Here is a 57,671-nt window from a genome sequence, read left to right as displayed (position 1 = left end):
ACGCATCAAGGGCGGCTATCATGTGGACGTGGACGGCGTGGAGGCCTTTTTGCCCGGCTCCCATGTGGATCTGCGACCGGTACCGGACATGGACGCCTTGGTCGGGCAGGACTTCGAATTCCGGGTCCTGAAGGTCAATCGCCGACGCAGCAACGTCATCGTGTCCCGCCGCGTCCTGCTTGAGGAAGAACGCGACAGCATGCGTCAGAGCCTGCTCCAGAACATCGAGGAAGGGCAGACGATTGAGGGCAAGGTCAAGAATATCACCGACTACGGCGTGTTTGTCGATCTCGGCGGCCTGGACGGTCTGCTGCACATCACGGACATGGCCTGGAAGCGCATTCGTCATCCCAAGGAAATGGTTCAGATCGGCGACGACCTGGAACTGATGGTCCTCAACTTCGATAAGGAAAACCAGAAAGTTTCCCTGGGCCTGAAGCAGTTGGTCCCGGATCCGTGGACCAACATCGCGGCCAAATTCCCCGAAGACACCCGCTTGACCGGCAAAGTCACCAACCTGGTGGACTACGGCGCGTTCGTGGAGCTGGAGCCGGGCGTTGAAGGCTTGGTGCACATCTCCGAAATGTCCTGGACCCGCAAGCTGCGCCATCCCTCCCAGATGGTCCGGGTCGGCGATGCCGTGGACGTGATCGTCCTGGGCGTGGACCAGGAAAAGAAGCGCATCTCCCTGGGCATGAAGCAGGTCGCTCCCAATCCTTGGGACGTGGTCGGCGAGAAATATCCGGACGGCACCGTGCTTGAGGGCACCATCAAAAACATCACCGAATTCGGCATGTTCGTGGGCATCGAGGACGGCATCGACGGCCTGATCCACGTGTCGGACATTTCCTGGACAAAAAAGGTCCGCCATCCCAGCGAGATGTACAAGGTCGGCGACGTGGTCCAGGCCAAGGTGCTCACCGTGGACAAGAACAGCGAGAAGTTCACCCTGGGCGTCAAGCAGCTCACGGAAGATCCGTGGTCCCTGGTGCCCCAGCGCTATCCCGTGGGCTCCACCGTTTCCGGCACCGTGACCAACATCACGGACTTCGGCCTGTTCATTGAGGTCGAGGAAGGGATTGAAGGCTTGGTCCACGTTTCCGAGGTCAGTCGGAAGAAGATCAAGAAGCCCAGCGAATTGTTCCAGGAAGGTCAGGTCATTCAGGCCAGGGTCATCCACGTCAGCGCGGATGAACGCCGCCTGGGCCTGTCCATCAAGGCCCTGGAAGAGGACGAGTTGAAGAAAGGCCGGGAATTCCACGGCAATGTCGGAGCATCCACCCAGGCCGCCAGCACCAACCTGGGCGACCTGATCCGGCAAAATATCGAGGAAGGAACATCTGAAGACTAATCCCAGCTTCAGTCAGCGTCATCCATTCCTCTTTGGATTACTGTTGATGTTCACGGCCGTGGCCCTGGTTTCCGGGGCCATGGCCGTTTGGCGTTCTTACGCCGACAAACACCCCGGCGCGTTCCTGGCCTTTTCCAGCCCCAAGGTCGGCGTGGTTCACGTTGAGGGAATGATTCTGGATCCCACGGATACCCTGAACTGGATTCGCCGACTGCGCGAGGATCCCACGGTCCTGGGGGTCCTGGTCCGGGTCAACTCGCCCGGCGGGGTGGTCGGGCCGTCCCAAGAACTGCACCGCGGCCTGCAACGTTTGGCAGAGCACAAACCGGTGGTCGTCTCCATGGGGGCCGTGGCCGCTTCCGGCGGCTATTACGTGGCCGTGGCCGCAGACAAGATCGTGGCCAACCCGGGGACCCTCACCGGAAGCATCGGCGTGAAAATGGAGCTGACCAACCTCCAGGGGCTGATGGAAAAGTTGGGCATCCGCCGGGAGTCCGTGTCCAGCGGCGTGTTCAAAACCACCGGAACGCCTTTTGAGGAACTGACTCTCGAGGAACGGGCCTATCTCCAGGCCGTGGTCATGGACATGCACGGCCAGTTCACCCGGGATATCGCCCAGGGCCGGGACATGCCTCTGGAGGAAGTGGAGAAACTCGCCGACGGCCGGATCATGACCGGTTTACAGGCCCTGGAACTCGGGCTGATCGACGCCCTCGGCGGGCAGGAGGAAGCCTTGGACCTGTTGCGGTCCATTGCCGAGATCGACGAGTATGTCGACCTCATCGAAGACCCGAAGCGAGACCAGTCGCTCTGGAAAAAAATTCTCGGCTCGGTGGAAGAAGAGCTGCGCGTTCAAGGTCCTTTGTGGGTCTTCCGTTGAACGGCCCGGGAAAACGCCGAAGCAAGGAGAATCCCACGTGCTTGATCACATCGTTGAAAAGGCCGCCGACAATGTCCGGCTCAACCGGGACGAGGCCCTGACCCTGGTCCGGGAGGCCGACATCCATGTCCTGGGACGGCTGGCCTTGGCCCGACGCTCCGGGCTGCACGGCCAAAACGCCTATTTCGTCTACAACCAACACCTCAACTATACGAACATTTGCCAGAACGCCTGCCGGTTCTGCGCCTTCAGCCGCCGGGTCGGGGACGAAGACGCCTACACCCTGACCGTGGACGAAGCCGCGGAGCGGGTCCGCTCCCGAGGCGACGAGCCGGTTCGGGAAATCCACATTGTCGGCGGCCTGAACCCGGAGCTGCCCTACCAGTATTACCTGGATTTGGTCAGCGCGGTGAAACAGGCTCGCCCCACGGCCTCGGTCAAGGCCTTCACCGCGGTGGAGGTGGCCTTTCTGGCTCAGCGCGGCGGCATTTCCCCGCGTCAGGTCCTGGAAGGCCTCCAGGCCGCGGGCCTGGACGCGTTGCCCGGCGGCGGCGCGGAGGTCTTTTCCCCGGCTTTGCGCGCCAAGCTCTGTCCGGAAAAAGTCTCCGGCGAACAGTGGCTGGAAATCCACCAGCTGGCCCACGAACTGGGCATCCGCTCCAACGCCACCATGCTTTTCGGCCACATTGAGACCTGGGCCGACCGTCTGGACCACCTCATTGCCCTGCGCGACCTGCAGGACCGCACCGGCGGCTTCATGTGCTTCATCCCCCTGCCCTACCAGCCCGGGCATAACGACCTCCAGGCCAAAGGTCCGGACGGCCTGGACATCCTGCGGATGCTGGCCGTGTCCCGCATCGTCCTGGACAATGTCCGGCATCTGAAGGCCTACTGGGTGATGACCGGGATCAAGACGGCTCAGATGGGCCTGTGGTACGGCGCGGACGACCTGGACGGAACCATCGTCGAAGAACGCATCGGTCACGCCGCCGGAGCCCAGACCCCCAAGGGCATGACCCGGGATCAGATCATGGAAATCATCACCCAGGCCGGCTTCACCCCGGTGGAGCGCACCAGTCGCTTCGAGCCGACGCCCCCGGACCCGTCCGCATGAAAGTCATCAAAATCGGCGGCGGATGCCTGAACGGCAAGGAAACCATCGCCGCCATCCTGGACCTGCTGGTCACCCGCGGCCGGGGAAACCTCATCGTGGTTTCGGCTCTGGGCGGCGTGACGGACCTGCTCCTGGAGGCCATGCCCCAGGCCGTGGCCGAGGAGGAAGCGGTGGGCCGGGTCATGGACCGCCTGAAGCACAAGCACATGTTGGTGGCCCGGCATCTGATCCGCGACGACAAGGACGTCCGCGCCTACTCCCGCGAGCTGGGCAAAACCCTGGCCCGCCTGGAACGGCTGTTCTACGGCCTGCACTACACCAAGGACGTCACCCCGCGGATGGTCGACGCCATCAGCGGGTTCGGCGAAAAGATCTGCGCCCAACTCCTGGCCGCGATTCTCAACGCCCGGGGCAGCAAGGCGTCCTGTCGACTGCCGGAGGAGATCGGCGTGATCACGGACGGCAAGTTCGGAGACGCCACGGCCCTTCTGGCTCCGTCGGAAAACAATTTCCAGGAGCGGCTCGCATGCCACCTCAACGGCGGGCAGATCACCATCATTCCCGGATTTTACGGCGTCAACGCGGACGGGGAAACCACGACCTTCGGACGCGGGGGCAGCGACTATTCAGCGGCCGTGTTCGCGGCCATTTCCGGGGCCGAGGTGCTGGAAATCTGGAAGGATGTAGACGGGTTCCTCAGCGCGGACCCGAAATTCGTGCCCCAGGCCAGGTTGATCCCGGAGCTGGCCTACGACGAGGCCGCGGAGCTGGCCTACTTCGGGGCGAAAATCCTGCATCCCCGGACCGTGGAGCCCCTACGCAAAAAAGGCCTGTCCATCGTCATCACCAACACGCTCCGGCCGGACAAGATCGGCAGCAGGATCACGGCCCGGGGCAAGGCCGCTCCCGGAGTGATCAAGAGCGTGGCCCACACCACGGACATCGCCATTCTCAAGGTCCATGCCTCGGGAGTGGGCAAGCGCCGCGGCATCCTGGGCGAGGTGGCCGCGGCCGTGGCCGCCCGGGGGGTGAACATCAAGTCCGTGGTCACTTCCCAGACCTGCATCAGCCTGCTGCTGTCCCGCCGGGACCTGGAACCGGCAGCCCAGGCCCTGGCCGGATTGCATCCCCGCCCCTACCGCAAGCTCGAAAAAAACACGAACAAGGCCTTGATCGCCGTGGTGGGCAAGGGGCTGTCCTCCAAGCCCGGCATCGCCGCGGCCTGCTTCAGCGCCGCGGCCCAGTGCCAGGTGAACATCGAAATGATCGCCTTCGGCCCTTCCCCGGCCGCCCTCTACTTCATCGTCCGCGAAGCCGACCTGCACAAAGCCGTCACGGCCATCCACACCGCTTTTTTCGCCAACCCCGCCTGCGCGTTGCCCCGCAAGGCCTGAATCACCACCGCTAAAACTGTTTCGGTAATCCTGCCTGTCTCAGAATGCCATTGGCTGTGTGACGCGACTTGATTTTCCCATCCACGGGAAATCGGGTATGAGAAATCGGGCTGTACCAAATTTCATGGTCCCCCTTGCCCTGGCGGATAAGAAAACAGCCCGCCTTGGTCAAAACACGTCGCACGCTTTCGGCAAAGTCAGCCATATGCCAATGTTTCCATGCGTTGGCCGTAAATGCAAAACGGAATTTCCCGACGTATCCCAGCGGTCAGGACTCCATTTTCCTCCAGAAGCTCCGGAATGAGACCATGGAGTTTTTCAACCAGGAGTTCCATGGTCTCCGCTTCAGTGACCAATCCAGGGACATCGTCGCTTTCCGCCACCCAGACCCCGGCCTCCGAATCCCAAAACGCCCTGACCGTGTAGTTTCCCATCATAACGCTCTCCTGTTCCCCAGATATTGTAACTACTCAGCACAGAGTAATGGCGTTGCCGTTGCCGGGGTCGGAGTCGGAATCGGGATCGGGATCGAAAACGCTGGGATGCGTTCTCAATTCTTCCTGTTCCGATTTCGACTCCGATACCGACTCCGACCCCGATTGCCAGAGCAAAAACGGACACAAAATATGCTGAGTAGATACCAGATATTGATCAATACCCGATTTCCGCCACCCGAGTTCCCCCGTCCCGGGGCTGGACCGGGGGGAGGCGGTGACTGACCCGGGTCAACGGTTGGCCGAGACGGTGTTCGTAGATGGCGGTGTAGGACAGAACGCGTTCCACGTAGTTGCGGGTTTCGTTGAACGGAATGGTCTCCACCCAGATGTCCGCGGGGAGTTCAACGCCCTGAGGCAGCCAGCCTTTGACCCGGTGTTGACCGGCATTGTAGGCGGCGGTGGCCAGGGCGTAATGGTCCTGGAGATCATCCAACTGGCGACGCAGATACGTGGTTCCGAAGCGGATGTTCCGCTCGGGCTGGAGCAGCAGCCGGGAACTGGAAAGCCGTTCTCCGTGCCATCCGGCAATACGTTGGCCGGTCTGGGGCATGATCTGCATCAGCCCCAGGGCGCCGGCGGACGAGCCCACGTCTTCCATGAACAGGCTCTCCTGGCGCATCACACCGTAGACCCAGGCCGGATTGAGATTTTTGGCCGTACTCTGGGCCATGATCTGGGACGAATAGGGCAGGGGGAAGCGGATTTCCAAGTCCGTATCGTGACGCGCGGCCACGACGGCCGTGATGGCCCGATCGTGCCACCCAAGATCCCTGGCCCAAATGGCCGCGGCCAACTTAACGCCTTCATCCAGCCGGGGCAGCGCCCGCTGCCATTCGCTGCGCCCCGGGCCGTAGCGCTTCAGGGCGAAAAATTCCACGGCCCGGCGTAGGCCAAGATCTTGCTTGGCAGTGTTCAGCATCTCCGCGGTCACGGCCACGGGCTGGTGTTCCACCTTGTAGGGCTGTCCGAGACGGTCCGCGGCAAGCATGCCGAAATAGTGCGTCTCACTGGCCAAATTATTGTACAGGGCCAGGGCTTGTTCAGCCCAGCCGGTCTGCTCCAGGGCCCGGGCCCGCCAATAGCGCCAGCGCGGTTCTTGTTGCTGGCCTTTGGTCAACCCGTCCACCTTGGTCAGTACCGCCGACCAGTCCTGTCGGCGCAAGGCCGCCCGAACACCCCACTCCCGCAACCGATCACTTCTCAAGTCCACGGGCAAAGCCCCGATCCGCTCCACGGCCCCGTCCTCGAAACGCAGGCTCATGAACAAGGCAATATCCACTTCTATATCGGCGAATCGCTCCCGTTCCAGACCGTTCCGCAAGCGGAGCCGGTCCCAATCCCCGGCTGTCCGGGTAGCGTCAACGCGGGTCAATTTGCGCATGCCGTGGGCCAGCACTGGGAGGGCGAAATCACTTTGGACGCCGCTCCAGTTGCGCTCCAGCACCAAACCGGGGCTCTCGTCCACCTTGCACCAGTACTCCACCCAGGGACGCTCTTCCGGGGGGAGATACCGGGTCAAATACCGGGCCAGCCCTGCCTGTCCCCCGTTCATGGCCAGCCGAATCCGTTCCGCCACCAGTTCCGGGCTCAGAAGATTCTTACCTCTCCATGCCGCGAAGAGCGGGTCGCAGCTTTTGGGACGGGATGTGCCGGAAAGCCACATCTCCCTGGCATGCTCCATGGCCGGGCCGGTCTTTCCGGCCCCCAGCAAGGCCTGACCGTAGAGGCACAGAAGGTCCTCGTTGGTCTGGGGAGTATAGTCCTGAAGAAAATCCGCCCAGCGAGCCTGCTTGGCCAGTTCGCGCAGCCACTTCCGACGCAGGGAATCCGCTGCCGGGATGTCGCCGTAGGCCTTCAAAAAGGCCCGGACCTCCGCTGTCGATCCGGACCCGAGCCTTCGCTCCAGGTCAGTGGCGGTCAGATAGGGCGTCAACGGGTAGCCGTCGAGGCGAGGCAATAGGCCCAGATAGGTTTGACGCTGCCCTTTGCGCAACGCCTCCTCGGCCTGGAGAAACAATCTTCGCTGTTCTTCCACGGAAGCGGCTTGGGCGGAACTAAGCCAGATAAACAGAGCGGCCACGGCAAACAAGACGTGGAGCGTCAATCGCGGCATGCGCATGTGTGGATCTCCTGAGCGGGTTGAGGTTCGCCGGTTGAGTGGCTATGTCATAGTGTCAATTCCGCTTGAAACTGACAAGCCCCATCGCGTCGTCTTTTGCGGATTGCGCCAATTCCTTCCAGCGACCATTCCCCACAAAACAAGCCGAACCAAGGATTCTCATGGATACGTTCATCTTCGATCTGGACAACACCCTCTATCCGGCGTCGAACTCGTTATTTCCGCTGATCGACGCCCGGATCAACCAATACATGCACGAACGGGCCGGTATTCCTGAAGAACAGGTGGACGCGCTGCGCCGCCTGTATTGGCGGGAATACGGGCTGACCATGGTCGGTCTGGCCAAGCACCACGGCGTGGACCCGGAAGACTACCTGGAATACGTCCACGACGTGGACGTGGCCGCGGTCCTGCGGCCTTGCCCGGAGTTGGCCTTGGCCCTGGCGGCCCTGCCCGGTGTCAAGGTCGTCCTGACCAACGGTTCACTGGCCCATGCCCAGCGAGTTCTGAAGGTTCTGGGGCTCCGGGAGGTGTTTACCGAAATATTCGACGTCCGGCTGGCGGCCTACCGGCCCAAGCCCTACCCCGAACCGTACCGGGAAACGCTGCGTCGACTCGGCGTCCCGGGGTCGCGATGCGTGATGGTGGAGGACATGGCCGTGAACCTGAAGACGGCCAAGGAATTCGGCATGGCCACGGTGCTCATTGACCCAGGCAATGGGCCGGGCAACGGCGAGGCGTACGTGGATGTGCGTATTGATGACGTGACCTTGTTTCCGGACGCTTATGCACGATTTGCGCGGGGAAAGAAAAAGGCGGGCTGAAAGCCCGCCTTTTATGTCGTCGACTTCGTCGACTAAATGCTATCGACTGAAATGATAGCCCCGTAATGCTACCGGCGCTCCGCCAGCGCTGCGTCCTTGAGCCACGCGTACCAGGGTTCCAGCCCTTCTCCGGTGCGGCAGGAAACCGGAAAAACGACGATTTCCGGATTCAGGGCCCGGGCGAAGCGGGTCGCCCTTTCCAGGTCGAAATCCACGTAGGGTAGCAGGTCGATCTTGTTCAGCAACAGCACCTTGGACTGGGCGAACATCATCGGATACTTCTCCGGCTTGTCGTCGCCCTCGGTCACGCTGAGCAGGGTCACCTTGGCCTTTTCGCCCAGGTCGAACTCCGCGGGGCAGACCAGGTTGCCCACGTTCTCGATGAACAGCACGTCCAGGGCCGCCAGGTCCATCTGTTTCAGGGCCTCCAGGATCATGGAGCTATCCAGGTGGCAGCCGCCCTCGGTGTTGATTTGCACGGCCTGGGCCCCGGTGGCGGCCACGCGCCGGGCGTCGTTGTCCGTCTGTAAATCGCCCTCGATCACGGCCATACGCAATTCATCGCGCAGATCGCTCAAAGTGCGCTCCAGCAGCGAGGTCTTTCCGGCTCCCGGCGAACTCATCAGGTTCAGGGCCAGCAGGCTGTTTTCCGCGTAGACGTTGCGGAGCTGATCAGCCAAGCGGTTGTTGGCATCCAGGATATTACGGATCACGGGGATGGTTTTGGACATGATATCAAGTGTCTCCTTCGATATGAGCAATGTTCAGTTCCTTGCCGGTGAGCACGGCATGCGCGAACTCCTCGCCGCAGGACGGGCAGGGAGCAAAGTGCAGGCTGCGCACCTCCGGCGAAAACGTCGTTTCACAGCTGGAGCATCGCAAAGACAGCGGCACTTTTTCATACTCCAGCACTGCCCCTTCCAGGGCCGTGCCAAGGGTCATGGCCTCAAAGGCCAGATCCAGGGCCTCCGGGACCATGGTGGACAGCGCGCCGTGCTGGATGGTTATCCGCTGCACGGTGCGCAGACCGTGATTGGCCATCTCGGCCTCCACGATCCGGATCAAGGACTCGGCAATTGACATTTCGTGCATGGGGACCCCCATACTGGAAACCTCCGGTATCGTCCAGGGAGGAAAAACACCCGCCCACTCCCCAAATTCCTTGCCTGCGCAACCTCCGCTGGACTCCAACGGCTTGAGCGGCTATCAGTGCCGACATCGGCACGCCAAACACTCCGTTCATGCCTTCATATCGCCGTTGACGGAGCAAGTATTGGACAAAAACTCCATCGCCTGCTCCATTCCGTTGAGTTCGAAAATTCACAACCCATGTTCCCCGCAAGCCCAAGGAGAATCCCGCCATGTATGTCGGACTGAAAATGCTCACGGACATGCCCACCATCACCCCCAAGACCTTGGTGATGGAGGCGGACAAGATCATGGAAAAAGGCCGCCTTTGGATGCTCATGGCCGTTGACGAAAAGGGCCGCTACATCGGGGCGGTACGCAAGGAGGACGTCCGGTCGGCCCTGCCCTCCCCGGTGACCACCCTGAGTCGGCATGAGTTGAATTACCTGATGTCCAAGCTGACGGTGGAAAAAATGATCCTCAAGGATGTCCCATCCGTTCCTCCGCAGATGGAAATCGAGGAAGCCGCCAAAATCATGTACGACAAGGACTTGGCCGGGCTGCCCGTGGTGGACTCCAAAAACATTCTGTTGGGGTACATCAACCGCAACGTGATGCTTGACGTTCTGGTGGAGGAAATGGGGCTGGCCCAGGGCGGGTCGCGAATCGTCTTCGAGGTCGTGGAGCGCACCGGGGTCATCGCCGAAGTCTCGAACATCATCGCGGCCATGAACGTGAGCATCATCTCCACGGCCACGTTTTATCACAATACGAAGCGGATGGTCGTCATCCGGATCCAGATGGACGATCCGGGACCGGTTCTCAAGGCCTTGTTGGAACGCGGCTACCATGTCGTCGGCCCCTGCGATTTCGCCAAGGAGTGGTGCTAGCAATGGCCATGCTGGAAGTCCGCGACGTCACGCTGACCTTTCGCGGCCTGGCCGCCTTACTGAATGTCGGCTTCAGCGTGGAGCAGGGCCAGATCGCCTCGCTCATCGGCCCCAACGGCGCAGGCAAGACGAGCATGCTCAACTGCATCAGTGGGCGGTACCATCCGGACGAGGGCAAAATCGCCCTGAACGGACGAGACCTGCTCCCCATGGCAGCCCATGACCGGGTCATGGCCGGACTTTCGCGGACCTTTCAGAACATCGCCCTGTTCAAGGGCTTGAGCGTGCTGGACAACCTGATGGTCGGCCGCCATATCCGCCTGAATTACGGCTTGCTCTCGTCCCTGTTCTACTGGGGCAAGGCCCGGCGCAGCGAGGATCTGCACCGCAAGCGCATTGAGGAAATCATCGACTTTCTCGGCCTGTCCCCCTACCGCCATCAGGTGGCGGGCAAGCTGCCCTACGGGGTGCAAAAACGGGTCGAACTGGGCCGGGCATTGGCCGGAGAACCGGAACTGCTGCTCCTGGACGAACCCATGGCCGGGATGAACCTGGAAGAAACCGAGGACATGGCCCGCTACATCCTGGACATCAACGAGGAATGGGGCATCACCGTCCTTCTTGTGGAGCACGACATGGGCGTGGTCATGGACATCTCCGACCAGGTGATCGTCCTGGATTTCGGCCAAGTCCTGGCCACCGGCACCCCGGTCCAGGTCCAGGCAGACCCGAACGTCATCGCCGCCTACCTGGGCAGCGACAACGCGTCGTTTGTCGGAAGATAGCCACGCGCCCCCCTTGAACTTTACGAAGAAAGAATCGCCTTAGAACGACACGGAAGACCCAATGCAGGAAGAACAACGTTCCCAACGCCCTTATGATACAACACTGCCCCGGTTGTTGCTGGACAACGCCGCGCGATTCGGGGCCAAGACGGCTCTGCGGGAAAAGGAATGGGGCGTTTGGCAGCCGTATTCCTGGACCGACTACTTGCGCAAAACCTCGGAATTCGCCGCGGGGATGAAGAAGCTCGGCCTGGGCAAGGGCGACGTGCTGGTGCTCATCGGCGACAACCGTCCGGAATGGCTCTGGGCCGAGCTGGCCATCCAGTCCCTGGGCGGCATGGCCCTGGGGCTGTACCAGGACGCACCGGTGGAGGAGATCGAGTACATCTTTTCGCTCACCAACTGCCGGATGGTCGTGGCCGAAGACCAGGAGCAGGTGGACAAGATGCTGGACCTGAAACAGCGCGTGCCCCATCTCCAATACGTGGTCTACCATGACGCCAAGGGCTTGTCCGGGTACAAGGAAGACGGCCTGCATCCCTTTGAACGGATTTGCGAACAGGGTCGCCCCGATGCGGGCCAGTTCGCCCAGTGGGTGGACCGGCTTCAGCCCGACGACACCTGTTTGATCGCCACCACCTCCGGAACCACCGGACGGCCCAAGCTGGCCATGCTCTCCCACCGCAACCTGCTGTCCATGGCCACCAACCTGGGCCGGGTGGACCCCAAGCACGACACCGACGAGTTCGTCTCTTTCCTGCCCCTGGCCTGGATGGGCGAGCAGATGATGGCCGTGGCCTCGGCCCTGCTGTTCGGCTTTTGCGTCAACTTTCCGGAGGAGCCGGACACGGTGCAGGAAAACATCCGGGAGATCGGGCCGCACCTGATCTTCTCCCCTCCCCGGGTCTGGGAGAATCTGGCCGCCCGGGTACGAGTCAAGATCATGGAGACCAGCCCGCTGAAGCGCTTTCTATATAACCTCTTCCTGCCCATGGGCACGCGCTACGCCGAATGCCTGCTTGCCGGAACCAAGCCCGGTCCGGCCTTGCGTCTGGGCAAGGTCCTGGCCGACGCCGGTCTGTTCCGGGCCCTGCGCGACCGGCTGGGCTTTTCCCGGATTCGCTCCGCCACTACCGGCGGCGCGGCCTTGGGGCCGGACACCTTTCGCTTTTTTCACGCTCTGGGCGTAAACCTGAAGCAGATCTACGGCCAGACGGAAATCGCCGGGATCTCCTGCATCCACGCGGACGGCCGGGTGGATTTCGACTCCGTGGGCGAGCCCATCCCGGAAACCGAGATCATCATTTCCGAGGAAGGCGAAATTCTCTCCCGTTCTCCGGCCGTGTTCCAAGGCTACTACGCCAACCCCGAGGCCACGGCCGAGACCATCCAGGACGGCTGGCTGCGCTCCGGAGACGCCGGATTCTTCAAGGACAACGGGCAGATCGTGGTCATCGACCGGCTCAAGGACGTCATGCACCTGGCCGACGGAACCCAGTTTTCGCCGCAGTTCATGGAGAACAAGCTCAAGTTCTCGCCTTATGTCCGAGAAGCCGTAATTCTGGGCAAGGAGCGTCCCCATCTGGCCGCGATCATCAGCATCGACCCGGAAATCGCGGGGCGATGGGCCGAAAGCCGGCTGCTCACCTACACCACGTACCAGGATCTGGCCGCCAAGAACGAAATCTACGACCTGATCCGGACCGAAATCGCCGAAATCAACGCCGGCCTCCCGGAAACCACTCGGATCAAGCGCTTCGCCCTGCTGTTCAAGGAACTGGACGCGGACGACGGCGAACTGACCCGGACCCGCAAGCTGCGCCGCAAGGTGGTGGAGGAGCGCTACCTGCCGCTCATCGAATCCCTCTACGGCCCGGACGTCTGCATGAACCTGACCGCTTCCATCCAGTACCAGGACGGGCGGATGCGGGAAATGTGCGGGAGTATTCAGATTGCTACCGTGGACTAAACGGTCCTTGCCCCATCCGTGAACCCTTCAGCCTGAATCAACCATGGAATACTATCTTCAACTCTTCGTGAACGGCTTAGTGGTCGGAAGCATTTACAGTTTGGTGGCTCTGGGCTTCGTGATCATTTACAAGGCGACCAAGGTTGTCAATTTCGCCCAGGGCGAGATGGTCATGGTCGGGGCGTACATCTGTTTCGCCTTGACCGTGCAGATGGGGCTGCCGTTTCTGGTTTCCTTTCTGATGACCCTGGTGTTTTCCGTGATCCTCGGCCTGTGCATCGAGCGGGTGATTTTGCGCCCGTTGATCGGCGAGCCGATCATCAGCGTGATCATGGTTACCGTGGGGCTGTCCACGGTGCTCAAATCCCTGGTCCAGTTGTTCTGGGGCACCCAGATCCGGGTCTATCCGCCCATCCTGCCCACGGACCCGATCTGGATCGCCGGCGTGCCGGTGGCCCCGGTGTACATCGCGGCCTTTGTCCTCTCCGCCCTGCTGTTCGCCGTGTTCTCACTGTTCTTCAAATATTCCCGGACCGGCATTGCCATGCGGGCCACGGCCATGGACCAGCAGGCCGCCCAGTCCATGGGCATCGGGGTCAAGAACATCTTCGCCCTGTCCTGGTGCATCGCCGCGGTGGTCTCCAGCATCGGCGGGATCATCCTGGGCAACATCAACGGAATCAACGCCCAGTTGGGGCACCTAGGCCTGAAGGTCTTTCCCGCTGTCATCCTCGGCGGCCTGGACAGTTTATTGGGCGCGGCCCTGGGCGGACTGATCATCGGCGTCCTGGAAAACGTGGCCGACGGCTTCATGCAGCAGGTCTTCAGCCTGCCCGGCTTCAAGGAAGTCGCCGCTTACGTGGTCCTGGTGATCATCCTGATGCTGCGGCCCTATGGGTTGTTCGGCACCCATGAGATCGAAAGAGTTTAGACACATGAATTTTAAGAATATATCATTCAAGCAGGTCGGCCATGCGCGGTAAATGCGGACTGTTTCACACCTCCTATGCCTCGGAAACCCGGTTCTTCCAGACCGGATTTCAGAAACTAAGCCTGGGCGTCTTCCTGGCCCTGCTCCTCTGTTCCCCGTTTTTCCTGAGCAACTATCAGGTCTCGATGCTGAACATGATCAACATCGCGGTGATCGGGGCCGTGGCCTTGAACCTGCTCACCGGGTGCTGCGGCCAGATATCCCTGGGCCACGGCGCGTTCATCGGCGTGGGAGCGTATACAACGGGCATCTGCACCCTGGCCGGATGGCCGTTTTTCGCGGCCCTGCTCTTCGGCGGGCTGGTTACGGCCGTGGTGGGCATGCTCTTCGGCATCCCATCGCTGCGCCTGAAGGGCATCTATCTGGCCATCGCCACCCTGGCCGCCCAGTTGATTCTGAGCTACGTCTTCCTGCACTGGGAGTCGGTCACCGGTGGCTCCATCGGCATGGGGCTGGACGCGCCGGTTATCCTGGGCATATCCCTGGATAACGACGCCAAGATGTTCTACCTGACCTTCGGCGTGGCCGCGGTCAGCGTCCTGCTGGTGGCCAATATCCTGCGCACCCGCCACGGGCGGGCCTTCGTGGCCATCCGGGACTTTCACCAGTCCGCCGAGTCCGTAGGGGTGAACCTCTTCGCCTACAAGCTGCAAGCCTTCGCCGTCAGCTCCTTCCTGGCCGGGATCGCCGGCGGACTCTGGGCCCACTACACCATGTACATCACCCCGGAGCAGTTCGACATCATGCTCTCCATCCAGTACCTGGCCATGATCATCATCGGCGGCCTGGGCAGCGTGCTGGGCAGCATCTTCGGCGCGGTCTTCGTAACCTTGCTCCCGGAATTTCTAGGCGCTTTGGCCCAGTTGGCCGGTACGTTCTTCCCGAACATCAGCATGTATTTCCTGGCCCTGCGCGAGGGCATCTTCGGCCTGATCCTCGTCCTGTTCCTGATCTTCGAGCCCGAAGGCCTGGCTCATCGCTGGCGACTGATCAAGGCGTATTGGAAGCTGTATCCATTCGCGCATTAGCAGATTTTTTCCACATATTCCAAGGAGGGATGGAGATGAGACGAGGACTTCTCTTAGTGGCGGCGGCCTTGATGCTGTTCGCGGCATCGCCGGGCTTGGCCCAGATCAAAGTCGGCGTGCTGTCCGATCTGAGCGGCCCCACGTCCGATGTTGGTCGGCCGTATGCCGACGGAATCCGGCATTGCGTCGAGTATCTGAACAAGCAGGGCGGCATTGCCGGGCAGCGCATCGAATTGCTCCAGGTGGACTACGCCTACAACGTGCAGCAGGCCATCGCGGCCTACAACCGCTTCAAGGGCCAGGGCATGGTTGCGCTGCAAGGCTGGGGCACGGCCGACACGGAGGCCTTGGTCCGGTTCGTGGCCCGGGACGAGATCCCGACCTACTCGGCCTCCTATTCCGCGCACCTGACCGACCCGAAAACAGCGCCCTACAACTTCTTCATCGCCGCGGACTATTCCACCCAGGCCCGGGCCGCCCTGCAGTACTTCCATGACAACTGGACCGAAGACCGCCCCATCAAGCTCGGCCTGCTCTACCCCAACCACCCCTACGGCCTGGCGCCCATTCCGGCCATCAAGGCCTTTGCCCAGGAGTTGGGCTTCGAGTTGGTAGGCGAAGACAACGTCGGCCTGGGAGACATGGACGCCACCAGCCAGTTGCTACGCATGCAGCGCCTGGCCCCGGACTACGTCTGGGTGGGCGGGACCATCTCTTCCACCGCGGTGATCCTCAAGGACGCTCAGAAGATCGGCATGCAGGCCAAATTCATCACCAACATCTGGGGCAGCGACGAGCAACTTCTGAAACTGGCCGGTTCCGCGGTCAACGGCCATTACGGCCTGCACACCTCCGCGGTGTACGGCGCGGAGGTGCCGGGCATGAAGGTCATCGAAGAACTCACCGGTGGCCGCCACCAGAATATCCACTACATCCGCGGCTTCGCCTCCATGTACACCATGGCCGAGGCCATCCGCGTCGCCGCGGAGCAGGGCAAGGTCACCGGGCCGGCCATTCGGGACGCCTCCCGGACCCTGCGCGACTTCGATCCCATGGGTCTGACGCCGCCGATCAGCTTTTTCGAAGATGATCACCGACCGAACATGGTGGTCTATCTCTACCAGCTTTTCGAAGATCGCATGGAACTGGTGGCTGAGCAGGAGTTGGAGCGACGTCCGGAGTGGTTTGGACATTAGGAGTACAGGGGCGGTTCGCAAACCGCCCCTCCTTTCCCCCCTGGTCTCCTGAACCGTGAACCGTAACCCCCTGAACCTCCCCACCATGGACCTGCTTAAAATCGAAAACCTCGAAGTCGTGTACAACGACGTCATTCTGGTGCTCAAAGGCCTTTCCCTGAAGGTCCGCCAGGGCCAAATCACGGCCCTGCTGGGGCCCAACGGCGCGGGCAAATCCACCACCCTCAAGGCCGTATCCGGACTGATCCGCACCGAGGACGGCGAGATCACCGAGGGCGCGGTCATGTATCAGGACCGCCCCATCCACAAGACCCTGCCTGAAAAGATCGTCCGCGAGGGCATCTTCCAGGTCATGGAAGGTCGGCGCGTCTTCGAGGACCTCAGCGTTGAGGAAAACCTGCGTTGCGGCGGCTTCACCCGCCCGGCCTCAGAGTATCCGGAGTCCTTACGACGGGTTTATGAATACTTTCCCCGACTCCAGGAGCGCCGTAAACAGTTGGCCGGATACCTTTCAGGCGGGGAGCAGCAGATGCTGGCCATTGGCCGAGCCTTGATGGCCAAACCGAAACTGCTCTTGCTGGACGAACCCTCTCTGGGGCTGGCCCCGTTGCTGGTGGAGGAAATCTTCACCATCGTCCAGCGGGTCAACCAGGAAGAAGGCGTAACTATCCTCCTGGTGGAACAGAACGCCCGCGCCGCCTTAAGCATTGCCCAGCACGGCTACATTCTTGAAAACGGACGGATCGTCATGGACGGCACTTCGGAATCCCTGCTCAACAACCCTGACGTTCAGGAATTCTACCTCGGCCTGGGCCACGGCGGAGAAAAACGCAGCTACCGCGACGTCAAGCACTACCGCCGACGCAAGCGTTGGCTCGGTTAGTTCATGCCCGTCAATGAGAAGCCTTCCGTGGCTTCCGAGGTCGCCGGCCCGCCCGGCCCCAACGTCGAAGAACTTTTCTCCGACGGACCGGTGGTCCTCTTTGTCTGGAAGCCGAAACCCGGCTGGCCCGTGGAATATGTTTCCCGAAATGTCGCCAGCCTGATCGGCTATAGTCCCACCGAAATTCTCTCACCAGCTTTCTACTTCATCGACCTGCTCCATCCGGACGACCTCCAGCGAACCGCGAACGACATCCACAACCACCTCAAGAACAATGCAAGCCAATTCGAACAGTTTTATCGACTGCGGCACAAGGACGGACCGTACCGCTGGATTCATGACTACACCCGGCCGGTATACGATCATTCCGGACAGATCGTTCGGATTCAAGGCTATCTCTTGGATCAAACCCCGCGCAAACAAGCCGAGCTGGCCCTGGCCGAGAACGCCCGCCAGACTCAGGCCATTTTGGACAACGTCATCGACGGGATCATCACCATTGACGAAAATCGCGTCGTGACCTCCTTCAACCGCGCTGCGGAGCGCATATTTGAATACAGCGCGCAAGAAGTGCTGGGACGAAACGTGAACATGCTCATGCCCGAGCCGTATCACAGCGAGCATGAAGGCTACGTCAACAATTACCTGCAGACCGGCGTGACGAAGATCATCGGTATCGGGCGCGAGGTCGAAGCCCGTCGAAAAAACGGACGGACCTTTCCCATGGAACTGTCCGTTTCGGAAATATCCCACAATGGGAAAAGGGTCTTCATCGGCATGGTTCGGGACATCACCGAGCGCAAGCGCATGGAGCGGATGAAAAACGAATTTGTGGCCACTGTCAGCCATGAACTGCGCACCCCCCTGACGTCCATCAGCGGCCCCATCAGCCTGCTCCTGGGCGGGGCGCTGGGCGAACTGCCGGAGTCGGCCCGCAAGATGCTGGAAGTAGCCCACAAAAACAGCCTTCGCTTGGCCAACCTGATCAACGACCTGTTGGACATGGAAAAAATCGCCGCTGGAAAGATGCCCTTTGAGTTGAGCACCCAAGAGGTAATGCCCATGGTGGAGCAAGCCGTGCACCTCAGCCAGCCCCACGCCGCCCAATACCAGGTCAAGCTGAGCTTGGTTGAACGTGCCGATGGAGTTCACGTCCGGGTGGACGGTCAGCGTCTGCAACAAATTCTGACAAACTTTCTTTCCAACGCAGCCAAATTTTCTCCCAAGGACGGCTCTGTCCAAGTCGGAGTAAAAAAACTGGACGGACAGGTCCGCATCCGGGTCAGCGACGACGGTCCTGGCATCCCCAAGGAATTCCGGAGTCGAATTTTCCAAAAATTCTCCCAAGCGGATTCCTCGGACACCCGGCAAAAAGGTGGCACCGGCCTTGGACTGGCTATTGCCAAGGAACTGGCCGAAAAGATGGGCGGACGCGTCGACTTTGAATCAGAGCATGGACAAGGATCAATATTTTACGTGGATTTGCCGCTAGTTGCGACCAAGGCTGAACGGGTGGTAGACGACTTCCGTCATTCTGAATCTTGACCCCTCCCCACACAACAAATGAGCACCCTCCAAAACATTCTCTACGTGGAAGACGAACCGGACATCCAGGCCGTGGCTCAGATCGCCCTGGAGATGGTCGGTGGCTTTACCTTGAAGGTTTGTTCCTCCGGCCGGGATGCGCTGGAGACCGTGCGGACGTTCGTTCCGGACCTGATCTTGATGGACGTGATGATGCCGGGCATGGACGGTCCGACAACCATGGGTGAATTGAGAAAACTGCCAGACCTGGAGCACACTCCCGTGGTCTTCATGACCGCTAAGGTCCAGCCGGGAGAAGTTTCCGAGTACTTGGCCCTCGGGGCTCGGGGAGTAATCGCCAAGCCCTTCGACCCCATGAAACTGGCCGACGAGGTGCGTGCGATCTGGGAACGGAAAAATGAGTGAGGATAAATCGTCGGCCATAGCAGACCAGTTGCAAGCCTTGCGAGACATGTTCCGCCAGCGCCTGGACAGCGAGATTCCACAACTAGAGCGACTGGCCGACGCCCTGGCCTCGGATTCCGACACGGCTCCTCACCTGGAGGAAATGCTACGCGCCCTGCACAAAATGGCCGGTTCCGCCGGTACCTTTGGCTTCCCGGAATTGGGCTCGGCAGCCAGAAGCCTTGAAGTCCGTCTTCAAGGTTGGGTGCAAAATTCCCGGCCGACAATGCCTCCGGCGCAAGACCTACATGATCTCCGTCGCGACGTGCATGCTCTGCGCGGATACCTGACGGAACATCAGCCCGTTGAAGAACCTTCCGACGACGCCGCGCAAACGACGGACCGTCCTTCGAAAATAAACGGCGAAGTCGTGGTATGCCTGGTGGAGGACGAAGAACCGTTGGCCCAGGAATTGAAGCGAATCTTCGGGCACTTCGGTTACGTGATTCATCGCTATACCTTGCTGGCTGAGGCGGCCCAATCCCTCCACCACCGGAAGCCGGATGTTATAATCCTGGACGTGGCCTTTGAATCAAACGGCCTGAACACCATCGAACAGGTAGTCCTTTCCCCGGAATTCACGGACCTGGGGCGGCCGATCATTTTTCTCTCCGACCGGGACACCTTTGATATCCGGGTCCAAGCCGCCCGCATCGGGGCTGAAGGGTTCTTTCCCAAGCCGGTGGATATCCCCAAACTCATCGACCGAGTCGAGCAGTCCATTCGTCGCAAGCAAGACATTCCCTATCGCCTGCTGATCGTGGACGACGACGAGGAGTTGGCAAAGCACTACGCACTGGTGCTGAAAGCGGACGGAATGGAAGCCAGGACCCTGAGCGAACCCCAGGGCATTCTGCACGTTTTGCGGGAATTCCAGCCGGAATTGATCCTCATGGACGTGGCCATGCCCGGTTATACCGGGATGGACCTGGCCCGAGTGATCCGGATGCATGAAGAATGGGTGAGCATGCCCATCATCTACCTCTCCGCGGAGACGGACAAGGACCGACAACTTTCGGCCTTAAGCAGCGGAGGGGACGATTTTCTGACCAAACCCATCTCCGACCACCACCTGGCCGCAGCGATCTCGGTCCGGGCCGCCCGAATGCGTCAGCTCACGGAACTGATGGTCAAGGACAGCCTGACCGGCCTGCTCAAGCACTCTCGCATCAAGGAACAGATCGCCCTGGAATTTGCCCGAACCAAGCGCGAACGGACGTCCCTGTGCGTGGCCATGTTGGACATCGATCACTTCAAAAAAGTCAATGACACCTACGGACACGTTGTGGGCGACCAAGTGATCAAGGCCCTTGCCCATCTCCTGAAACAACGCTTGCGCAAGACCGACGGCATCGGACGGTACGGAGGGGAGGAATTTGCCGTGGTCCTGCCCCGGTGTGAACCCGAAGCGGCTCGAGAGCTGCTGGACGACATTCGTAAACGCTTTAAGGAAATCCGGTTTACCGCCGAAAACGAAGATTTTACCGTGACCCTGAGTGCTGGAGCGGTCATGGCCGAGGAGTATCCGGACGCTTCGGCCATGCTCGTGGCCGCGGACGAGGCCTTGTATGACGCTAAACGCAGCGGCCGGGACCGTATTCATCTCGGCGGCGCTATGCAAAAGGACGCATAAACATGGACAAGATTGAAGCCCTGCTGCGGCAGATGCGGCGGGCATTTTTAAACGAAATGGGAGAGCGTTGCGATCGCCTGGAGCAAAAGATCATCCAACTGGAACGGACCCCCGTCGACCGCGACGTTTTCGAGGAACTGTATCGCGGCGTGCACAGCCTCAAAGGCTCTGGCGGAACCCATGGCCTGCACATCATCACCGCTATTTGCCACCAATTCGAAAACCTTCTTACCGAAGCCTCCGGGGCGTGCGATTTCAGCGACAACTGCATTTCCAAGTCCCTGGCCTACATTGATCTGCTGCGCAAAGTGCAACAGGTGGCCGGCGAGGACGATCCGGACTATGCGTCCCTGGAAGCTGAGCTGGAACGCTTGCGGGAACCGGAGAAACAACGGCGTATTGAAGTGCTGATGGCCGAACCCTCGAACATCATGCAGCAGGTCCTGCGCAAGGCCCTGGCGGACCAGCCCGTCCAGATCACCATGGTGGACGACGGAATCGCGGCCATCGAACTGCTGATGCGTCACAAATTCCAGGTCGCCGTCCTGGCCCGTGAACTGGTCCGGCTCAACGGCGTGGCCGTGGTCGCGGCCATCCGCGCCTCCCAGGGCCGCAACGCCAAAATCCCCTTCATCCTCCTGACCAGCAACCCGGAAACCGTCCCGCGAAACGTGGCCATCGACAAGGTCCTGCCCCGTGACAAACACCTGATGGTCGAAGTGCTCCAGACCCTGACGGGGTTGACCGGCTCCCGAACCGATATTTGACCTTTGCCGCGGGCCGGGGCTACAAGCTCACGCCTTTGCCCGCGACCAAAAAATTTTCTTACGGCAGTCGCTCAACATTTACGCTTAAAGGACATCCGGGGGTTTTGGGAACCTCGGTGCCCGCACATATTCAAGAGGATCACGCATGCAACGCCGTCTCAGCCGCATTCTGGTCACCGGAGGATGTGGATTCATCGCCTCCAACTTCATCCTGTCCCTGATGGAGCGCCGCAAGGATCTGCTCGTCGTCAACCTGGACAAGTTGACCTACGCCGGAAACCGGATGAACCTGCTGCCCCTGGAACAAGGTCAGGACTCCCGGTATGTTTTCGTCCATGGAGACATCGCCGATCCGGAGTTGGTTCCCCGACTTTTGGCCGAACACCGGATCCAGGCCGTGCTCAATTTCGCGGCGGAGTCCCATGTGGACCGTTCCATCCACGATTCCTCGCCGTTCATCACCACGAACATTCAGGGAACGCACAATCTGCTGGAGGCCTCCCGCAAAGCGGGAATCGAATTGTTTTTACAGGTTTCCACGGACGAGGTCTACGGAACCCTCGGCCCGGAGGGCCTGTTCACCGAGGATACGCCCCTGGCCCCCAACAGTCCCTACTCCGCGTCCAAGGCCTCGGCGGATTTGCTGGTCCGGGCCTATCACGAGACCTACGGCCTGCCCACGGTGATCACCCGCTGCTCCAACAACTATGGCCCGTTCCAGTTTCCAGAGAAGCTGATCCCGCTGATGATCACCCTGGCCTGGGAAGACAAGCCCTTGCCGGTCTACGGCGACGGAGCCAACGTCCGGGACTGGATTCACGTCCTGGACCATTGCCGCGGCGTGGAGTTGGCCATGGACCGGGGCCGCCCCGGGGAGGTCTACAATTTCGGCGGCGACGCCGAACGCACCAACATCCAGGTAGTCACGGCCATCCTGAACCTGCTGGGCAAGCCCCACTCCCTGATTCGCTCTGTCCAGGACCGGCCCGGTCACGACCGACGCTACGCCATGGACTTCTCCCTGTCCGCCCGTGAGCTGGGATTTGCCCCGTCCGTCACCTTTGAACAAGGGCTTCAGGAAACCATCCAGTGGTACGAGGACAACCGGGAATGGCTGCGCAGGATTCAGGACGGCAGCTACCGAGACTTCATGGACGCCTGGTACGGAGAGCGGCGATGAACGAGCAAACTGATTCCCGCGCATACCAGACACCGCGAACCGTCATGGTCCTAGGCGGCAAGACCGGGCTTTTGGGCCAGTCCCTCTGCGCCGCCCTGACCAAGGCCGACTGGACCGCGCTGCCCGTGGGCCGGGAAGACGTAGATCTCTTCGACACGGATCAACTCGCCGCTTTCTTGGACCGCCACGAGCCGGACGTGATCTGCAACACCGTGGCCTACACCCAGGTGGACTTGGCCGAGGACGAGCCGGAACTGGCCATGCAGGTGAACAAACTCCTGCCCGTCAAGCTCGGTCGCCTGGCCAAGCAGCGCGGCATCCAGTTGGTACATTACAGCACGGACTTTGTCTTCGACGGCCAGGGCTGCGAGCCGTACCAGCCCGACGACGCCGTCAATCCGCTGTGCGTCTACGGCAAGACCAAACTGGCCGGAGAGAACGCGCTGCGGGAACTGGCTCTGGACCGATTGAGCATCGTCCGCACGGCTTGGCTCTTCGGACCGGGACGGTCCAACTTCGTGAGCAAGATTCTCACCCTAGCCTCCCAGCGCGCCTCCTTGAACGTGGTCCACGATCAGATCGGCTCTCCGACCTACACCCCGGACCTGGCCGAATATTCCGTGGAATTGCTCAAAGCCGGGGGGACCGGGATATTTCATCTCGTGAACGGCGGTTGCGCCTCCTGGTGCGAACTGGCCGCTTCCGCCGTGCAAGCCATGGGCCTGCAATGCGACGTCCACCCCATCACCTCGGACCAATATCCGCAAAAAGCCCGCCGCCCGGCCTATTCCGTACTGAACAGCGAATCCTTCACCGCGCTTACCGGTGTCAAGCCCCGCCCCTGGCTGCACGGGCTGCGGGAATATGTGTTTTGCCACGTCTGCTGATGCAGGTAATGGAGCGGCGTTTCACGCCTGCATCGGCCCATGCCCTCGAAATCGCTATCGAATCGGAATTGAACCTGGAATTAAGAATGCTGTGCATCACTCCGTGATTACGAAATCTTCTTGGACATAAGGTTCGATTTCGATCACGATTTCGTTTTCGATACCGATTCAGATAGCGGGTGAGTATCGCCCCCTCCTTCCTTGACAGAACCTTCCGGCATATTTATGGGGTCTAGCACTCTCTCTTATCGAGTGCTAGACAGGATACCACCATGGAACTTCAGCCACGCGAAATCGGCGTTTTGACGACGCTCATCGAGGATTACATCCAGACGGCCGCGCCCGTGGGGTCCCGGACCATCGCCAAAAAATCCAATCTGAACCTCAGCCCGGCCAGCATCCGCAACATCATGGCCGACCTGACGGACAAGGGCTATCTGGAACAGCCTCACACCTCGGCCGGACGGATACCCTCGGCGCATGGCTTCCGCTTTTACGTGGACACCCTATTGAAATATCACCCGCTCACCCCGGAGGAGCGGACCCAGCTCACCGAGCACATGGGCGACGACAGGCGGGATGTCTCCGAACTGCTGCGCAACGCCTCCCGGCTCCTGTCGGCCTACACCCGGCAGGTGAGCATGGTCCTGGCGCCCAAGGCCACGAACATCGGCTTCAAGCACATCGACTTCATCCTGCTCAAGCCCGGCCTGGCCATGGCCATTCTGGTGGTGGAGGGCGGCATCGTCCGCAACAAGATCGTCTCCGTGGAGCCCGAGTTGGGCACGGACGATCTGGTCACGTACAGCAATTATCTGAATCAGTTGTTCCAAGGCCGGACCCTGGCCCAGGTCCGGACCAAGCTGCTCCAGGAAATGGACGCGGTCCAGCGTGAGTATCAGGCCGTCAGTCAACAGGCCCTGGTCCTGGCCCAGCAGGTGTTCTCCGGCGGAAACGAGCGGGAAGTCTATGTCGAGGGCACGGTGAACTTCTTTACCCACCCGGAGTTCGCCAACCCGGCCAAGCTTCAGGAACTGCTGCGCATGCTGGAGGAACGCACCCAACTGCTGGAACTGTTGGACAAGGTGGCCAAGCCCGATGGTATTTCCATCATCTTCGGGCGCGAAGACGATCAGGAAGGCTTGCAGGAATTCACGCTGATTTCCTCTCCCTACCTGGGACAGGACGACCCCCTGGGAGTGGTGGGCATCATCGGCCCGATCCGCATGGACTACGCCAAGGTTGTCCCTCTGGTCGAATTCACGGCCCAGGTGATCAGCCAGCTCTTGAGAAATCGATTTTAAGGGCCCTAATAAAGGGTCCTGGATACGCAAGGAGGAGAACATGTCTCAAAAGAATAATCCCTATGCCGAGGCGGCACATCGGGCGGACCATACCGTGGGCGAGAACATTGATGTCGAGGATGTCGCGAACGGATCGGAGGAGACCGGAACGCCGAAAATGACTGCCGATATGATCGATGAGGAGCAGCTGACCCGGCTGTGCGAGGAAAAAGTCTGTCCCAACTGTCGACTTTTGGCTCAGGTCCAGGATGAAAAACTGCGCATGGCCGCGGACACTGAAAACCTGAAGAAGCGCTTGCAACGGGAAAAGGACGACTTTTGCAAATTCGCCACGGAATCCGTGCTGGAAGACCTGTTGCCGATCCTGGACAACCTGGACCTGGCCCTGGAGCACGGCGGAAAGACCGGCACGAGCAAGGAGCTGCTCAGCGGGGTGGAAATGACCCGCAAACTGTTTCTGGACATTCTCGCCCGCCACGAGTTGGAGCCTCTGGGCCAATCCGGCGAGGACTTCGACCCCAATTGGCACGAAGCCTTGGCCCAGCAGCCGCATCCGGACTTTGAGCCCGGCAAGGTCTGCCACGTGGTTCAAAAAGGCTATCGCCTCAAAGGACGGCTGCTCCGTCCGGCCAAAGTGCTGGTCAGTATGGAGTGCGCCGTATAATTTTTTCATCCGCCCCTTTACAAGCGGACAATCAACCTTAACTTGATCGAAAAATATCCATTGCGTTCAGGAGGAATCAAAAACATGGGAAAAATCATCGGTATCGATCTGGGAACGACGAATAGTTGCGTCTATGTGATGGAGGGCAAGGAGCCCAAATGCATCACCAACCCCGAAGGCGGACGAACCACTCCGTCCATCGTGGCCTTCACCGACAAGGAACGGCTGGTCGGTGAGATTGCCAAGCGCCAAGCCGTCACCAACCCGGAAAAGACCGTATTCGCCATCAAGCGACTGATGGGCCGTCGTTTCGACGCCAAGGAAATCACGTCCTGGAAGGATAGTTGCCCGTACAAGATCGTCGAAGGGAGCAACGGCGATTCCTACGTGGACATCAACGGCAAGAAGTACAGCGCTCCGGAAATTTCGGCGATGATCCTGCAGAAGCTGAAGTCCGACGCCGAAGCCTATCTGGGCGAAACCGTGACCGAGGCCGTAATCACCGTTCCGGCCTACTTCAACGACAGCCAGCGCCAGGCCACCAAGGACGCCGGACGGATCGCCGGACTGGAAGTCAAGCGGATCATCAACGAGCCCACCGCGGCCTCCCTGGCCTACGGCTTTGACAAGAAAAAGAACGAAAAGGTCGCCGTGTTCGACCTGGGCGGCGGGACCTTCGACATTTCCATTCTGGAAGTCGGCGACAACGTCGTTGAAGTCCGGGCCACCAACGGCGACACCTTTCTTGGCGGCGAGGACTTCGACCACCGGGTTATCGATTACCTCGTCAGCGAATTCAAGCGGGACAACGGAATTGATCTGTCCAAGGACCGCATGGCTCTGCAGCGGCTCAAGGAAGCCGGAGAAAAGGCCAAGAAGGAACTCTCCACCTCCATGGAGACGGAAATCAACCTGCCCTTCATCACTGCGGACCAGAACGGCCCCAAACACCTGCTGATCAAGCTCTCCCGGGCCAAGCTGGACAAGTTGGTGGAAGACCTGGTGGACCGAACCATTGAGCCCTGCAAAAAGGCCCTGGCCGACGCCGGACTGAAGACCTCGGACATCGACGAGGTGATCCTGGTCGGCGGGATGACCCGGATGCCCCTGGTGCAGAAAAAAGTCCAGGACTTTTTTGGACGCGAACCGCACAAGGGCGTGAATCCGGACGAGGTCGTGGCCATGGGCGCGGCCATTCAGGGCGGAATTCTGGCCGGGGACGTCAAGGACGTCTTGCTGTTGGACGTCACCCCGCTGTCTTTGGGCATCGAAACCCTGGGAGGAGTCTGCACCAAGCTCATCGAGCGCAACACCACCATCCCGACCCGCAAGAGCCAGGTCTTCACCACGGCCGCGGACAACCAGCCTTCGGTTTCCATTCACGTGCTCCAGGGCGAACGGCCCATGGCCGGGGACAACAAAACCCTGGGCCGCTTCGAGTTGACCGGCATCCCGCCCGCTCCCCGGGGCATGCCCCAGGTGGAGGTGGCCTTTGACATCGACGCCAACGGGATCGTCAACGTCTCGGCCAAGGACCTGGGCACGGGCAAGGAGCAGTCCATCCGGATCACCGCTTCCAGCGGCCTGTCCGAGGACGAAATCCAGAACCTGGTCAGGGACGCCGAGACCCACGCGGACGAGGACAAGAAGAAACAGCAGCTCATCGAAGCCCGCAACCACGCTGACTCCCTGATTTACGCCACGGAGAAGTCCATCAACGACCTGGGCGACAAGTTGGACTCCGTGCTGCGCGGCGAAATCGAAACCAAGATCGAAAGCCTGAAGAAGCTCATGGAAGGCGACGACGAAGCTGAAATCCGCCGTGCTTCCGAGGAGTTGGCCCAGGCTTCGCACAAGCTGGCCGAACAACTCTACGCCCAGAAAAGCGGTGGAGAACAGGGCGGCCAAGCCGGTCCCCAGCCTGGAGCGCAGCCGGGCGGCCAGCAGGACGGTCCGAAGAAGGACGACGACGTCGTGGACGCGGACTACACCGAGGTCAAGTAGCACTCCGGGATGCCGTCGCCTTGACAGGCTGTTTGCCGTATCCCTATACCTCAAGCCTGACCCGCGTTAACGCGGGTCAGGCTTTTTTTGTACGCGACGCCCGCTGCCTTTATCTCGTCCGATATCCAAGATGCCCCAGAGTCTCCTTTTCAAGGCGGTTGCATGGTTCACCAACTTGCTCTACGCGGAATCCTGATCCTTCTCCTGATCATCCCGGTCTTTTTCACCGGCGGCTGCATTGAGAAGAAACGCCTGCCCCCCATTGCCCCGCCGCCCGCGGAAGAGACCGTTCAGGGGCTGCTCCTGCAAGCCGACGCGGCGTGGCAGGCCAGGGACTACCAACGCAGTCGACAACTCTACGATGTCCTGGTGTCCGAGCCGCTGGATCATCGCCAACTGGACCTAGCCTGGGAGCGGTTGGCCGTCAGTTCCCTGCAGACCCAGGACTACGTCCGCGCCCAGGACGCCCTGATCCGCTGGGCCCTGCTGGACCCGAAACTGCGCCTGGACTGGTTCTGGCACGATTACCGGGTCCTTGCCCTGCTGGGGCAGGGCAAGGAGGATCAGGCCGAGGACTATCTGCTTCAGATCCTGCGGCAACCGGAATCCCCGTGGTCCTTGCGGTCCTCCGCCGGGATCCGACTCTCGGAAATATACCGCCAGCACAGGGACTACGCCCCCTTGCCCCTTCTCTTCGCCGACCTGCACGCCGCTGCCCCGGACGCCCAGGCCAAGGCCGAACTGGAACGGGTCGTGGTCCAAATCGTCAGGGAAATCCCGGATGCGTCGCTCCAACGGCTTGTAGAGCGAGTCCCATCCGCGGAGTCGACCGCCTTTCCCAACTCCGTGTTCGCCTGGGAACAGCGCCGTCGCGAAGCCCGGCAACGTCCGGGAGAATGGCCTGAGACCTGGGCGGCCATGCAGCGCCTCCTGCAGCAAGGTGTGTGGACTGATCCCCGGCCTTTCGTCGAGGACCTCGACGAATTGCAGGAGCACTTCGGGACGCCCGGTATCTGCGTCGGCCTTCTTCTTCCCTTGGACGGCCCACTGGCCGAAACCGGTTGGAAGGTGGTCCGGGGAGCAGAAGCCGGACGCGCCGCGCTTGAAAAGAACGGCTATCCGGTGCGCTTGGAGATCGCCAATTCCCAAGCCGCGGACATTCTGGAGACCTTGTCGACCATGGCCCCGGAATGCCGGATGATCGGCGGTCCGATCCAGCGTGACGCCTGGGACCGGCTGCACGGAACGAACCTCTCGTCCCAGCGCCGTTTTTTCACTTTCATGCCCACCATGGGCCAAGCCACGGAGGGCCAACAGGCATGGCGGTTCTTCGCCGGCCCGCAAGACCAGGTCCGCACCCTGGCCAACCTGGCCCTGAGCAAAATGGGCATCTCCAGCTTGGCCGTGCTCTTTCCCCAAGACCGCTTCGGCGAGCACATGGGAGAGATGTTCACACGGGAAGTTATCCGCATGGGCGGTCAAATTACCGGCCACCAAAGCTATCAGCCCGGCCAACATGAAGAGTGGGGCGAGGCTGTGGCCTCGCTGCTGGGAGTTCCGGCCCAACAACGCCGTGGCCGCCAGGACGGGGCCGTCCTCCCCAGGCCCCCGTTCCAGGCCGTATTCATTCCGGACAGCCTGAGCGACGCCGAGGTGCTCCTGCCCCAGTTCTTCTACTACGACGAGCCGCGCCTGCTGATCCTGGGCCCGGAACTCTGGAGCCAAGCCTGGCTGCAACGCCCGCGGCACACGGAATTGCAATACTTCCGCCTGGCCGCGATGCCCGGTGCTTGGTGGCCGGACAACCCGACGCCCGCGACTCGCGCCCTGACTGAAGTCGCGCACGCATCTGAACAAACCCCGGATTTCTGGATGGCCCTGGGCTATGACTTCATCCGCTTTGCCGCCCGGATCAGCCAAACCGCCCAGACCAGCTCCCCGGACCACCTGAACGCCCACCTGGCCGCGTTCTCGGATTTCGACTGGAGCATGGCCCCCCTCTCCTGGAACGACCAAGGCCAAGCCCGCCAAGACCTCTTCCTGTTCCAACCCACGAGCCAGGGATTGAACCTCATCGATCCGATGGCGCTACGGAATCAGTTGGACCGGGTCAGGGAGCGGTTCGCAAGGTGATGCCCGGACGGCGATCCGTCATCGTGTTAGATTGATCCAGATGCGAATCAGAATAATCACTCGGAACGTGAGCAGCATGAACAAGGAGAACGCATGAGCATCAGTACTGATGAAGTAGAAAAAGTAGCCGGGTTGGCCAGGTTGAACCTGGAGCCGGAGAAAGTAGAGCAGTTCGCGGCTCAATTCAACGATATCCTCGGCTATATGCAGAAACTGAACGAACTGGACACTTCCGGGGTGGAGCCGCTGTATTCTCCGGTGACCCACGAAACGGTGTTCCGGAACGACGAGGTCCGCATGGAATTCAGCCGGGAGGAACTCCTGGGCAACGCTCCGGAAACCGACGGCAGCTACTTCATCGTCCCTCGAATCGTCGGTTGATTTTCGCAGCCCAAACGCATCACCGCTTCACGTTCTCGACAAATCAAAATACCCACTGAAGGACAGAGCATGTCTGAACTTTGTTTCCACACCATGGCCGAGATTCGCCGACGACTGGCCGTCGGCGAGGTCCGGGTCGAGGACGTGGTCCGGTCCTGCCTGGACCGGATGGACGCCCTGGAGCCCTCCCTCCGCGCCTTTCTTACCCGGGCCGACGAGGAGATCCTGGGCCAGGCCCGGGAAATGGACCGCGTCGGCCCCACGCCGGACATCCTGGCAACCAAACCCTTGTGGGGCGTCCCCCTGGCCCTCAAGGACGTGCTGACCACTCGCGGCATGCGGACCACCTGTGGTTCGCGGATGCTGGCCGACTTCACGCCCTGCTTCGACGCCGAGGTCGTAACCCGGCTGCGTGAGGCCGGGGCCGTGATCCTGGGCAAGGTGAACATGGACGAGTTCGCCATGGGCTCGTCCACGGAAAACTCCGCCTTTCACCCCACGGCCAACCCCTGGGACCTGAGCGCCGTTCCCGGTGGTTCCAGCGGCGGTTCAGCCGCGGCCGTGGCCGCGCGGATGGGCTTCGCGGCCCTGGGCACGGACACCGGAGGCTCCATCCGTCAGCCCGCTGCCTTTTGCGGTGTAGTCGGGCTCAAGCCCAGCTACGGTCGAGTCTCCCGCTACGGCCTTGTGGCCTACGCCTCCTCCCTGGACCAGATCGGCCCCATGACCCTGACCGTGGAGGACGCGGCCCTGCTCCTGCGAGTCATCGCCGGTCATGATCCCAAGGATTCCACCTGCGCGGATCTGCCCGTGCCGGACTACCCGGCCCTGCTGGCCGAGCGGCCCGACCTTTCCGGCCTGCGCATCGGCATGCCCGAAGAGTTCTGGGGCGAGGACGGCCTGGAACCGGACGTGGCCCAGCGCTGCAAGCAGGCCATGAACCTGGCCGAGGAACTGGGCGCGACCTGCGTCCCGATCACCCTGCCCCACACGTCCTATGCCGTGGCCGCCTACTACATCGTGGCCTCCGCCGAAGCCAGCTCCAACCTGGCCCGGTTCGACGGGGTGCGCTACGGGTATCGGGACAAGGATGCCCGCGACCTGATCGAGATGTACCGCAACTCCCGCAGCAAGGGCTTCGGCGAAGAAGTCCAGCGCCGCATCATGCTCGGCACCTACGTGCTCTCCTCGGGCTACTACGATGCCTACTACAAAAAGGCCGCCCAGATCCGCCGCCTGATCCAGCGGGACTTCCTGGAGGCCTTTGCACGCTGCGACGTGATCTGCGGCCCGGTCACACCCACCACGGCCTTCGGTCTGGGCGAAAAGACCGCGGACCCGCTGCAGATGTACCTGAGCGACATCTTCACCATCTCTCTGAACCTGGCCGGCCTCCCCGGCCTGAGCCTGCCCGTTGGTTTGGGTGAGCGCAGCGGCCTGCCGGTGGGGTTGCAGATCCTGGGACCGGCCTTCCGGGAAGATGTACTCCTCCAGGTCGGCCATGTTCTGGAACAGCGCCTGCCCCGGCTGCCCCTGCCCACCGGGATCGCCCAACAGGCCCCGTGACCGTTGCCGTTGCCGTCAGCGGAGGCCGAGACAGCCTGATGGCTCTGGCCCTACTCCGGCGGGAGCGCAACCTTGTCGCGGTCCATGCCCAGCTGGCCGACACGACCCCGCCCGAAGTCCTGGACGGACTGCGGGAAAACTGCCGTATTCTGGATGTTCCGTTCCAAGTCCTGGACCTGCGCTCCCGGTTCGAAGAGCTGGTGGTCGCGCCCTATATCCAAAGCTATCTGGAAGGCCGCACGCCCAATCCCTGCGCCTGGTGCAACGCCCGGATCAAGTTCGGCCTGCTCCTGGACGCAGTGCGCGAACAGGGTGCTCGAACCCTGGCCACTGGTCACTACGCCCGCCTGACCCTCACGGATCACGGCCCCGGCCTCTGGCGAGGCGCGGACCCGGCCAAGGACCAGAGCTATTTCCTGGCCCTGCTCACCCCGAACCAGCTTGCCCAGGCCGCCTTCCCTCTGGCCGACCGCCGCAAGCAGGACGTGCTGCCGGAACTGGAGCGCCTGGGCCTCGCTCCGCCCCTGCCCGGCGAAAGCCAGGAGGTTTGCTTCATTTCAGGCGACTATCGGGATTTCCTGGCCTCCCGGCTTTCAAAACTGCCGCCGGTCGGCCCCATGGTTCTCGAAGGCGGAGAGACCGTGGGCGAGCACAAGGGCCTCTGGCAGTACACCATCGGCCAACGCAAAGGCCTGGACGTGGCCTGGAGCGAGCCGCTCTACGTACTGCGCAAGGACATGGCCGCCAACATCCTGGTGGTGGGCGAGCGGGCCCGACTGCTCAGCGACACATGCCGCCTGGAATCCATCAATTTCCTCGTCCCCACCACCGCTTGGCCCCGGGACCTCCGCCTGCAAACCCGCTACCGCCAACGCCCCGAATCGGCCCGCCTGGGTTCGGCCCCGGAAGCAAGGCAATCATCCAGCCCCGACACGCTCGTCCTGACCTATCCCGAACCCCGAGAACCCGCCGCCCCCGGCCAGATCGGAGTGATCTACTCCGCCGAAGGGCAAGTCCTGGCTGGCGGGGTGATCAGTTCCTGAACTTTCGCCTTTTGAAGAACATTCGAATCATGCGCTTCCACCTGACCACGTTCGGCTGCAAGGTTAACCAATACGAATCCCAGGTCATTCTGGAGCACTGGACTGGTCAAGGACATGTACAGGTTGCGGAAGCTGTTCAGGCTGACGTGATTCTGATCCATTCCTGCGCCGTAACCGCCAAGGCCGTGGCCGAGCTGCGCAAGACCACGGCGGCTCTGTATCGGAGCGCGCCCAAGGCCCGGATCGTAATCACCGGATGCGCGGCCCAGACCTTTGGTCCGGAGTTGCGCGGCCTTCCCGGGGTGGTCGGGGTTATCGGAACGCAGGATCGAGGAAGACTTCTGGAAGGACCGGAGCCGTTGCTGCAACAGTCCGCAGAGGAGCTGTCCTCCGGCTCAAAGCCCATAGTGAACATGTTGGCAGGCGTCTCGGACTTTCGGCGTGCCCGGGCCCAGGTCAAGGTCCAGGACGGCTGTTCGCATGGCTGCACCTATTGCATCGTGCCCCTGGCCAGGGGGCCGGGACGAAGCCGGGAGCCGGGGGAGGTGATCGAAGAGGTCCGGCGTCTGCTTGCGGCGGGATTCCGGGAGATCAGCTTGATCGGCGTCAATCTCCGGCTCTACGGCCAGGATCTTCAGCCCCGATGCGACTTCTGGGACCTTGTTCTGACGTTGGACCGGACTTTCGCGCCGATGTGGGGCCAACGGGCCAGGCTGCGGCTCAGCTCCCTGGATCCGGCCATGCTGGGAAGCAAGGCCCTGGACGTAATCTCCGGGTCGCGGCTGCTTTGTCCGCACCTGCACCTCTCCCTGCAGAGCGCCAGTCCGGCGGTCTTGAAGGCCATGGGCCGGGGCCATTACCAGCCCGAGACCATCCTGGACTTCTGCCACCGACTGGAGCATCGGCTGGGCCTCTACGCTCTGGGTGCGGACCTGCTCACCGGCTTCCCCGGCGAGCAGGATGTCCATTTTCGGGAAACCCTGGAGTTCTGCTCCGCCTTACCCCTGACCTACGCCCACGTCTTCCCCTTTTCTCCCCGGCCCGGAACTCCGGCGGCGGATCGCCTGGACCAGGTGCCGGAGGAGGCTCGCCGGGATCGTGCCCGACAACTGCGCACCTTGACCGGGACCAAGCGTCGAGGCTTTCTCCGCGCTCTGGCCGAGCGCGACGCGGTGACCATGGTGGTGGAAGGAACCGCCCCGCACCGTGGCAAATGCGAATACTACGTGCCCTGCCAGCTGGTCCAACAGTCGGAAGGGCCGGAGGAGAACGCAGGTGGGGAGACGGACGGCAAAACGCGCGCACTCACAACACGAGAATTGGTGCGCGTTCGTCCCGTGGGCGCGACGCTCAAGGGCCGAGATTGGGGCCTGAAGTGCGTTCTGGGTGATGAAATAGGTGAATGAGCGAACGAGGCGGTTTATTCCGGCAGGATCGTAATAGGCAGGGGAATAACGTGCAGATCCTGACGGTGGGGTTCGGTCTGATCCAGGCTCCATTGCAGGCGGGAAGCGGGCAGGTCCAAGGCCGCCGCGATGTCCGCGACGAGACCGGTCATGTTGATCACCGGATGACGAATGAAGACCTTGGGCAGGCCGTAGGTCAGGTTGCAAGCCAGACATTTGCCCGGCCGCTGGACCAACTGAAACTGAAAGTTCAACCGACCCGCCGCATCGCCGTTAAAGGCCAACTTGACGTCAAAAGCCGCTTCGTCGGCGTCGCCGTACAGGGCCTCGAAAAAATCCGTGCTTCGTTGCGCAGGAAAAATCCGCTCCAGCCGTTGCGGTGTAAAAATGCTTTGGAAGTGATGGGAGTCCATAAAACTGCTATCTCTACGGTTACATTTTTCGCCGAAGACCCGGCATGGCAGCCGCCGGACCACCATACGCCCGGGTCGGTGCTGACCAGCGGGTATAATGCCAAGCACGGATCAAAAGTGTCAATAGTCGCCCGAAATCCCATAAAAAAAGCCCCGTTCGAAATCGAACGGGGCAAAACGCCGCTGATACGACGAAAGGAGGGACGGGTTTAATTCCACACTTGGGAGGTCACAGGGACCTCGGACAGCGAGGGCAGAACGATCTCGGCAGGCACGGGTTGCTCGCCGCAGACGTCGACTTCCAGATAATCTGCTTGATGCTCCACGATGTATCTGGCAAAGGCGTTGTTCAGGGCATGGCCGGAGCAATATACCTCGAAGTCGCCGGTCATGGGCATTCCGAGAACGAAAAGATCCCCGATGAAATCCAACACCTTGTGCCGAACGAATTCGTCGGGATAGCGCAGCCCTTCCGGATTGATCACGCCGTATTCATCCAGCACCACAGCGTTGTCCAGGGAGCCGCCCAAGGCCAATCCGTTCCGCCGCAAGTATTCGACCTCGCGCATGAAGCCGAAAGTCCTGGCTTTGGCCACATGCCGGGTGAAGGTTTCCGGATTGCACTCCACGAAAAACTTCTGCGTCCCGACCATGGGGTGATTGAAGTTAATGGTATAATCCACGGTCAGCCGCTTCGAGGGGCGCGCCTTGATCCACTTGCCGTCCTGTTGAAACTCAATGGGCTTCTTCAGGGTCAGCAGCTTTCGAGGCTTGCTCTGACGCCGAAAACCGGCCGCACGAAGCAAAAAAATAAAGGAGGCCGAACTGCCGTCCATGATCGGCACTTCGTCTCCCTCCACTTCCACGAACAAATTGTCGATTTCCAAGCCGCGGACGGCGGCCAGGAGATGCTCCACGGTAGCGAGTCTCTGGCCGCCGAACCCGAGAGTCGTGGCCATGGTCGTCTCCACCACGGCATCCGCGGACGGCCTGTGGAAGCGAACACCGTCCTCGCCGTGCAAGGCAAAGACGATCCCGGTATCCTCGGCAGCCGGACGCAACACAAGGCGGACCTTGCGCCCCTTGTGCAGGCCGATGCCTGAACACTGGATGGATTTTTTAATTGTTTTTTGACAGATCATGCGCACTCCTTCTGCGTCACGACCATGCAATGAACGTACCGCGCCATGACATTCAGTTATACCCTGAAATACCTAGCTTTCATTCTCGACCGCCTTTCAGAATTCGTTGCTTTCGCAACTAATGGCGTTTTCTTTTCACAACACTGAAACCACGAACGTCACCATCGCAACCGGGCCTGGACATATCGCTCATGACCCGCGAGATCTTTATGAATCGCGATGTCCGCCCATCGGGGCGACATATCCCGAATTCGCTCACAAAGGCCCGGCGCCTGACCCGTTCCGACTTCCAGAAGCACAACCCCGCCGTTGACCAGGACTTCCTGAGCGTCACGTAGTAGGGGAGGAAACAGTTCATCGCCTTCCAATCCTCCGAAAAGGGCGAGGCTGGGCTCGAAGGCGACGACTTCCCGGCTCAGGCTCTTTGCCTCTTTCTCCCCGATATACGGCAGGTTGGCCACGATCAAATCCAGGCTGCGTCCTTTCACGTGCCGCAACAAGTCCCCCCTGATCCGTAAGCAGCGGTGATCCACGCCGTGTCGCCGCAAATTTCCGGTCGCGACGTTCAGTGCGCCAGAAGAAATATCCGTCGCCACGGCCCGAGCCTGGGGAAAAAGTTTAAGCAGAGTGACGCAAAGCGCCCCACTGCCGGTACCGACGTCGACAAAACAAAAGGATTGCTCCCGGTCAAACAGCTTCAGTGCAAGCTCGACACCCAACTCGGTATCCGGACGAGGAATCAGCACTTCGGGAGAGACATGGAAGTCCAGCCCGTAGAATTCGCGACGCCCCAGGATATAAGCCATGGGTTCGCCGGTTCCCCGCCTCGCCAGGAGCGGACGAATTCGGGCCAGCTCCGGTTCGCTCAGAGGCTTGTCCAGATCCAGAAAAAGATCGAGTCGATTCAGCCCCAATGCATGCGCGGTGACGAGTTCCGCACTCAGGCGAGGCGAGTCTACTTGCTTCGTGGTAAGAAACTGGGTGCTTTTGGCGAGGATTTCACGCAATGTGGGTCGCGACGGCGACATGTTCAATATCCGTCGTCGGATTCGGCTTTCAAGGCTTCAGTCTGATAGTGCTGGACCAGGGCGTTCACCAACTCGTCCATCTCCCCTTCCAGCACGGATTCCAAACGATATAGGGTGAGGTTGATGCGATGGTCCGTGATTCGCCCCTGTGGGAAATTGTAGGTTCGAATCCGCTCGGAACGGTCTCCGCTGCCGACCTGATTCTTTCTGTTCTGATCGTAGGAGGCTTTTTGTTCGTCCTGCTTGGCCTTGAGCAGTCGGGAGCGGAGGACTTTCATGGCCTTGGCCCGGTTCTTGTGCTGCGACTTTTCGTCCTGACAAATGACCACCAGCCCCGTGGGGATGTGGGTCACGCGCACGGCGGAGTCCGTGGTGTTTACGCTTTGCCCCCCGGGACCTGAAGAGCGATACACGTCCACGCGCACGTCGCTTGGATCGATGTGCACGTCCACTTCCTCGGCTTCGGGCAAAATGGCCACGGTCACGGCGGAAGTGTGGATCCGGCCCTGGGATTCCGTGGCCGGGACGCGTTGGACCCGGTGCACCCCGGACTCGTGCTTGAGCCGGCTGTAAACCTTGTCTCCAGATATGGCGGCGATGACTTCCTTGAACCCGCCGGTACCGCTCTCGCTGGCCTGAATCAATTCCGTGCGCAGGCCGACTCGCTCCGCATACCGCATGTACATTCGGAAGAGATCCGAGGCAAAAAGAGCCGCCTCTTCGCCGCCGGTTCCGGCTCGGATTTCCAGAATCACGTTCCGGTCGTCCAAAGGATCTTTGGGAAGCAGAAGAATCTGCAACCGGAGCCGCAGCGTCTCCAACTGCTCCTCCAACTGCGTCGCCTCGGCCCGAGCCATTTCCCGGATTTCCGGGTCTGAATCGCTGAACAGTTCCTTGTTGGAATGTGCATCGGCCGAAAGACGAGTGAATTCCCGATAGACGGAAACGATCTCGCCCAGCTCGGCATGCCGTTTGGTCAGTTGCCGATAGCGCTCCTGATCGGTGAAGACCTCGGCGGAACTGAGTTCACGTTCCAATTCCTGGTATTTTTCCTGCAAGCTTTCGAGCTTGGCGAACATGGCGAGTCAGTCCATCTTGGAAATGCAAATTACGTGACCGGGAAGTTCAAACAAGTCCTAAGGGCATCGGCCCAAAAGAGGCACCGGGTGAAGCCTCGGCAGAAGAACAACGCCTACATCGTCGTTGGGTCATGCCCGTGAACGCGCAGGCGTATTCCTTAAGCTTGGGAGGATGGACGCAGTTGGGGAGGCTCTCCAAATCAGGCCTTGCCGCCGGCGACGGAAGCATACTTCTTTTTGAAGCGGTCGATCCGCCCGGCCGTGTCCACGAAACGTTGCTTGCCGGTGTAGAAGGGATGGCAGTTGGCGCAGATTTCCATCTGGACGTCGTTGCGCTGGGTGGTCAAAGCCTCAATTTCATGTCCGCAGGCGCAGTGGATCTTGCGCTTGCTTATTTCAGGATGAATCTCTTTCTTCATTGGAAATGACTCCTTGGTGTATTTGCGGAAACAGAAAATATAGCTTGAACGACTCGTTCTGACAAGGGCTACGCTCGACCTAAAAAAAACCAGGGTCTCACGACCCTGGTTTTGATCATCACGCGAAGAGACGAGGCTCTAAGCTTGCGGTTTGGGCGACCTGCCGATGTGCCGCGCATAGCCCAAGGCCACTGTTCGGTAGACCAGGTGAGCCAATTTGGACCACGGCAGATAAGCGAACAGCATGAAGATGCTCACCAAGTGAATATAGTACATCGGGTAGGCTGCGCCGGGGACATTGGCCAAGCGCAACAGCTGACTGAACATGCCGGAGAGGGCCACGACCCAGATCACGCCCAACAGGTACCAGTCGTAGTAGGACGACTTGAATTTCGCGTCGTCCAGGTTCAAGCGCCGTTTGGTCACCAGCACCAAGCCGACGAGCAAGGCGATGGAAGCAATATTCGCCAGAATCTTAAAAGGGTTCCACAGGCTCAACGGGGTCATCAAGTCCCAGCCGGTGAACACGCCCAGCCAGTAAGCAACACCCACATAGGCCGTCACGATGAACAGACCGACAAAGCCAAAGAATATTCCCATATGCCCGTAGTAGCGGTCAGTATTGTCTCCACCGCACTCCTTCCACTTCGTGTGGGAGAGAATCTCGTCGATGATCACCTGCCATGTGGATTTGAGCACGGTCAGTACGGGTACCCCGCCCATGGGCGCTTGTGGTGAATCATTGAAGATTTTGATCAGGGAAAGCACGCCCCTGGCGAAAATCACGAGCACTGCCACGGCGATCAAGCCGAATAGCGGGTCAATAAAGGCCGTTTGGGGGAAGACCAAGCGGTACAGCACCTGACCATTTTCATCCATCGGCGTACCAAAAAAGCCGGAGGTCACGAACCAAGCGACCAGGAAGATCAGAGCGGGGATACCGGCCAGGATCGGCAGGTACTTGGCCGAACTCATGAATTTGCCCATGATCGTCGGTTGCGCGATGTTCTGGTAGGCCATGTTGCGCATGGCCGCCATCAGGTCAGCGGGTTTCGCGCCGCGCGGACACTGGTCCGAACAGGTACCGCAATTGTGGCAGAGCCACATGTCCAGATCGCCCACCAGCTTGTCTTTCAATCCCCACTGTGCCCAGATCATTTCCTTGCGCGGGTAGGGATTTTCCTCCGGCGACAGGGGGCAGACCACGGAACACGTGGCGCATTGATAGCATTTCTTGAGTGATTCTCCGCCCGCGGCCTGCATCTCCTGAATGAACTGCAGATCGGGCTCAATGCGTTTAACTTGTGCCATATTCCGTCACCTCCTAGAAGCCTTTGTATGGGTTGGCGCCGATGTCGTCGATGATGTGATTCATGAAGTCGTCGATCATCTGCGGGACCTTGTCGTATTCGTCAATGGCCACCTGCTTCTGCTGGACCCGCTCCGGTTCCAATTGCAAGCGTCCGAGGGTCTCGGCGATGTTCTCCATCCGCTTGTTGCAGAGCTCGCTGCCCTTGGCGAAGTGACACTGGTAGTCGTCGCCGTATTTGCAGCCCAGCAGCAGGACGCCGTCAATGCCCTTGGACATGGAGTCGGCAACCCAGATGCTGTTGATGGAGCCCAGGCAACGGACGGAGATGAACCTGACGTACGGAGACCATTTCTTGCCTTGGAACGCGGCCATATCCAGAGCCGGATAGGCGTCGTTCTCGCAGACGAACACGATGACCCGGGGACCGCCTTCGTCAATGTCGTCCGGAACTTCGTTTTCCTTGATCATCGAGGCGATCATGTCCACGTTGTACTCCTCGAAGGAGATCACGCGCTCCGGACACGCGCCCATGCAGGTGCCGCAACGGCGGCAGCGGGTCGGGTTGGGTTGCGGCGTACCTTTTTCATCGTCGTCCAGGGCGCCGAAGGGGCATTCCTCGGTGCAGCGCTTACACTGAGTGCACCGGACCATGTTGAACTTGGGGAAGGAAATGTCACCGGACCGCGGATGGACGGCCATGCCGCGATTGATGGACTCAAGACACTGGATGGCCTTGAGCACGGCCCCCGAAGCGTCGTCCTCCGCGGCCCCCATGAGCATGGGCTGATGGACGCAGCCGGCGGAATAAACGCCGGTCCGTCGAGTCTCGTAAGGAAAGCAGATGTAGTTGGAATCGGCAAAACCGTTGAACAGATTCAAATCCGGGAACGCCGGTCCCTGGCGATAGGCGAAGTTCATGATCGGCTCGGCCAGGGTCGTGGGCACCATGCCCGTGGCCAGCACCAGGACGTCGACCTTGATCTCCAAGGGTTCGCCAAGCAAAGTATTTTCAGCCTGGACGATGATCCCCCCGTCCGAATCTTCCTTGACCTCGATCACGTCGCCCTTGGTCAGGAAAATGCCGGGATCGTCCTGAGCGGCCTTGTAGTACAGCTCCTGAACACCGGGGACGATCATGTCCTTATAGATGATGAAGGCCTTGCCGTTGGGGTTCTTTTCCCGCAGATAGCCGGCCTGCTTCAGCGAAACCATGCAGCAGACCGAGGAACAGTACGGCAGGTGCCCTTCCTCGGTGGAACGCTGCCCGGCGCACTGGATGAAGGCCACGGACTGAACGGGACGGCCGTCGGAAGGCCGGAGCAGTTCACCTTTTTTGGCCATCAACTCCATGTCCACGTTGGTGATCACGTTGGTGAACTTGCCGTGCCCGAGCGGGGCCAAAACATTTTCGCCCTTCTGAATTTCCGGAGTATCTACGACGGCGATCTCCTCGCCTTCCTTGCTCTCCTCCTTCGGGGCTTCGGTCTCCACGACTCGAGCCTCGGGATCAAAGGGCTTCCATCCGGTGGCCAGGACAACGGAACCGACGGGAATGCGTTCCTCGCCGTTGCCGGTGGCGATCACGGCGGTGTACTGACCGGGAGCGCCCTCAAGCTTGCTCAACGTAGACCCGGTGAATACACGAATCTTGTCGTTGGCGGAAACGTCGTTGATCTTCTTGTCCACGCCTGTCGGAATAGCCTGGGTGTAGGGGTAGGTGTACGGCACCTGCTTGTACATCTGAGCCGCGAAACCGCCCAATTGTCCCTGCTTCTCCAAAAGGACCACATCGTAGCCCAGCTTGGCGCCGCCCAGGGCGGCGGTCAGACCGGTGTTCCCACCACCGACCACCAGAATGGTCTTGGTAACTTCCGGAATCTCAGGTTGCGGAACAACGTACTTCTGCAACTTGATAATGCCCATCCGAATATAGTCCTGAGCCATCATCCGCAGGGTTTCCGGCACTTCACCTTCGGCCGTCGTGTCGGCTTCAGGACGGGCATACGTCCAGGCGCACTGCTCGCGCAAATTGACGCGCTCCACAACTGCCTTTTCACCGAACTGAAAAATGTCCCACTTCACTCGGGGAGAGCATGCACAGACAGCGACGCCGTCAATGGTTTCAGCGTCAATATCCGCCTGGATCATGGACTTGCCTTCCTGGCTGCATAGCACCGGAGCGGTCTTGATCACCGGGCAGCTGCCGCCGTATTCACTTTGCACGAATTCCGCGAGTTGCCCTGCATTCAGTTGAGGGCCAATGTCGCAACCTTCGCAAATATATACACCAATTTTGCTGGACATTGCTTACCTCCCTACCACGGTTTGAATTGCTTTCAGCGCCGCACCAGTCGCGGTCTGGGCCGAGCGCATGACGTCCAGGGGCATTTTGGCGCACCCCGCCGCGATCACTCCGGCTTCCTGCGAAATACAGAATCCATCGTCGTCCTGCTGCAAGCCCGCCGGAAGGGTCTGTCCAGCAACGCTCGGTTCCATTCCAGTGGCCAAGACCACCATGTCGAACCGCTCCTCTTTCTTCAGGCCCTTGATGATGTCTTCGGCGGTCACCAGAACGTCGCCGGTGGCGCCGTCTTCCACGACCTGGGCGACTTTGCCCTTGACCATCAGGACTTTTTCATCCTCACGGATCTTTTGCAAAAATTTATCGTACCGTCCGGGGGTTCGGATATCGATGTAGTAGATCACGATCTGCGCATCCGGATATTGGGCCCGCAAGTAGGTGACCTGCTTCAAGGAAGCCATGCAGCAAATGTAGGAACAGTAGGAGAGATGGCTCTCATCGCGCGATCCGGCACACTGCACGAAGGCGATCCGTTCCGGAGCCTTGCCGTCGGAAAGGCGGACGATTTTGCCGTTGGTGGGCCCGCTGGGGCTGGCCAACCGTTCCATCTGCATATTGGAGATGGCGTTCTTGACCTTGCCCGCGCCAAGAATTTCCAGCTTGGACACGTCGTACGGCTTCCAGCCCGTGGCCCAGACCACGGCGCCCACGTTCAGGGTGATTTCCTTTTCCCGGTCGTCCAGGTCGATGGCATCGTAGGCGCAGGCCTCGACGCACTTGGAACAGCTCTTTCCGAGACAGACCTCGGGATCGATCACGTAGCGCAACGGAAATGAATTCAAGTGCGGACGATACGCGGCCTTGCGTTTTTGCAGACCGAGTTCGAACTCGGAATCCGTTTCCACGGGACAGACCTGAGAACACTTGTCGCAGGCGGTGCAGTTGGTGTTCACGTACCGCGGGCTGAGCTTGATCTTGGCCGTATAATTACCAGGAGAACCCGTAACGGAGACGACTTCGGCAAGAGTAAAAAATTTAACCCTGGGATTGTTCTTGATTCGCTGGTAGTTGATTTCCAATCCGCAGGAAGGAGGACAAAGCTTGGGGAAGTATTGATTCAACTGGGAAACGCGTCCCCCAAGACACGAATTTTTCTCGATGATATACACATCATGTCCGACTTCGGCTGCTTCCAATGCGGCAGTGATTCCGCTGAAGCCGCCTCCTACGACAAGTATTCCTGAATGTTCCATAAGTTTCCTCCGTACAGTTTGCCTGACACTGGGCCCCAGGTCCTGAATTGGCCTAAACCTCGGCTGAAATCGTGAATTCACCCGAATTCACGCCTGCAACAGAGAATTAAACCAGGGATACCCTCTTTTGTCCAGTGGAGGGAAAGAAAAAGCTGCGGGCCTCGCGGCCCGCAGCTGATGTTCCGTGATTTACGGAATGATCTGAACCAAAGGCACCTTATAGAAGGTGGTTTCCTTTTTGATCGGATCGTACTTGGAGTTGGTGAAGCACTTCCACTCGTCGTCGTTCAACTCGGGGAAGTCGGTGCGATAGTAGAAGCCGGGGTACCGGGTTTCCGTGCGGAACTGAATGTGCTGCATGTGCAGACGAACGGTCCACAGGCGGTGGTACTGCTCCCAGCAACGCAGCAGTTCGTGCAGGTCGCGGGCGGCCAGTTTCTTGGAGTCCTCGTCCAGCATGTCCAGCAGGGTCATACCGGTCTCAAGCAGCTTCGCGGAGGTCCGGTAGTACGTGGAGGTTCCCGCGCCGTACTCGTCCGTGGCCTTCATCAGACGATCCATGAAGTTGCGGGGAGTGATGTACATCGGGTTGACCACCGGGTCGGTGGAGGCGGACTTGCCGGCTTCGTAGTTGTAGAACGGAGCGTAGATCATCTTCTTCAGGTCATCGTCCGTTTCCTTGATCGCGGGCTTGTAGTCCTTGTGGTCCACGACCCAGCGCACCAGCTGCTTGGCGGCAATGCGGCCCTCGGCGTGGGAGCCGGAGGAGAACTTGTGGCCGGAAGCGCCGACGCAGTCACCGGCGATGAACAAGCCGTTGACCGAGGTCATCCGGTTGTACACCTTGCCGTTGTCGGCCTTGATCTTGTAGCTGTCCGGAACCCATTCTTCGTCCGGACCGGAGCACCAGATGCCGCAGCAACCGGAGTGCGAACCCAGCAGATAGGGCTCGGTGGGCATGATCTCGGAGCCGACCTTTTCGGGCTCGATGTTCATGCAGGCCCACAGGTTGGCCTGGCCGACGCACATGTCGAGAAAGTCTTCCCAGGCTTCGGACTCAAGGTGCTTCTGCTGCTTCTTGTCCAAAGTGGCGAAGGTGGTCTGCAGGGCGGTGGCGGTGTCCATGTAGATCGGACCGCGTCCGGCCTGCATTTCTTCCAGCATCATGTGGTTACGCAGACAGGTCGGGATGATGTGACCCTTGGCATAGCCCTTCTCACGGTATCCCTTGATCATGTCGTCGTTGGTCACGCAGTAGTCTTGGCCCAGGGCGTTGACGGCCTTGGCCTTGAACAGCAGGAACCACGCGCCGACCGGACCGTAACCATCCTTGAAGCGGGCCGGGCAGAACCGGTTTTCCATCATGGTCATTTCACCGCCGGCCTGAGCGACCAGGGTGTAGCCGGAACCAGCGTTCCAGACCGGATACCAGGCGCGGCCTTTGCCTTCGCCGACGGAGCGGGGACGGTACACGTTCACAGCGCCGCCGCTGGCAACAAGACAGGCGTTGCACTTGAAGACGTATACTTTGTTGTCGCGCAGGGAGAAGCCCACGGCGCCGGCGACCCGGTTCGGGGTGTTGGCGTCCAGAAGCAGCTTCACCACGAAGATGCGCTCCAGGTAGTTGTCCTGACCGATGGCGTTCTTGGCGGCCTCGGCCACGAGGACCTTGTAGGATTCGCCGTTGATCATGATCTGCCACTTACCGGAACGAACCGGCTTGGCGCCGGTGCGCAGGGACAGGCCCTTGGCCTTGGCCTGAGCGCCGTCCAGGTTGTGATCGCCTTCCTTGACCCAGCAGGGCAGGCCCCACTCTTCGAACAGGTGCACGGAATCGTCCACGTGGCGGCCCAGGTCGAAGATCAGGTCTTCGCGGACAACGCCCATCAGGTCGGTGCGGACCATGCGGACATAGTCGTCCGGGGTGTTGTCGCCAAGGTAGGTGTTGATGGCGGACAGACCCTGGGCAACCGCGCCGGAGCGCTCCAGAGCGGCCTTGTCGACCATGATGTAGCTCACGCCGTGCTTGTCGGCCCAGGGCTTGATTTCAACGGCGGTGCCGCAAGCGGCCATGCCGCCGCCGATGATCAGCACGTCTTTTTCGATCGTAACAACTTCCGGTTCAGCGATCGGCACCCCTTGGGGGGCGATTTTTGAAGGAATTGTGGTCATGCGAAATCCTCCTGAGAGATTTTTGGGGGTTGCTAAAATGAGTCAGTGAAGACTTGCACGCGCTAGGCGCCGCAGGTCGGCTCGGTCCAGCACTGGGTGTAGTCGGCGTTGGTAAACTCGAACTTCTTGTTCACCACTTCGGCGGGCTTCTTCAGCTCGGTCTCGGTGAAGAGCAGTTCATTTTCCAAATCGCCGGGCTCGGGCTTGCCTTCATAGGGCTTGATGGAGCCTTCAGCGGTGGTCCGGATGGGGAACTTGAAGCGCTTGATGTTCCCGTTGCGGAACTTGATGGTCCACATGATGGCGTCGCCGGAACGCAGCGGGATGCTGGTGCCGCCCATGGGGGCGAAGTCGGCGTAGGGACGGGCTTCAATGGCGCCCTGGGGGCAAATCTTCACGCAGGAGTAGCACTCCCAGCAAGCATCGGGTTCCTGGTTGAACGCCTTCATTTCCTGGGCATCCAGGATCATCAGGTCGTTCGGACAGATGTACATACATGCTGTCTTTTCACCACCCTTGCAACCGTCACATTTCTCCGGATTGACAAAAGTAGGCATAATTCGTCCTCCTCAGGTGTTGTAGTGTTGAAAAACAACCAAGCCTATATGAACAGCCGGGAGACCGACGTCTCCCGGCTGTACGGCTAATAAATCAAAATCGATCAACCAGCGGCGGCCTTGTGCATTTTGATCTCGACCTTCTCGGTCAGGCTGGCGTAGTACTCGCGCAGGATGACCAAGACTTCATCGCGACCGAAGTGATCCGGCACGTCGCCGCCCTCGGAGAGCAACTTGCGCAGCTTGGTGCCGCTCAGGATGACCCGGTCTTCCTTGGTGTGCGGGCAGGTGCGCAGAGAGGCCATGCCGTCGCACTTGAAGCAGTAGAAGGTCCAGTCGATCTTCAGCGGCTTGCAGACCAGGGCCTGACCGGGAGTGGGGCAAGCTTCCTTGGCATAGGGGATCTTGTCGAAGATGGTTTGGGCTTCGAACATGCCGTAATAGTCGCCCACGCCGGCGTGGTCGCGACCGATGATCATGTGGGAGATGCCGAAGTTCTGGCGGAACGTGGCGTGCAGCAGAGCTTCACGAGGACCGGCGTAGCGCATGTCCATGGGATAGCCGCCGTGAACTACGTTCTTTTCCACGAAATAGCCCTTGATCAGGGTGTCGATGCACTTCACGCGCCATTCAGCGGGGATGTCGCCGGGCTTCAGGTTGCCCACAAGGGAGTGAATGAACACGCCGTCGCAGACTTCAATGGCGATCTTGGCCAGGAATTCATGGGAGCGGTGCATGGGGTTGCGCAACTGCAGGGCGGCAACCGTGTTCCATCCCCTTTCTTCAAAGATCTTCCTGGACTCGGAGGGACGCATGTACACGCCGGGATAGGTCTTGGGATAGTGGCTCTCGGAGAGAACCTTGATCTTTCCAGCCAGGCTGACCGGCTTCTGGCCCAGAACCATGTCCACGCCCGGATGCGGATCCTCGGCGTGCACCTTCCAGAAGTCTTCGGGAGTCTTGGTGCCCTCGCCCATGAAGACCTTTTCGCACTCGAACTTCTTCTCGGCCTCGGTCAACTCGTACTTTTCATCGACCTTCATGGTGGCCAGAATTTCATCATACTTGGAATCGTACAGAGCGATCTCGTCGCCTTCCTTGATGGCGGCGGCATCTTCCTGGGAAACGGAAAGGGTCACCGGGATGGGCCAGAATGTCCCGTCGGTCAGCAACATTTTTTCGCAGACGCCCTTCCAATCGGCCTTGGACATGAACCCGGTCAACGGGCTGAAGGCACCAATGCCCATCATCAAAACGTCGCCCTTCTCACGAGGAGCGAGCTCGATCTTCTTCAAGCCCTGAGCCTTTTTCTTCTCCGCTTCCAGCTCAGCGCCCTGAAGCAGACATTCCGTCAATCCCTTGCCTCCATGCGGCGGAACCAATCCAGACATAGTTTTGTCTCCTTTTCCAGTTGTTTGGGTTATGGTTTAAGACATCCCCGGTAGGCGTCGGTGCGCCACAACAAAACAATTGCAGACGTGCTCCGTCGCGTGCCGAAAACGGGGTACTCGCTATAATACCGAAGCGCTTGTGCAATATTTAACAAGCGGTTCTAAAAGTGTCAACCGACAAAGTCAAAACAACCACGCGGACGCTGACGGGCAACGTGGAGCGGGCCGTATCGCGGAGGCTAATGAAAAAAACGAAAAGAAAGCAAGGCGAATCATTTAGACAAACTGTCCATGCGGGAAACTCCAGTGAGTTTCGAAAATTTAAACTCGGAGTCGGTCACTCGAGGGGGATGGCCACTGACTTTGCTGTAACCACCAGCTCGCCGAACCAATCAATCAGCATCCACTGCAAACGATTCGCGTTCCGAGCAAGAAGAATTTGGGCTTGCTGGTTGGGCTTGCTGGTTGACGGGCCGTTTGCCAAACCTTGCATTTTGCCAGCTTCTTCTTAATGATTGCGGACTGTCTACCCCATGCGAAATCCTTTTTCAACCCTTTTTTTGTTTTTCTCGGTCTCGCCGAAATGCTTCGGCATTTCATATTGATTCCAAGACTTGTATCCCGATGCAAATCTAGATAAATACGAGCGTTTCACGAAAGGACAACCATGAACAACCGCCCTTCTTACTCCCAACAAAGCGACCCTGATAAAGAAATCGGAAGCCCGCACGAAAACACTTCCGGGGCCATACCCAGCCCCACTGCGCCTGACGGCGGCGCGGAGAGGCGGGAACCTCTTTACCGCCTTGAGGAGCGATTGCTGCGAGAAGAACGCAACGTTGCCGCCGCGCTGCTGCGCCGATCCAGGCTCCTTGCTGAAATTGCCGCCCGGCGAAAGGGGGATTCTTCACGCGCCGCTTCGAATCGTTCCGCCCTCCAAAACCTGGAAAAAGCCTTGTGGGCCGCCTGGGAGAACGTGCTCCAGCCGGAGGAGGGCGGTCGATCCAAACACTGGCATCAATTGCTCTCTCAGTGCAACAATCTCGGTTACATCCTGGGCGAACAAAAAGACGTTCGAAGCGCCAAGCCCTGGATTCTTCGCCCCGGCTCTCCCAAAGGTCCCGTGGCGCTTCCCGGACCGACGGACCTTCTCCGGGCCGAAATCGCGATATACTGGGCAACGGCGGCCAATGCCGCCGCTCGGACACGCTCGGTGCGGACCAACGACGACGTGATCGAATTGATCAAGGCTCTGAACCAGGTAGGAGCCGCTCTGGCCTGGGAACGCGACCTCGTGACCCATACCCCGAGACGGGTATCCGAATTGGACTTCGACCAAAAAACCGTTCATGTCGGGCAAAGCCCCTTCACCTTGGCTCTGCTGCTCGCTTCGGCCCTGGCCCGCCCAGGGATCGCCAAATTCAGCGGCTCCGGCTCACTGAAGATGCTCGCCCTCAAACCGTGGCAGCAGTTCCTTCCCCGTCTTGGAGCCCGGTTGCACCAGCTCAACCCGCACGCTCCCGGGCTTCCGGTCCGCTTGGAATGCAACGGGAGCCCCGAACACGCGCAGATTGACGGCGAAACGCCCGAAGAGTTGACTATCGCTCTGTTGGTCGCCGCTCCCTTTTATTCACAAGGACTGCGCCTAACCTGGGACAGACCTGACGGACTCTCCGGACTCAGGCACAAAATGGAAGCCATCACCGAGATGTACGACCTGTACGGAGTTCCCTACAGCGTTCAGCCCGACGCGATCACGGTTTCCCACGCCCTGCCCCGCCTGCCCGGCGGCCATCCCCAGAACCATTCACCAGATTTCTCACGCGATGGACTACCTGATGCCTCGCCAGGTGATTTATCTGCCCCCCCCTCTCTCTTCCAAGTCCCCTTGGACCGCACCCTGTGCGCCATGCTGCTGATCTGGTCGCGCATCACGGGGTGGGCCATGCGCCTCGAGGGTCGGTGGCCCAAGGGCGATCCGACCACTGATCCGCTTCTTGCCCTGCTCCGGTCCTGCGGACTCGTCGTGACCATCGACCCGCAAGGAATCCAAACCCAAGCCGGACCATGGCCCGCTGAACCGATCCTCGACATCCAAGGCCACTGCCAGTCCATGCCCCTGGCCGTGGCCCTGGCCTTGGGAGCTCCCGCAGCAGCTATGCTTAAAGGCTTGCCCTTGGAGTACGACCGAGACGCGATCAACGCCTTGGCGAACTGGTCCGGACGAACCTGGCGTCAGGAAGACTCATCCCTGTTTTTTCAGCCAATGCCGCAAGGACCCGAGCGCAACGACCCGCGCTTCGCTCCCCCGGATGCCGCATGGGCCATGGCCGCGGCCATGCTTGCCTTCAGACACCCCGGCATCCATCTGACAAGCCCTGGAGAACTGACCGAGTCGTGGCCCGGATTCTGGACGCTCTACAACCATGTTCTCACGGCATCCGCCAAACGACCAGGGCAGCGACCGGAACAGCGACCAGAACAGCAACCGGCGCAACGACCAAAACACGCCGCAACCAATTCAAGCCGCCCCACTGGACAAAGCCGTCCGGCCGGGTCGGACGCGAGAGGAGATATTCCAGTCAATGACGTCCAACGCACCAAACGCCGCGTCAAGCTCTGAGGCCGAGGCCATCGCCGCCCTGGAGGTCGAGCTGGACGACTTCAAGGCCCAGCAAATCGCCTGCGCCGCCAGGATCAAGGAATTGCTGTTCAGTGAAAAACCTTCAGAGGGTATCGTCCATGCCCAGGAAATTTTCCGGTTGCAGCAGAACAAACTGCGCCTGCAAGTGGAAATCGACTGCCGACGCAACAAGATCAACCGCATTCGTCTGTTCGGACTTGACGCCGAAAGGCAAAGCCATCCGTCCTGACGCCGCTCTTCAACCCTGACATGAGGACCCCCATGGGACGCAATCTGACCCAGAAAATCATCGGCGAACATCTTGTTTCCGGCGAAATGACGCCCGGAGCTGAGATCGCCCTGCGCATCGACCAGACCTTGACCCAGGACGCCACCGGTACCATGGCCTACCTCCAGTGGATGGCCATGGGTTTGGATCGGGTCCGGACCGAGCTTTCCGTAAGCTACGTGGACCACAACACGCTGCAGATGGGCTTTCAAAACCCTGACGACCATCGTTTTCTGCGCACCGTTGCCGCCCGCTACGGGATCATCTTCTCCCCTCCCGGCACCGGAATCTGCCACCAACTGCATCTGGAAAACTTCGCCAAACCCGGCAAGACGCTGATCGGCTCGGACAGCCACACCCCCACCGCCGGGGGAGTCGGCTCCCTGGCCATGGGCGCGGGAGGGTTGTCCGTGGCCTTGGCCATGGCCGGCGAACCCTATGTCATTCCCATGCCCAAGGTCTTCCGGATTCACCTGACCGGTCGGCTGCAAGGCTGGGCCGGAGCCAAGGACGTCATTCTTCGCGTGCTCCAGATGCTCTCGGTCAAGGGCGGCGTCGGCGCGGTCCTGGAGTACTCCGGGCCCGGAGTCGCCGGATTGACCGTACCGGAGCGGGCCACCATCACCAACATGGGCGCGGAACTGGGCGCGACCTCCTCGGTCTTCCCCAGCGACGACCAGACCCGCGACTTTCTGGAACGCATGGGACGGAGCACGGATTTCGCCCCGTTGGAAGCAGACCCGAACGCCGCCTATGATCATGTCGTTGAAATTGATCTGGACGCCATCGAACCCATGGCCGCCAGGCCGCACATGCCCGACTTGGTCGTTCCCATCCGGGAGTTGGATGGACTGGTCGTGGATCAGGTGGCCATCGGCTCTTGCACCAACTCATCCTATACGGATCTCAAGACCGCGGCCTTGGTGCTGCAAGACAAGCATGCCGCACGGACCACCGACCTGCTCATCGCGCCCGGCTCCAAGCAGGTTCTCAAACTGTTGAACCGCGAAGGCCTACTGGATGCCCTGCTGGACAGTGGGGCACGTCTCCTGGAGTGCGCCTGCGGCCCGTGCATCGGCATGGGCGGCTCGCCCACGTCCGAAGGGGTCAGCCTGCGGACCTTCAACCGTAACTTCGAAGGTCGCAGCGGCACCCAGGACGGCCAAGTCTATCTCGTCGGACCGGCAACCGCGGCCCAGGCCGCCCTGCACGGTCGAATCACCGCCCCTTCCACCTGGGGCCCGGCTCCGGACAAGCCGCTTCTCCCTCCGGACGTGCCCTCCATCCGCCGCCAGTTCATCATGCCGCCGGATTCTCCCGAGAAGGCGGCGTCCGTGGAGATCCTCCGCGGCCCGAACATCGTCCCTCTGGAGGAATTCCCGCCTCTGCCGGAAACGATCCGGGCCCAGGTGCTGATCGTTCTCGGGGACAACATCACCACGGACCACATCCTGCCCGGCGGCGCGGCGGTCACGGCCCTGCGCTCCAACCTCCCGGCCATCAGCGCGTACATCTTCAACCGCGTGGACCCGGAATTCGTGGCCCGGGCCAAAAAGGCCCAGGTCGGGATCATTGTCGGCGGCGAGAATTACGGGCAGGGCTCCAGCCGTGAACACGCGGCCCTCGGCCCTCGCCACCTGGGGGTCCGGGTCGTCCTGGCCAAATCCTTTGCCCGGATTCACAAAGCCAACCTGATCAACTTCGGCATCTTACCTTTGGTTTTCTCCAACCCGGAGGACCACGGACGGATGCTCCTGGGGCAGGAGATCGAGTTGACCGGCGCTTCCTTGATCGCGGGCCCGGAAACAACCTTGCAAACGCAAGACGGCACGGGCATCCCGGTCCGGCATGATTTGACCCCCAAGGAACTTGAGATTATCAAATTCGGCGGTCTCTTGAACCTGATCAAAGCCCGCAAGAAATAGAATCAAACTTTATTCCCGCGCTCTCGCCGCGGGGCATCACGCAAGGAGCAGCAATGCTTGACGCCATTCGTCGCAACGCCCAGTCCTGGGGCGTAAAGGTCATATTCGGGATCATCATCCTGGTGTTCGTCTTCTGGGGGGTCGGCAGCTTCCGTAGCGAGCGGGGCGACGTCCTGGCCGAAATCAACGGGAGTCCTCTGTTTCTGGAGGATTTTCAACGGGTTTACCGGCAGACGCTGGACAACCTACGCCAGGAAAACCCCAATGTCAGCGTGGACGAACTGGAGCGGATGGATTTTCGGGGACAAATTTTCGGCCAGATGGTCAATGCCAAGCTCATGGAGCAAGAGGCCGCCCGGTTGGGCCTGAATATTTCCGCCCAGGAACTGCGTCAGGCCATTACCGGCATGCAGGTATTCCTCGACCTGGAGGATCGCTTCGACCCGGCCCAGTACCAGGCGGTTCTGCGGGCCCACAACCTGACTCCTTCCCAGTTCGAGCGCGACTTCCGGGGCGACCTAATCATCCAGCGTCTTCAGGACTTCATCGCCCTGCCGGCCGCGGTTTCCGACCAGGAGGTCCGGGATATTTTCACCTTCGCGCAAGAAGAAACCGTGCTGGAATATCTTTCGTTCCCCTGGACCACGGAGCTTGACGGCTTCGATGTCGACGAGGAAACCGTGGAAGCCAGTTACCAGTCGCAACTGAACACCTTTCAGGTGCCGGCCCGGATTCGCATCGCCTACCTGAACATCAGCCCGTCCGAACTGGCCGACCCCACCCGTGTCACCCAGGAAGAGATCGTGACCTACTACACCGCCATGGCCCATGAATACGCCCTGCCGGAGCAGGTCAACGCCCGGCATATCCTGGTCACGCCCGAGGACGGTACGGAAGAGGCCCAGGAGAGGGCTCGAGAGGAATTGCTGGAAATACTGGTCCGGATTCAGGCCGGGGAGTCCTTCGCCGACATGGCACGGGAGTACTCCCAGGACGCCACGGCGGCTCAGGGCGGAAGCCTGGGTTGGTTCGGGCGCGGAGAGATGGTCGCCGAGTTCGAGGACGCAGCCTTTGCTCTGGAACCCGGTCAGCTCAGTGAGCCGGTGCGCAGCCCGTTCGGGTGGCATCTGATTCAGGTCGAGGATCGCCGGGATAACGGCGTCGTGCCCCTGGAAGAAGTGGCCGCGACCATCCGGACCAGGTTGGCTGAGGAGCACGCTCTGGAGCAACTGCCCGAAACCCTGGACCTGGCCATGGAACAGATTATTGTCGGGGAATCCCTGGAACAGGCCGCTGAAAAGCTCGACCTTGAACTCCGGACCTCGGAATTCTTTCCCATGGGTCAATCCCCCTCCGGATTGGACTTGTCCCCGGAAGCCGTGGCCGTGCTCTTCGGACTCCAGGACGGGGCCATCACCCAGACCCCGATCCTCATGGCCGAAGGATATCTGCTGGCTCAGCGCATCGACTTCGAACCCCAGCGCGTTCGTCCTCTGGAAGAGGTCCGGGACCGCGTCGTGGCCCAACTGCGCCTGGAAAAGGCCAAGGAAGCCGCCCGGACCAAGGCCGAACAGGCCCTGGAGTCGATCACCGCCGAAGCCGCGGAGATCTCCGAAGAGCTGCGAACCAGCGCTCCCTTCGGTCGCCAGGGCTTCATTCCCGGCCTGGGCTTTCATCCGAACCTGGGTGCGGACGCCTTTGCCGCACCGGTGGGCGACTGGCTCCCCCAGGTCTACGAGATGCAGGACGCGTTCATCGTCGCCCGAGTCCAGGAACGCATCGCCCCCCCGGAAGAGCAGTGGCTCGACGAGCAGGACGAGTGGCGCGAAGCCCTGCTCCAATCCCGGCAACGCGAGTTCACGCAGGCCTTTGTGGCCGAGTTGCAAAGCAAGGCTGAAATTCGAATCCTGCGCCAGGACGTCCTGCGGCCCGCGCCGCGCTGACGCTCTTTCACCGTCGCCGCGACCAATTCCCTCGTCCCGTCATCCCAAGGAGGTTGACCATGTCCGATTCCCCGCTCAAGTTGTTCGTCGCCGCGCTGCTTGTCGCCGTTGGATTGACCTTGGGAGGCTTTTTCATCGGGAAGGGATTCGTGGAAGGGCGGCTTGGCGACCGATTCGTGACGGTCCGGGGCCTGGCCGAAACCGAGGTCAAGGCTGATCTGGCCATCTGGCCGATGCGCTTCGTGGCCACGGGCGACGACCTGACCAGGGTCCACGCCCAACTGGCCGCTGACGCGGAAAAAGTCGTCCAATTCCTGGTCCGCAACGGCCTGCCCAGGGAGGCCGTGGAAATGCAATCCCTGGAGGTCACCGACCTGCTGGCCCAGGCCTATCGCTCCGGCCCTGTGGACTCCAGATTCATCCTGACCCAGATCCTTGTGGCCCGCACCGAAAACGTGGACCTCATCGCCTCGGCCAGCCAGAGAGTCAGCGAACTGGTGGACGCCGGGGTGGTGCTCAGCGCGGAATACGGTGCCAGCGGTCCGGTCTACCTGTTCACCGGGCTCAACAACGTCAAACCGGAAATGATCGCCGAGGCCACGGTGAACGCCCGTTTGGCCGCGGAGCAGTTCGCCGCGGACTCCGGCAGCCGGCTCGGCGGCATCCGCCGGGCCAACCAGGGCTTGTTCCAGATCCTGCCCCGGGACAATGCGCCGGACATGCAGGAACACAAGCAGATCAACAAGACCCTGCGTGTGGTGACCACGGTGGAATATTACCTGGACCAGTAGCGAACAGGCGTGTTTTAAGGTCCGCTGGACGTCTCACATGTGAGACGTCCAGCGGACCTTCCTTTCGCTGATCCTTTTGCCCCACCCCCCCCCTTGTGTCCTCCCCCGCCGACCCAACCACGAACACTTCTCCTCTGGTCGCCCCTTTGACCGCCCCTCTGGCCGCCGTAGTCGCTCGGGATCAGGGCGGCGTCAGGCTTGACCAGTTCTGGATGGGCCATGCTGAAGACCTGGGCGTGGCCCGCTCCCGCATTCAATCCTGGATCAAGAACGGCCTGGCCCTGATCAACGGCAGCCCCTGCCTGCGCCCCGGCCGCCGCCTTGCTCCCGGGGACCGGTTGGAGCTGCGGGCCGCTGTCCCGAGTCCCGGCCTGACGCCCGAAGCTTGCGAACTGCGCGTTCTCTACCACGACGACGACCTGGTGATCCTGAACAAGCCGGCCGATCTGGTGGTCCATCCCGCAGCGGGCCTGGACCAGGGCACCTTGGTCCACCGGTTGCTGCACCACTTTCCGGAACTCGCCGGGAAGGACGCCGGGGGAATGGACACATCCCGGCCCGGCATCGTGCATCGCCTGGACAAGGACACCACCGGCCTGCTGGCCGTGGCCCTGAATGAACCGTCCCGACTGCGTCTGGCCTCGGCCTTTGCCGCGCGGGAGGTGGAAAAGGTCTATCTGGCCCTGGTCCACGGACGTCCCCATCCCGAAGGCGTCGTGGACGCACCCATCGGTCGGCACCCGACCCTCAAGACCCGCATGGCCGTGGCCGAGAAGGGAGGCAAACCGGCGCACAGCGCGTACAGGGTGCTCTGGACCGCGCCCGAAGACCGTTTCAGCCTGGTCCAGGTGCGCATTGCCAGCGGTCGGACGCACCAGATCCGGGTGCATATGCGCCATGTGGGCCACCCGCTGCTCGGCGACCCGACCTACTGCCCGGCGTCGTTCACGGGCTGGCAGGACGAAGTTCCCGGTTTGAGCGCCCTGCTCCGTCGCCCCATGCTGCACGCCTGGAAACTCGGCCTGCCCCATCCGCGCACCCACCAGCCTCTATCCTTCGTGCTCCCTCCGCCCAAGGACATGCTCCGGGTGATCCTGGCCGGCTCCCGAACCACCCAGCGCGTCGGCCTGACCGGGATGCCCGGTTGCGGCAAAAGCCTGTTCCTGGCCGAACTGGCGGCCCTGGGCTTACAGACCTGGAGCGCGGACAAGGCCGTGGCGGAATTGTATCAGCCGGGGAGGGATGGTTGGGAACTCTTGCGAAGAAACTTCGGGGACCGCTTTATTCCGGACCCCGAAGGCCCGGTGGACAAGCACGCCCTGCTGAACGCTTTGCGGGAGACGCCACGCCTGCGCCGGGAGCTGGAAGCCCTGATCCATCCTTTGGCCAGGCACCATCTGGAAAGCTTCTGGCAAACCCACCGCACACACAGGGTCGCCGCGGCCGAAGTGCCCCTGCTGCTGGAAACCGGCTGGCCTTCGGACTTCGACTTGATCGTCGGCTTGGCCTGCGACCCGGACCGCCGCCGAAACTGGCTGCTGACCAACCGGGGATGGGACGCGAATCTGTTGGCGGATGTGGAGTCCTGGCAGTGGCCCGAAGCAAAAAAAATCCGGGCCTGCCACCTCGTCGTGGCCAACCCGGGCACGCGAGACGAACTCGCCAGGAGAGCACGCGGCCTGGTCGATGTCCTGCAATGGCTGCGCCGCCAAGCCGTCCGCCGCGTTCTGGCCCGGATCACCGCCTTGGTCACTCCGGAACAGGCTTCTTCCAGCAATCAGGACTAACAGCTCAAAAGTTCAGGCACAGGACCGATAGTTGCCTTGTACCTGGATTCCCGCCTTCGCGGGAATGACGAGCTTGGAAGAGCGTGCCTACTAAAGTCATTCCCGCGAAGGCGGGAATCCAGGCATTCTTGCCACAAGTGCTTGAGCAATTACAACGAGGACACCTCCAAAGCCACACGAGGGAAACGCATGTTCCCACTTCGCGACAACATCCCCAGCCGAAGCCCATCCTACGGCATGTGGCTGATCATCATCGCCAACACTCTGGTCTTCATCCTCCAGTTGACCATGACCGACCGGGAGCTGCTCCGCTTCACCCACATCTTCGGCATGGTCCCGGCACGGGCCACGGACCCGGCCTGGGCCCAGTGGGTCGGCTATTCTCCGGACTGGACCATGACCCTGGTCACGCACATGTTCCTGCACGCCGGATGGCTGCACTATCTGCTGAACATGTGGATGCTCTGGATTTTCGGGGACAACGTGGAAGACGTGATGGGCACGGTCCGGTTCATCCTGTTCTACCTGCTCTGCGGACTGGGGGCGATCCTGGCCCATTTACTCTTCAACCTGGACTCCACGGTTCCCGTTGTCGGCGCATCCGGGGCCATCGCCGGAGTCATGGGCGCGTACCTCCTGCTCTACCCCCACGCCCGGGTGGTGGCCTTCGTCCCCATCTTCTTTCTGCCCTTCTTTTTCGAAATCCCGGCGGTGATCTTCCTGGGCATCTGGTTCCTGATCCAGATCGTCTCCGGCCTCTTCTCCCTGGTATTCCAAGGCATCGGCGGCGGCATCGCCTGGTGGGCGCACATCGGGGGGTTCATCATGGGCATGGCCCTGGTCCGGGTTTTCCAAAAACGCGGCGTTTGCCGCCACTGCACCACACTGGAACAGTGGTTTCGGGATCATAGCCGGTGACACTGGAGAGGAAGGAGTCATTACTGTCTGCTTTTATACATAGCGACTTAATTAATTGCGCATAACCTTCTCAGTGTCTCGCTGCCGTGAGCCCAGTTCAGAAACTGTGACTCGACCGCCATTTCAATTTCTTTGAGGGTATGGAAGTACCGATTGTGTAAACAATTTCGGCGTAAAAGTTTCCACACTCGCTCTACGGGATTAAGGTCCGGACTGTAGGGTGGCAAAAAATCGAGAAGGAAACGATTGGCATGCTCTTCACGCCACTCGTTGTGAAGTTTGGCATGATGATATCGAGCATTATCTGTGATCAATATCATT

General features: G+C 60.6%; 50 protein-coding genes (1 of these 50 running past the window's edge). 33 read left to right on the top strand and 17 right to left on the bottom strand.

Going from position 1 to position 57,671, the window contains the following annotated elements; translation table 11 throughout:
* The 4 genes in view from AC559A_RS14805 to AC559A_RS14790 are tightly spaced (at most 46 nt apart) and all read left to right on the top strand, a layout consistent with a single transcriptional unit that may run on beyond the window.
* Positions 1-1,351, top strand: partial view of a 30S ribosomal protein S1 gene (locus tag AC559A_RS14805; protein ID WP_035261953.1) — the 3' portion only. 392 nt of this gene lie to the left of the window's left edge; 1,351 of the gene's 1,743 nt are visible here — the last part of the coding sequence; its start codon lies beyond the left edge, outside the window; its stop codon occupies positions 1,349-1,351.
* A gap of 46 nt (positions 1,352-1,397) precedes the next feature.
* A complete protein-coding gene (sppA, locus tag AC559A_RS14800) occupies positions 1,398-2,231 on the top strand; it encodes a signal peptide peptidase SppA (RefSeq protein ID WP_084032130.1) in 834 nt (277 codons plus the stop codon).
* 37 nt (positions 2,232-2,268) lie between these two features.
* The gene (gene mqnE, locus AC559A_RS14795) at positions 2,269-3,345 is read left to right on the top strand and encodes an aminofutalosine synthase MqnE (RefSeq protein WP_498818490.1); all 1,077 of its coding nucleotides are present in this window, start codon (positions 2,269-2,271) and stop codon (positions 3,343-3,345) included.
* Entirely contained in the window at positions 3,342-4,739 is a 1,398-nt protein-coding gene (locus AC559A_RS14790; RefSeq protein ID WP_498818489.1) for an aspartate kinase, read from the top strand. Before mqnE ends, AC559A_RS14790 begins: the two co-directional genes overlap by 4 nt.
* A 10-nt stretch (positions 4,740-4,749) precedes the next feature.
* On the opposite strand, the gene AC559A_RS14785 is transcribed toward AC559A_RS14790, so the two are convergent.
* The 3 genes from AC559A_RS14785 to AC559A_RS14775 all read right to left on the bottom strand — a co-directional run bounded on the left by AC559A_RS14785 (position 4,750) and on the right by AC559A_RS14775 (position 7,355).
* Positions 4,750-4,944, bottom strand: coding sequence for a type II toxin-antitoxin system HicA family toxin (locus AC559A_RS14785; RefSeq protein WP_028573261.1), 195 nt, complete (start codon positions 4,942-4,944; stop codon positions 4,750-4,752).
* Entirely contained in the window at positions 4,937-5,176 is a 240-nt protein-coding gene (locus AC559A_RS14780) for a DUF1902 domain-containing protein (RefSeq protein WP_211239065.1), read from the bottom strand. The genes AC559A_RS14785 and AC559A_RS14780 overlap by 8 nt, the downstream gene beginning before the upstream one ends.
* A 214-nt stretch (positions 5,177-5,390) precedes the next feature.
* Positions 5,391-7,355 (bottom strand): transglycosylase SLT domain-containing protein, encoded by a 1,965-nt coding sequence (locus AC559A_RS14775; RefSeq protein WP_498818488.1) that lies wholly within the window; start codon positions 7,353-7,355, stop codon positions 5,391-5,393.
* A 161-nt stretch (positions 7,356-7,516) separates the two neighbouring features.
* On the opposite strand from AC559A_RS14775, the gene AC559A_RS14770 reads away from it, so the two are divergent.
* Positions 7,517-8,179: a pyrimidine 5'-nucleotidase gene (locus AC559A_RS14770; protein ID WP_028573259.1), complete on the top strand. Its 663-nt coding sequence runs from the start codon at positions 7,517-7,519 to the stop codon at positions 8,177-8,179.
* A gap of 68 nt (positions 8,180-8,247) precedes the next feature.
* On the opposite strand, the gene hypB is transcribed toward AC559A_RS14770, so the two are convergent.
* Both hypB and hypA read right to left on the bottom strand, forming a co-directional pair.
* On the bottom strand, positions 8,248-8,910 hold the full coding sequence (gene hypB, locus AC559A_RS14765) for a hydrogenase nickel incorporation protein HypB (protein ID WP_028573258.1): 663 nt from the start codon (positions 8,908-8,910) through the stop codon (positions 8,248-8,250).
* A 4-nt stretch (positions 8,911-8,914) separates the two neighbouring features.
* Positions 8,915-9,271: a hydrogenase maturation nickel metallochaperone HypA gene (hypA, locus tag AC559A_RS14760; protein ID WP_498818487.1), complete on the bottom strand. Its 357-nt coding sequence runs from the start codon at positions 9,269-9,271 to the stop codon at positions 8,915-8,917.
* Positions 9,272-9,540: 269 nt separating this feature from the next.
* Here hypA and AC559A_RS14755 point away from each other — a divergent pair, with 269 nt between their 5' ends.
* From AC559A_RS14755 to AC559A_RS14655, 21 genes are all read left to right on the top strand, one after another.
* Positions 9,541-10,197 carry a CBS domain-containing protein gene (locus AC559A_RS14755; RefSeq protein WP_028573256.1) on the top strand — a complete coding sequence of 219 codons (657 nt, stop codon included), beginning with the start codon at positions 9,541-9,543 and terminating at the stop codon, positions 10,195-10,197.
* A 2-nt stretch (positions 10,198-10,199) separates the two neighbouring features.
* A complete protein-coding gene (locus tag AC559A_RS14750) occupies positions 10,200-10,982 on the top strand; it encodes an ABC transporter ATP-binding protein (protein WP_028573255.1) in 783 nt (260 codons plus the stop codon).
* A 61-nt stretch (positions 10,983-11,043) separates the two neighbouring features.
* Positions 11,044-12,951 (top strand): AMP-binding protein, encoded by a 1,908-nt coding sequence (locus AC559A_RS14745; protein WP_498818486.1) that lies wholly within the window; start codon positions 11,044-11,046, stop codon positions 12,949-12,951.
* 43 nt (positions 12,952-12,994) lie between these two features.
* Positions 12,995-13,882, top strand: coding sequence for a branched-chain amino acid ABC transporter permease (locus tag AC559A_RS14740; protein ID WP_028573253.1), 888 nt, complete (start codon positions 12,995-12,997; stop codon positions 13,880-13,882).
* A 41-nt stretch (positions 13,883-13,923) separates the two neighbouring features.
* Positions 13,924-14,970 (top strand): branched-chain amino acid ABC transporter permease, encoded by a 1,047-nt coding sequence (locus tag AC559A_RS14735; protein ID WP_028573252.1) that lies wholly within the window; start codon positions 13,924-13,926, stop codon positions 14,968-14,970.
* Between the two features lie 35 nt (positions 14,971-15,005).
* On the top strand, positions 15,006-16,166 hold the full coding sequence (locus tag AC559A_RS14730; RefSeq protein ID WP_498818485.1) for an ABC transporter substrate-binding protein: 1,161 nt from the start codon (positions 15,006-15,008) through the stop codon (positions 16,164-16,166).
* Positions 16,167-16,251: 85 nt separating this feature from the next.
* Positions 16,252-17,049, top strand: a complete 798-nt coding sequence (locus AC559A_RS14725; RefSeq protein ID WP_156933052.1) for an ABC transporter ATP-binding protein — start codon at positions 16,252-16,254, stop codon at positions 17,047-17,049.
* Positions 17,050-17,052: 3 nt separating this feature from the next.
* A complete protein-coding gene (locus AC559A_RS14720) occupies positions 17,053-18,594 on the top strand; it encodes a sensor histidine kinase (RefSeq protein ID WP_498818484.1) in 1,542 nt (513 codons plus the stop codon).
* Positions 18,595-18,612: 18 nt separating this feature from the next.
* Positions 18,613-18,999: a response regulator gene (locus AC559A_RS14715; RefSeq protein WP_498818483.1), complete on the top strand. Its 387-nt coding sequence runs from the start codon at positions 18,613-18,615 to the stop codon at positions 18,997-18,999.
* The gene (locus AC559A_RS14710; RefSeq protein WP_498818482.1) at positions 18,992-20,671 is read left to right on the top strand and encodes a GGDEF domain-containing response regulator; all 1,680 of its coding nucleotides are present in this window, start codon (positions 18,992-18,994) and stop codon (positions 20,669-20,671) included. Before AC559A_RS14715 ends, AC559A_RS14710 begins: the two co-directional genes overlap by 8 nt.
* Before the next feature lie 2 nt (positions 20,672-20,673).
* Positions 20,674-21,438: a response regulator gene (locus AC559A_RS14705; RefSeq protein ID WP_498818481.1), complete on the top strand. Its 765-nt coding sequence runs from the start codon at positions 20,674-20,676 to the stop codon at positions 21,436-21,438.
* Positions 21,439-21,583: 145 nt separating this feature from the next.
* Positions 21,584-22,618, top strand: coding sequence for a dTDP-glucose 4,6-dehydratase (rfbB, locus tag AC559A_RS14700; RefSeq protein ID WP_498818480.1), 1,035 nt, complete (start codon positions 21,584-21,586; stop codon positions 22,616-22,618).
* Positions 22,615-23,505: a dTDP-4-dehydrorhamnose reductase gene (gene rfbD, locus AC559A_RS14695; RefSeq protein ID WP_498818479.1), complete on the top strand. Its 891-nt coding sequence runs from the start codon at positions 22,615-22,617 to the stop codon at positions 23,503-23,505. The genes rfbB and rfbD overlap by 4 nt, the downstream gene beginning before the upstream one ends.
* A gap of 272 nt (positions 23,506-23,777) precedes the next feature.
* Positions 23,778-24,809, top strand: a complete 1,032-nt coding sequence (gene hrcA / locus AC559A_RS14690) for a heat-inducible transcriptional repressor HrcA (protein ID WP_028573242.1) — start codon at positions 23,778-23,780, stop codon at positions 24,807-24,809.
* 40 nt (positions 24,810-24,849) lie between these two features.
* On the top strand, positions 24,850-25,473 hold the full coding sequence (gene grpE / locus AC559A_RS14685) for a nucleotide exchange factor GrpE (protein ID WP_051434758.1): 624 nt from the start codon (positions 24,850-24,852) through the stop codon (positions 25,471-25,473).
* 84 nt (positions 25,474-25,557) lie between these two features.
* Positions 25,558-27,477 (top strand): molecular chaperone DnaK, encoded by a 1,920-nt coding sequence (gene dnaK / locus AC559A_RS14680; protein WP_028573241.1) that lies wholly within the window; start codon positions 25,558-25,560, stop codon positions 27,475-27,477.
* Between the two features lie 162 nt (positions 27,478-27,639).
* Complete coding sequence (locus AC559A_RS14675; protein WP_498818478.1) at positions 27,640-29,610, top strand: hypothetical protein; 1,971 nt, start codon at positions 27,640-27,642, stop codon at positions 29,608-29,610.
* Between the two features lie 93 nt (positions 29,611-29,703).
* A complete protein-coding gene (gene gatC / locus AC559A_RS14670; RefSeq protein ID WP_498818477.1) occupies positions 29,704-29,991 on the top strand; it encodes an Asp-tRNA(Asn)/Glu-tRNA(Gln) amidotransferase subunit GatC in 288 nt (95 codons plus the stop codon).
* 69 nt (positions 29,992-30,060) lie between these two features.
* Positions 30,061-31,557, top strand: coding sequence for an Asp-tRNA(Asn)/Glu-tRNA(Gln) amidotransferase subunit GatA (gatA, locus tag AC559A_RS14665; RefSeq protein ID WP_498818476.1), 1,497 nt, complete (start codon positions 30,061-30,063; stop codon positions 31,555-31,557).
* Positions 31,554-32,600: a tRNA 2-thiouridine(34) synthase MnmA gene (mnmA, locus tag AC559A_RS14660; protein WP_498818475.1), complete on the top strand. Its 1,047-nt coding sequence runs from the start codon at positions 31,554-31,556 to the stop codon at positions 32,598-32,600. The genes gatA and mnmA overlap by 4 nt, the downstream gene beginning before the upstream one ends.
* 29 nt (positions 32,601-32,629) lie before the next feature.
* The gene (locus AC559A_RS14655) at positions 32,630-34,006 is read left to right on the top strand and encodes a MiaB/RimO family radical SAM methylthiotransferase (RefSeq protein ID WP_498818474.1); all 1,377 of its coding nucleotides are present in this window, start codon (positions 32,630-32,632) and stop codon (positions 34,004-34,006) included.
* 14 nt (positions 34,007-34,020) lie between these two features.
* On the opposite strand, the gene AC559A_RS14650 is transcribed toward AC559A_RS14655, so the two are convergent.
* From AC559A_RS14650 to sat, 11 genes are all read right to left on the bottom strand, one after another.
* The gene (locus AC559A_RS14650) at positions 34,021-34,419 is read right to left on the bottom strand and encodes a pancreas/duodenum homeobox protein 1 (protein WP_498818473.1); all 399 of its coding nucleotides are present in this window, start codon (positions 34,417-34,419) and stop codon (positions 34,021-34,023) included.
* A 209-nt stretch (positions 34,420-34,628) separates the two neighbouring features.
* Positions 34,629-35,558, bottom strand: coding sequence for a UDP-3-O-acyl-N-acetylglucosamine deacetylase (gene lpxC, locus AC559A_RS14645; protein ID WP_498818506.1), 930 nt, complete (start codon positions 35,556-35,558; stop codon positions 34,629-34,631).
* Positions 35,559-35,719: 161 nt separating this feature from the next.
* On the bottom strand, positions 35,720-36,589 hold the full coding sequence (prmC, locus tag AC559A_RS14640; protein ID WP_498818472.1) for a peptide chain release factor N(5)-glutamine methyltransferase: 870 nt from the start codon (positions 36,587-36,589) through the stop codon (positions 35,720-35,722).
* Between the two features lie 2 nt (positions 36,590-36,591).
* Positions 36,592-37,668: a peptide chain release factor 1 gene (prfA, locus tag AC559A_RS14635; RefSeq protein WP_028573233.1), complete on the bottom strand. Its 1,077-nt coding sequence runs from the start codon at positions 37,666-37,668 to the stop codon at positions 36,592-36,594.
* A gap of 200 nt (positions 37,669-37,868) precedes the next feature.
* A complete protein-coding gene (gene rpmE, locus AC559A_RS14630; protein WP_028573232.1) occupies positions 37,869-38,087 on the bottom strand; it encodes a 50S ribosomal protein L31 in 219 nt (72 codons plus the stop codon).
* A 138-nt stretch (positions 38,088-38,225) separates the two neighbouring features.
* Entirely contained in the window at positions 38,226-39,398 is a 1,173-nt protein-coding gene (gene qmoC, locus AC559A_RS14625) for a quinone-interacting membrane-bound oxidoreductase complex subunit QmoC (RefSeq protein ID WP_498818471.1), read from the bottom strand.
* A 13-nt stretch (positions 39,399-39,411) separates the two neighbouring features.
* Positions 39,412-41,703 (bottom strand): hydrogenase iron-sulfur subunit, encoded by a 2,292-nt coding sequence (locus tag AC559A_RS14620; RefSeq protein ID WP_028573230.1) that lies wholly within the window; start codon positions 41,701-41,703, stop codon positions 39,412-39,414.
* Between the two features lie 3 nt (positions 41,704-41,706).
* Positions 41,707-42,954 carry an FAD-dependent oxidoreductase gene (locus tag AC559A_RS14615; protein WP_498818470.1) on the bottom strand — a complete coding sequence of 416 codons (1,248 nt, stop codon included), beginning with the start codon at positions 42,952-42,954 and terminating at the stop codon, positions 41,707-41,709.
* A 189-nt stretch (positions 42,955-43,143) separates the two neighbouring features.
* The gene (aprA, locus tag AC559A_RS14610; RefSeq protein ID WP_028573228.1) at positions 43,144-45,126 is read right to left on the bottom strand and encodes an adenylyl-sulfate reductase subunit alpha; all 1,983 of its coding nucleotides are present in this window, start codon (positions 45,124-45,126) and stop codon (positions 43,144-43,146) included.
* A 62-nt stretch (positions 45,127-45,188) separates the two neighbouring features.
* On the bottom strand, positions 45,189-45,683 hold the full coding sequence (aprB, locus tag AC559A_RS14605; RefSeq protein WP_028573227.1) for an adenylyl-sulfate reductase subunit beta: 495 nt from the start codon (positions 45,681-45,683) through the stop codon (positions 45,189-45,191).
* 104 nt (positions 45,684-45,787) lie between these two features.
* Positions 45,788-47,074 carry a sulfate adenylyltransferase gene (gene sat, locus AC559A_RS14600; protein WP_028573226.1) on the bottom strand — a complete coding sequence of 429 codons (1,287 nt, stop codon included), beginning with the start codon at positions 47,072-47,074 and terminating at the stop codon, positions 45,788-45,790.
* Positions 47,075-47,741: 667 nt separating this feature from the next.
* Between sat and AC559A_RS14595 the strand changes: the two genes are divergently transcribed.
* From AC559A_RS14595 to AC559A_RS14565, 7 genes are all read left to right on the top strand, one after another.
* The gene (locus tag AC559A_RS14595) at positions 47,742-49,697 is read left to right on the top strand and encodes a hypothetical protein (RefSeq protein WP_498818469.1); all 1,956 of its coding nucleotides are present in this window, start codon (positions 47,742-47,744) and stop codon (positions 49,695-49,697) included.
* Complete coding sequence (locus AC559A_RS14590) at positions 49,660-49,947, top strand: hypothetical protein (protein ID WP_028573224.1); 288 nt, start codon at positions 49,660-49,662, stop codon at positions 49,945-49,947. The genes AC559A_RS14595 and AC559A_RS14590 overlap by 38 nt, the downstream gene beginning before the upstream one ends.
* 32 nt (positions 49,948-49,979) lie before the next feature.
* Positions 49,980-51,911, top strand: coding sequence for an aconitate hydratase (locus AC559A_RS14585; RefSeq protein WP_498818468.1), 1,932 nt, complete (start codon positions 49,980-49,982; stop codon positions 51,909-51,911).
* A 53-nt stretch (positions 51,912-51,964) separates the two neighbouring features.
* Positions 51,965-53,854 (top strand): peptidylprolyl isomerase, encoded by a 1,890-nt coding sequence (locus AC559A_RS14580; protein ID WP_498818467.1) that lies wholly within the window; start codon positions 51,965-51,967, stop codon positions 53,852-53,854.
* A 59-nt stretch (positions 53,855-53,913) separates the two neighbouring features.
* Positions 53,914-54,645, top strand: coding sequence for an SIMPL domain-containing protein (locus AC559A_RS14575; RefSeq protein ID WP_028573221.1), 732 nt, complete (start codon positions 53,914-53,916; stop codon positions 54,643-54,645).
* Positions 54,646-54,740: 95 nt separating this feature from the next.
* Positions 54,741-56,432: a dephospho-CoA kinase gene (locus tag AC559A_RS14570; RefSeq protein WP_498818466.1), complete on the top strand. Its 1,692-nt coding sequence runs from the start codon at positions 54,741-54,743 to the stop codon at positions 56,430-56,432.
* A 189-nt stretch (positions 56,433-56,621) separates the two neighbouring features.
* Positions 56,622-57,350 (top strand): rhomboid family intramembrane serine protease, encoded by a 729-nt coding sequence (locus AC559A_RS14565; RefSeq protein ID WP_498818465.1) that lies wholly within the window; start codon positions 56,622-56,624, stop codon positions 57,348-57,350.
* A 47-nt stretch (positions 57,351-57,397) separates the two neighbouring features.
* On the opposite strand, the gene AC559A_RS14560 is transcribed toward AC559A_RS14565, so the two are convergent.
* Positions 57,398-57,671 (bottom strand): transposase (locus AC559A_RS14560; protein WP_498818464.1); only part of this gene is annotated, 274 nt, incomplete at its 5' end.

This window comes from Desulfonatronum zhilinae (assembly GCF_900182865.1).
In the GTDB taxonomy this organism is placed as follows: domain Bacteria; phylum Desulfobacterota; class Desulfovibrionia; order Desulfovibrionales; family Desulfonatronaceae; genus Desulfonatronum; species Desulfonatronum lacustre.
Note: the sequence above shows the minus strand (reverse complement) of the source record. Positions and strands in the feature narration are given on the sequence as shown.

Excerpts from the sequence above, each read along its gene's own strand:
- sppA (WP_084032130.1), top strand. The coding sequence starts at position 1,398 with ATGTTCACGGCCGTGGCCCTGGTTTCCGGGGCCATGGCCGTTTGGCGT.
- AC559A_RS14790 (WP_498818489.1), top strand. The coding sequence starts at position 3,342 with ATGAAAGTCATCAAAATCGGCGGCGGATGCCTGAACGGCAAGGAAACC.
- AC559A_RS14785 (WP_028573261.1), bottom strand. The coding sequence starts at position 4,944 with ATGGCTGACTTTGCCGAAAGCGTGCGACGTGTTTTGACCAAGGCGGGC.
- AC559A_RS14780 (WP_211239065.1), bottom strand. The coding sequence starts at position 5,176 with ATGATGGGAAACTACACGGTCAGGGCGTTTTGGGATTCGGAGGCCGGG.
- AC559A_RS14775 (WP_498818488.1), bottom strand. The coding sequence starts at position 7,355 with ATGCGCATGCCGCGATTGACGCTCCACGTCTTGTTTGCCGTGGCCGCT.
- AC559A_RS14770 (WP_028573259.1), top strand. The coding sequence starts at position 7,517 with ATGGATACGTTCATCTTCGATCTGGACAACACCCTCTATCCGGCGTCG.
- hypB (WP_028573258.1), bottom strand. The coding sequence starts at position 8,910 with ATGTCCAAAACCATCCCCGTGATCCGTAATATCCTGGATGCCAACAAC.
- hypA (WP_498818487.1), bottom strand. The coding sequence starts at position 9,271 with ATGCACGAAATGTCAATTGCCGAGTCCTTGATCCGGATCGTGGAGGCC.
- AC559A_RS14755 (WP_028573256.1), top strand. The coding sequence starts at position 9,541 with ATGTATGTCGGACTGAAAATGCTCACGGACATGCCCACCATCACCCCC.
- AC559A_RS14750 (WP_028573255.1), top strand. The coding sequence starts at position 10,200 with ATGGCCATGCTGGAAGTCCGCGACGTCACGCTGACCTTTCGCGGCCTG.
- AC559A_RS14745 (WP_498818486.1), top strand. The coding sequence starts at position 11,044 with ATGCAGGAAGAACAACGTTCCCAACGCCCTTATGATACAACACTGCCC.
- AC559A_RS14740 (WP_028573253.1), top strand. The coding sequence starts at position 12,995 with ATGGAATACTATCTTCAACTCTTCGTGAACGGCTTAGTGGTCGGAAGC.
- AC559A_RS14735 (WP_028573252.1), top strand. The coding sequence starts at position 13,924 with ATGCGCGGTAAATGCGGACTGTTTCACACCTCCTATGCCTCGGAAACC.
- AC559A_RS14730 (WP_498818485.1), top strand. The coding sequence starts at position 15,006 with ATGAGACGAGGACTTCTCTTAGTGGCGGCGGCCTTGATGCTGTTCGCG.
- AC559A_RS14725 (WP_156933052.1), top strand. The coding sequence starts at position 16,252 with ATGGACCTGCTTAAAATCGAAAACCTCGAAGTCGTGTACAACGACGTC.
- AC559A_RS14720 (WP_498818484.1), top strand. The coding sequence starts at position 17,053 with ATGCCCGTCAATGAGAAGCCTTCCGTGGCTTCCGAGGTCGCCGGCCCG.
- AC559A_RS14715 (WP_498818483.1), top strand. The coding sequence starts at position 18,613 with ATGAGCACCCTCCAAAACATTCTCTACGTGGAAGACGAACCGGACATC.
- AC559A_RS14710 (WP_498818482.1), top strand. The coding sequence starts at position 18,992 with ATGAGTGAGGATAAATCGTCGGCCATAGCAGACCAGTTGCAAGCCTTG.
- AC559A_RS14705 (WP_498818481.1), top strand. The coding sequence starts at position 20,674 with ATGGACAAGATTGAAGCCCTGCTGCGGCAGATGCGGCGGGCATTTTTA.
- rfbB (WP_498818480.1), top strand. The coding sequence starts at position 21,584 with ATGCAACGCCGTCTCAGCCGCATTCTGGTCACCGGAGGATGTGGATTC.
- rfbD (WP_498818479.1), top strand. The coding sequence starts at position 22,615 with ATGAACGAGCAAACTGATTCCCGCGCATACCAGACACCGCGAACCGTC.
- hrcA (WP_028573242.1), top strand. The coding sequence starts at position 23,778 with ATGGAACTTCAGCCACGCGAAATCGGCGTTTTGACGACGCTCATCGAG.
- grpE (WP_051434758.1), top strand. The coding sequence starts at position 24,850 with ATGTCTCAAAAGAATAATCCCTATGCCGAGGCGGCACATCGGGCGGAC.
- dnaK (WP_028573241.1), top strand. The coding sequence starts at position 25,558 with ATGGGAAAAATCATCGGTATCGATCTGGGAACGACGAATAGTTGCGTC.
- AC559A_RS14675 (WP_498818478.1), top strand. The coding sequence starts at position 27,640 with ATGGTTCACCAACTTGCTCTACGCGGAATCCTGATCCTTCTCCTGATC.
- gatC (WP_498818477.1), top strand. The coding sequence starts at position 29,704 with ATGAGCATCAGTACTGATGAAGTAGAAAAAGTAGCCGGGTTGGCCAGG.
- gatA (WP_498818476.1), top strand. The coding sequence starts at position 30,061 with ATGTCTGAACTTTGTTTCCACACCATGGCCGAGATTCGCCGACGACTG.
- AC559A_RS14655 (WP_498818474.1), top strand. The coding sequence starts at position 32,630 with ATGCGCTTCCACCTGACCACGTTCGGCTGCAAGGTTAACCAATACGAA.
- AC559A_RS14650 (WP_498818473.1), bottom strand. The coding sequence starts at position 34,419 with ATGGACTCCCATCACTTCCAAAGCATTTTTACACCGCAACGGCTGGAG.
- prmC (WP_498818472.1), bottom strand. The coding sequence starts at position 36,589 with ATGTCGCCGTCGCGACCCACATTGCGTGAAATCCTCGCCAAAAGCACC.
- prfA (WP_028573233.1), bottom strand. The coding sequence starts at position 37,668 with ATGTTCGCCAAGCTCGAAAGCTTGCAGGAAAAATACCAGGAATTGGAA.
- rpmE (WP_028573232.1), bottom strand. The coding sequence starts at position 38,087 with ATGAAGAAAGAGATTCATCCTGAAATAAGCAAGCGCAAGATCCACTGC.
- qmoC (WP_498818471.1), bottom strand. The coding sequence starts at position 39,398 with ATGGCACAAGTTAAACGCATTGAGCCCGATCTGCAGTTCATTCAGGAG.
- AC559A_RS14620 (WP_028573230.1), bottom strand. The coding sequence starts at position 41,703 with ATGTCCAGCAAAATTGGTGTATATATTTGCGAAGGTTGCGACATTGGC.
- AC559A_RS14615 (WP_498818470.1), bottom strand. The coding sequence starts at position 42,954 with ATGGAACATTCAGGAATACTTGTCGTAGGAGGCGGCTTCAGCGGAATC.
- aprA (WP_028573228.1), bottom strand. The coding sequence starts at position 45,126 with ATGACCACAATTCCTTCAAAAATCGCCCCCCAAGGGGTGCCGATCGCT.
- aprB (WP_028573227.1), bottom strand. The coding sequence starts at position 45,683 with ATGCCTACTTTTGTCAATCCGGAGAAATGTGACGGTTGCAAGGGTGGT.
- sat (WP_028573226.1), bottom strand. The coding sequence starts at position 47,074 with ATGTCTGGATTGGTTCCGCCGCATGGAGGCAAGGGATTGACGGAATGT.
- AC559A_RS14595 (WP_498818469.1), top strand. The coding sequence starts at position 47,742 with ATGAACAACCGCCCTTCTTACTCCCAACAAAGCGACCCTGATAAAGAA.
- AC559A_RS14590 (WP_028573224.1), top strand. The coding sequence starts at position 49,660 with ATGACGTCCAACGCACCAAACGCCGCGTCAAGCTCTGAGGCCGAGGCC.
- AC559A_RS14585 (WP_498818468.1), top strand. The coding sequence starts at position 49,980 with ATGGGACGCAATCTGACCCAGAAAATCATCGGCGAACATCTTGTTTCC.
- AC559A_RS14580 (WP_498818467.1), top strand. The coding sequence starts at position 51,965 with ATGCTTGACGCCATTCGTCGCAACGCCCAGTCCTGGGGCGTAAAGGTC.
- AC559A_RS14575 (WP_028573221.1), top strand. The coding sequence starts at position 53,914 with ATGTCCGATTCCCCGCTCAAGTTGTTCGTCGCCGCGCTGCTTGTCGCC.
- AC559A_RS14565 (WP_498818465.1), top strand. The coding sequence starts at position 56,622 with ATGTTCCCACTTCGCGACAACATCCCCAGCCGAAGCCCATCCTACGGC.